We start from the raw sequence: 57,671 nt of genomic DNA, 5'->3' as shown, positions 1-57,671 counted from the left end.
GAAGCGTTAGAAACGATATCTTGACCCGCGTATGCAGAGAAGTTTACGCCGTTAACGAACATTGGAACATCGCCAGAAGGACCTGTTAAAACAACTTTTTTAGCGCCAGCAGTAATGTGCTTACGAGCTGTTTCGTCAGTTAGGAAAAGACCAGTTGCTTCAGCAACTACATCAACGCCAGCTTCATCCCATTTTAGTTCTTCAGGGTTACGGACTGCAGTTACGCGAACTGTTTTACCGTTAACAATTAGGTTACCGTCTTGAACTTCAACAGTACCGTTAAAACGACCATGAGTTGAGTCATATTTAAGCATGTAAGCCATATAATCAACATCGATTAAGTCATTGATTGCTACAACATCAATATCAGTACGTTCACATGCTGCACGGAATACGAAGCGTCCGATACGACCGAAACCGTTAATACCTACTTTAATTGTCATTTTTATAGATCCTTTTGGATGGTTTGATTTTAAAAACTGTGTTTATTGTAAATGCCACTGACACCAAAGGCTTGATGTTAGTCAAGTTACTTGGTGTTAGTCAAGTTAATTGTCTTGAATAATAAGTTTTCATAAAAAAGAGTAAATAATATCTTTTTTTTATCATCGTACTTATAGAAAAATCATTTGTAATTAAATTACACAGCCATTTTAATGGCTAACACACAGAAAAGAAAGCTAAACAGGCATTTAACTAAGTTTTATGCTCAGAAAACGCTTTTATCTGGTGGTAAATGTTCAGTAATATTCACGTCTAAAAATGTCGATATGCGCAAACATTTTCATCCTGCATGAGATCTTATTATGGTTGATAAGCTCTGTGCATGGCGCGGTTTCACTGTTACCCCGCTTTTTTTGTAATCGCAGATTCAATGCATAACATGGTTTTTTAACTCTGATCCGGCATGTCGGCAAAAGCTTTTGCACCTGCTATTCAGGGCGTACATAAAACTTCAGCGTCATTACCTGAGTTGTCTATGATAAGTTGGCGGTTAAACTTTTAATCTGACAATGTAATATTATTTGTAATTAAATTACACAGTCATTTTAATGGCTAACACACAGAAAAGAAAGCTAAACAGGCATTTAACTAAGTTTTATGCTCAGCAAACGCTTTTATCTGGTGGTGAATGTTCAGTAATATTTGTGTCTAAAAATGTCGATATGCGCAAACATTTTTATCCTGTATGAGATCTTATTGTGGTTGATAGGCTGTGTGAATGGCCCGGTTTCACTCTTACGCCACTTTTGTTTGTAATAGCAGATTCAATGCAGAACATGGTTTTGTAACCCTGATCTGGCATGTCGGCAAAAGCTTTTGCACCTGCTATCCAGGGCGTCCATAAAACTTCAGCGTCATTACCTGAGTTGTCTATGATAAGTTGGCGGTTAAACTGCTTATCTGACAATGTAATAGGGGAAAGCGCTTTTTTGTAGATAGCATCGATAGGACCTGTGATCTGCAATGTACTATCACCAGATTTTGCCAAGCCATTATCTAACGAATCGTTATAGTGGTTATTTAAACCCGAAATAGCACATGACTCTGGGGTACTAATATTTAAATAAGAGTGTAAAGCACCTCGGTATGAGAAAGGAATGTTGCCAGTGTTTTTGCTAATCAGCTCAAGTTTTATTTGATCAGTTAGTGTCGCCTTAAGCAGTAATTCAAATTGGAAGGGCCAGATATCGCGGGTTGCAGCGCTGTCGGTTAAGCGCAGTTCAATCTCTACACCCTCGGGAAATTCATTATGCGCAGCAAGCTCCCACTTGCTGGTGCGGGCAAATCCATGAGCAGGCAGGTTTTCTCCCAATGATTTGTCGGCAGCACCAAACCAGGGCCAGCAAACGGGCACGCCGCCACGAATTGCCTTTTGCTGATTATAAATGGCGGTTTTACTTAACCAGATAATGGGCTGTTGTTCTTTTAATTGGAAATGCACAAGATGGCCGCCATGAAGTGCAAAGGCGGCATTAAATTTTTTGTGCTCAATGATTAAAAATTCATAACCAGCTGCATCAGCTTGAATACTAATGGCTGTGGATAAGGTCTTTATTTTAAACAGAGAAATGTGACATAACATGAAAAAATCCTATGTGATGAGGTCTTATATTGGGTTAAGATAGTGCTTTTAGCACTTTCTCATTGGGGCCGTATGTGGAACATAATAAATCGGGATATGAACTGTTTTTTCGGTAAATCTGTTAGTAGTACTTGTACACTAAATCATAAAATGTTTATATATTCTAGAGCGATATATTAAATATATTCTAGAGACTGGTATTAAATATTGGCATTTTAAACTGCTATTGAACTGTTAGTCAGTAGATAAAATGTGAGAAATGATTAATCATACCGATAAGTTGCATTTTTAGATAATAATAGGTGTCACATGACTAACTCAGCTTTAAATATGTTTATGGAATTAAAAGGAATTGACCCTAATTTTGTTGATGCATGGGGAAAACCGGCTAAAATTTCAGACGAAAATATTAGAAATATCATCAATAAAATGGGCTACGAAGCAGACAATGATGATTCATTAACCGCGCATTACCTCGAACAGGAAAAGCAACATTGGTTATCCTTATTACCGCCTGTGGCTATTTATGAAAAGCACGATACTTACACACTGGATGTTTGTTTACCAATTGATTATGTAACGGATGATTTACTCTATAAAATCACCACTGAAGATAAAAATGACATTACCCAAAGCTTATCCGCAATAAAATTTCCATTAATCGCGGTTAACGAAATTTCAGATATTGAATTTCAATGTTATCAGATAGCACTGATCTTAGATTTGCCTTTTGGTTACCACTCCTTATCGCTTTATGAGCAAGGTAATGATGAAGCACTGGCAACAATGTCTTTAATTATTACGCCGGCAAGTTGTTATACGCCGAAGTCGATAGACCAGGGAAAAAAAGTTTGGGGTGCCAGTGTCCAGCTGTATTGTGTTAAGAGTGAGGTTAATTGGGGCATTGGTGATTTTAGCGATTTAAAAACCTTGTTAAAAAACACCGCCGAAACGGGCGGTGATTTTATCGGGTTAAATCCGATCCATGCTTTATCTCCTTCCCAGCCTAAGCAGGCAAGCCCCTATAGTCCCTCTTCAAGAAAATGGCTTAATATTTTATATACGGATCTCACCACAGTAGATGAGCTCAAACGTAATAAAGCCCTACAAACTGAAATAGACAGTGATCAATTTCAAGATCAGCTAACAAGCTTACGTGAGACTGATTGGGTTGATTATGAAAAGGTTACTGCACTTAAGCTTGAGATATTAAAAGCGTTATTTGTCACGCTTAATGATGGCAGTGTGGCAAGTGACAACCGGCTCGCCAGTTTGCAAATTTATGTTGATCAAAAAGGCGAATCGTTACAGCAGCAGGCAAGTTACGATGCACTGCAGTTTAAATTCCTTGCCGAAAATCCGGATTCCTGGGGCTGGCCATCATGGCCTGAAGCATTTCAGTCCTTTCAAAGTGAAGGAACACAGGCATGGATAAAAAATAATAAGGATGAAGTGTTATTTTGGTGTTATTGCCAGTGGATTGCTGAATTGCAACTCGAAGAAGCGCATCAATTAGCTAAATCTCTGGGGATGACATTAGGTATTTACAGGGATCTGGCGGTTGGTGTGGGTAAAAGCAGCTCGGATATTTGGGCAAATCGCTCGCTGTATTGTGAAAATATCAGTATTGGTGCACCACCGGATGTGCTTGGCCCGCGAGGACAAAGTTGGGGATTACCACCAATAGCACCGGATCAAATGATCAAAGCGGGCTACCAGCCCTTTATTGATCTGTTGCAGTCTAATATGAGTCATTGTGGCGCACTGCGTATTGATCATGTGATGGCTTTATTACGACTTTGGTGGGTTCCTGAAAATTGTACTGCAGATAAAGGGGCATACATCTATTATGCGGTACATGACATGCTTAATTTATTGGCACTGGAGAGTGTGCGTAATAAGTGTCTTGTTATTGGCGAAGACTTGGGGACTGTACCTGAAGGGATGGATGTTTTATTAAAAGATGCCGGTGTGTATTCTTATAAGGTATTTTTCTTTGAAGTTGCAACCGATGGTGGTTATATATCACCTTCACATTACAGTGAGCAGGCAATGGCAACACTGTCTACCCATGATATGCCAACCATCAAAGGTTTCTGGAATTGTGAAGATCTCCACCTTGGCAGAGAATTGGGCCTGTACCCGGACCCGGTCGCCTATCAACAGCTACTCGAAAATCGTATACGTTGTAAACAGCAGATACTGGACAGTTTACATGGTCACAATCGCCTGCCCGGTGATTTTCCTCGAGATGCTTATATAACCCCAATGGATAAAACTTTAAACTTCGCCCTGCAAACCCATTTGGCATCGGGTAATTCAGCATTATTAAGTTTGCAGTTGGAAGATTTTTTAGAAATGGATCAACCGGTTAACGTACCCGGGACTTCAGATGAATATAAGAATTGGCAGCGTAAACTGTCAAAAAATATTGAGCAGATATTTACCGATCCAGATATAAAAACACTGCTCAATAAATTATCTCAAGCGCGCAACGGTCAAATATAATTGATATATAACATTAACCAGTAGGCTCTTAAATTATGAATAAAACAGTAACTAAAGCGGCAAAAAAAACAGCTAAGCCGGTAAAAAATGCGGCTAAAAAAGCCGCGGTTAAAGTCGCGAAAAAAAAGGAAGCGGTACCTAATGTCCATGCTTCTTTAATTTCATTACTGAACGAAGCGAAATTAGCTAATCCTTTTGAGCAGTTGGGTTTATTGAAAAACCCGAAAGGCAAGGGGTTTGTGATCCGCGCCTGGTTACCCGATGCTCAAAAAGTAGAGCTGTATGCTTTATCAGAAGAAAAGCCATTAACTGAGCTGAAGTTAATAGATGAAGCGGGTTTATTTGAAATTGAATTACCAGAACTGAATGAAAAATTCATTTATGAATTTAATGCCATTTACTCTACTGGAGAGCATCGTTTTGTCGATCCTTATCAATTCCATGATATCGCTTTTGATGGTTTGTCTACCTTGCATGAAGCCCCGCAAAATGTTTATAAAACATTAGGCGCACAACTTAAAACAACTTATGTGGGTGACGTAGCTATCTCCGGCGTACGTTTTATTGTCTATGCTCCGAATGCCACCAGTGTTAGCCTTATCACTCAATTCAATCATTGGGATGGACGACGTCAGCCAATGCAGCGCAGCTGGTGTGGACATTGGGTTATTTTTGTACCGGATTTAAAAGCGGGCTGTGCTTATAAATTTGAACTCAAAGATGGATTGGGTAATCGTCTACCGCATAAAGCGGATCCTGTCGGTTTTCAAGCTGAGCTATACCCGTCTCATTCGTCGGTTGTTGTTGATCATGATCTTTACCAATGGAACGATCAGGAGTGGCGCGCATCACAAACGGGTGATAAACGTTATAGCGCAATGAGTATCTATGAAGTGCATTTAGGTTCATGGAAGCGTAAGCACGAAAATGGTGTAGATCGTATGCTTACCTATCGTGAACTGGCTGCTGAACTCATTCCTTATCTGCTTGAATTGGGCTATACACACCTTGAAGTTATGCCCATTTCTGAATTTCCATTTGATGGTTCGTGGGGGTATCAACCCGTAGGTCTATTTGCGGCAACGAGCCGCTTTGGTAATGCGGATGATCTTAAATATTTTATTGACCAATGTCACCAGGCTGGCATTTCTGTCATTGTTGATTGGGTACCTGCACATTTCCCCGCAGATCCGCACGGTTTAGCGCGATTTGATGGCACACCTTTATATGAGTATGAAGATCCGCGTCGTGGTTGGCATTTAGACTGGAACTCATACATTTATGATTTTGGTCGTGATAATGTACGTCAGTTTTTGGTTGCAAGTGCTTTAATCTGGTTAGATAAATTCCATGTAGATGGTTTACGTGTTGATGCTGTGGCTTCAATGCTGCATTGGGACTATTCACGTGAAGAAGGCGAATGGGTACCTAATGTTGATGGTGGTAACCATAACTATGAAGCTATTAGCTTATTAAAATGGTTTAATGAAGAAGTATACGGTCAATATCCAAATGCAATGACTATTGCAGAGGAATCAACGGCCTTTGCGGGTGTGTCTAAGCCTACTTTTGAGGGGGGGTTAGGCTTTGGTTTTAAATGGAATATGGGGTGGATGAACGATACGTTAAGCTACATGGAAACAGATCCTATGTATCGTAAATACCACCATCATGAAATGACCTTTGCGATGGTGTACCACTACAACGAACACTTTATTTTACCTATTTCTCATGATGAAGTAGTGCACGGCAAAAAAAGTATGATTGGTAAAATGCCGGGTGATGAATGGCAAGAAGCTGCCAATTTACGTGCTTATATGGGTTATATGTATGCGCATCCGGGCAAAAAGTTAAACTTTATGGGCACTGAATTTGCGCAAACGAGCGAATGGAATCATAACAAGCAATTAGATTGGGGCTTACTGAAATTTGATAAACATAAAGGTCAAAAACTGCTCACCTGTGACCTGAATAAAGCTTATAAAAACAACGCTGCATTTTATGAAGCTGACTATGATACCAAAGGGTTTGAATGGTTAGATCATTCGGATGGGGAAAAAAGTATTCTTGCTTTTGTAAGGAAAAACTTAGCGCAAGATAAGAAAGTTATCTGCCTGTCTAACTTTACCCCGTTACCCCGCGATGGCTACCGGGTGGCCGTTGATGAATTAGCTGATTATGAAGTTATTTTAAACACTGATAGTGAATATTATTGGGGCAGTAATTATGCAATGGGCGATAAAATGGGCGTCTTTGTTGCAGAAGAACAACAGTGGCAAGGCAAGGAATATTCAATTAAACTGAATTTACCCCCTTTATCTACTGTGTATTTACAAAAAAAGGTAAAATAATTGGAAGATAAACTATTAGAACTGGATAAAAAGATGCATCCTTTCTCTGCATCTCGCGGGCAGTTTCTGCCCCTTGGTGCAATTCTAGACCAAGGAGGCTGTCACTTTTCAGTTTATAGCTTAGGCGCTTACCGGGTTGACTTATGTTTATTTGATAAACATGAAAATGAAATTGCTAACTATCCTCTTGAAGTCAAACAGGGGCGGATGTGGAGCATTTTTGTCGATCAGGTCATAAAAGGACAGCTTTACGGGTATCGGGTATACGGTGATTACCAACCAGAAAATGGTCTTTTATTTAATCCAAATAATTTATTAATTGATCCCTATGCAAGGGCTTTAAATCGTGTACAGCATAACTTTGCTCAGGCACAGAGTGATGACGAGCACTCACAAGTGGCTAAGTCAGTTGTTATTGATAATAGTTTTGACTGGAAAGATGTCGCTAAACCCAATATTGCTGAGGATGAACGCATCATTTACGAAGTACATGTAAAGAGCTTCAGCCAGCGTAATAAAAAAATTCCTTTGGAAAAACGTGGTAAATATCTTGGTTTATCACATCCTGAAAGTATTAAACATTATAAGGCCCTTGGCATTACCAGTTTACAGATAATGCCCGTCTTTAGCTTTGTGAGTGAATTAAGGCTTAAAAATATTGGTTTGACGAATTACTGGGGTTATAACCCCATTAATTTCTTTGCGCCCGAAAATCGTTACGCACAATTTGATGCCGTTAATGAATTTAAAACCATGGTGCGCGAACTTCACGCTGAAGGGATAGAGATTATTTTAGATGTGGTTTATAACCATAGCGCAGAGGCAGGAAATAATGGCCTGATTCTTAGTTTAAAAGGGTTTGATAACCGTAATTATTATACCTTTGAAAAAGAAGTTGATGGCAGCCATCTTAATTATTCAAATTATAGCAATCACTCCGGCTGTGGTAATACCTTAAACCTTGATTCCCCTTGGTCTTTAAAGTTAATGCTTGATTCATTGCGTTATTGGGCAACAGAAATGCAGGTTGATGGTTTCCGTTTTGACCTGGCTGTTACACTTGCCCGTGAAGCGAATGGTTTTAATAAACACAGTGCCTTTTTTAAAGCACTGTTGCAGGATCCTGTTTTAAGTCGCGTCAAATTGATTGCTGAGCCTTGGGATATAGGGCCTGGAGGATATCGTTTAGGTGGATTTCCCTGTGATTGGTTAGAGTGTAATGACCGTTACCGCGATACACTACGTTCTTTCTGGCGTGGAGATACCGGCAATGTTGGCGATCTTGCAACGCGTTTATTGGGTTCCCGTGACGTTTTTGCCAAGAGTTACCGCGCTATTTCCAGTAGCGTCAATTACATTTGCTATCACGATGGTTTTACAATGGATGATCTTGTTTCCTATGATCGCAGGCATAATGAAGCTAATGGTGAAAAAAGCCGCGATGGTCATGGCCATAATTTATCTTCTAATTATGGTGTTGAAGGCCAAACCGATGATGTCAAAATCAATCAAATACGCCAACAGCAAAAACGTAATTTAATTGCCAGTTTATTTATTTCCCAGGGCACCCCCCATTTTTTATCGGGCGATGAAATGGGTCATACCCAAACCGGTAATAATAATGCTTATTGTCAGGATAATATCTTAACTTGGTTAAGCTGGAATTTGACTGATGCTGATAAAAAACTCTTTGCTTTTACCAGTGAGGTTATCAAGCTGCGTAAAGAATCTCGTTTATTTGGTAGTCTTTCACTCAGTGGTGACAGTACTGGCCGCTGTGAAAATTCAGATCTTGTTCAGTGGTATCACCCTAATGGTGAGGTAATGGAAGAGGTTGACTGGCACGCGAGTAATTCACAAGCGATAGCGGTTGAATTGCGCGAGGCCGAACAATCGGGTGAGCGTTGGTTTGTAGTATTAAACTCGTCCAGTTATCACATTACTTGTAACCTACCCTTGTTAGAGGTGGGTTTATCTTGGAAAATAAAAATTAATACGGTGTGTTCGTCGGGGAAATTAACTGACGAAGAGACTAATATTACCAAAGTGACTCAAGTTAAAGCCAGATCAGTTATCTTGTTAAAGTGTGTACGGCACTTAACTTAATGATTAAGGCGACAAACATAAATTGCAGGTAATAATTTATGTTAAAAACTAAATTTAAAGCCCTGGCAATCTCTTTGTTAGGGCTTTTTTATGGGATAATAGACAAATCTTAATTTTTAGCGGATATTAATGAGGAAGCAGCATGACACAGATGACAGATTATGCGAAGAGCATATCACCCGCAGTATACAATCAACTCAAAGAGGCGGTTGAAACGGGTAAATGGGTAAACGGCGATAAATTAACAGAACAGCAAAAAGCGGATTCTTTACAATTTCTGATGGTCTATCAAAGCCAATTTAATGATAAGCCAGAACACTTTTCGATCGCAAAAGGTGGCGAAATCCATATGGAAAGTAAGAAAGTGTTAAAAGCACAGTTTTCTGACGTTTCTGCATCGGATGTGCATAAAATAAAGTTATAACTATTACAAGTCCCAGGATGATACATATAATATTGATAAAAAAAGCTTCTCATGAGAAGCTTTTTGATTGATACCCTTCAATCCCAGATTGATTTAAACGGTAACGATTTTACAAGTATTGGTTGATCCTGCGTAATGATTATCACCGTGGGTGATGATGATTAGATCTCCCTTCTGTAAGTAACCGGCCTCTTTTAATGTCTCAATCGCGGCACCTGTAAAGACTAAATTATTGGATGCGTTTGAGTTAAATTTAATGGGCGTTACACCACGGTATAATGCACAATAACTTAATGTTTGCGGGTTACTTGAAAGTGCAAATATAGGCAAACCAGAGCTTAGCCGTGACATTAATAAAGCGGTGGTCCCTGTCGCTGTTAGGGCGACAATCGCTTTAATACCATTAGTGTGATTAGCTGCAAACATGGCGGTTATCGCTAATGCTTCAGTAGGATCATCAAAGGTACATTCCATGCGGTTTTTGGAGATATTAATGCTTGGATGCTTTTCAGCGCCAAGGCAAACTTCACTCATTGCTTTCACAGTTTCTACTGGATAATCACCTGCAGCCGTTTCGCCTGAGAGCATCACCGCATCGGTACCATCTAATACCGCATTGGCCACATCCATTACCTCGGCGCGTGTCGGCATGGGTGAACTTACCATTGACTCCATCATTTGTGTTGCTGTGATAACAACACGATTTAAACGCCGTGCCGTGCGGATCATGTTTTTCTGCACACCCACTAAACGTGCATCACCAATTTCCACCCCTAAGTCACCACGGGCAACCATCACGACATCAGAAGCAAGAATAATTTCTTCTAATGCTTCTTGGGTTTCAACGGCTTCGGCACGTTCTACTTTGGCCACTATTTTAGCATTACAACCCGCCTCAATTGCTAAACGACGTGCATAATGAAGATCTGCACCATTACGGGGAAAAGAAACTGCTAAGTAATCGCAACCAATTTCAGCTGCCGTAATAATGTCTTTTTTATCTTTAGGTGTTAACGCTGCAGCCGATAAACCACCGCCTTTTTTGTTAATACCTTTATTGTTGGACAAAGGACCACCAATAGTAACAACCGTATTAACTTTATTGCCAAGCACATTTTCTACCTGCAGTTGCACACGACCATCGTCAAGTAATAACAGATCACCAGCAACGACTTCCTGTGGCAGCGTTTTGTAATCAAGGCCAACCGCTTGTTGATCCCCCTGACCTTTTTCGATATCACTGTCCAGGGTAAATTTATCACCTACCACTAAGATGATTTTATTGTCTTTAAAAGTAGAAACGCGGATTTTAGGCCCCTGTAAATCGCCCATAATGGCCACATCTTTACCTAAACGGGCTGCTATTTCTCGCACTTCATTGGCACGTCTTACATGATCAATCGCTTCGCCGTGTGAGAAGTTCATGCGCACCATATTCGCGCCGGCTGCGATGATTTTTTCCAAATTATTATCACGATCCGTCGCGGGACCTAAGGTTGTCACAATTTTTGTGCGTCTCAACATTATCTACTCCAGTCATTAAAGTTATTTTGCTGTTAGGTTTTTAATCTATTGAAAAGTATAAAGGGGTAAAACTTTCAGTCTTCGTTTAGATCAACTTTATCAAAGCGAGAGTCTTTAATCTCGGTTTTGATGCGCTTTAAATGTTCAATAAATTTAGGACCTCGGCGTAATGTAAAACCCGTTGCTAAAACATCAATAATGACCATTTGAACAATACGGGATGCCATGGGCATATAAATATCAGTATCTTCTGGTACCGAGGCCGAGAGAACCAAGTTACTTTTTTCAGCAAGTGGTGAATGATTCGGTGTTAATGCGATAACAAAAGCATTATTTTCACGCGCAAGTTGCGCGACTTCTACGAGTGCTTTAGTACGGCCCGTATGGGATATTAAAACAATCACATCCCCTTTACGACTATTAATACAGCTCATTTTTTGCATAACAATGTCATCAAAACAGGAAACGGGAATATTAAAACGGATAAATTTATTTAAAGCATCATGGGCAACGGCAGAGGATGCACCCAATCCAAAGAATGCAATTTTATCGGCTCGGGTTAACACCTCAACGGCTCTTTTAATGACGGCCGTGTCGATCATATTTTTAGCAGAATCCAGACAAGCTATGGTTGATTCAAATATTTTTGCATTATAAGCTTCCGGGCCATCATCCTGATTAACATGACGATTCACATAGGGGGTACCTACCACCAGACTTTGCGCGAGCAGTAATTTAAAGTCAGGAAAACCCTTAGTATCAAGGCGTCTGCAAAAACGATTAACCGTTGGTTCACTGACTTCAGCCATTTTAGCGAGTGTCGCAATGCTGGAATGGATAGCGACTTCTGGTGATGCAATGATAACTTCTGCCACTTTTCTTTCTGATTTGCTGAAACTACCCAGATTTTTTTGAATTAACTCTAAAGTTTTCATATTGTTCCACTAAGATAATTATTTTTAAGGTAAACTTGTAAATAATGACGAGATTGGCTATCGGGAGATAGCTCAGGTGTGCTTAATTAATATTTTATTAAGTTGGAAATAGCATGCGTCAAGTTGGAATAAAACAACATAAATCCCCGATAAATTAGCGCTCATTATAAATAACTTATATTGTAATGTCATTTTATTACAAATCAAAGTTGATCAAGATCAATTTTAAAGTTCGGTAATGTAAAAAAGCAAGTGGGCGCTTACTGGTATAGATAATTTCTGGAGAAACAATATGTTAGCAGTTGTTGCTGATGTTGGTGGAACAAATATTCGACTTGCTGTCTGTGATTTAACAAGCGGTAAACTCAGTGAATTAAAAGAATTTTCCTGTGGGCAATTCTTGAGCTTGGATGCTGCACTTTTAGGTTATTTTGCAACGCTACAGGACCAAGTTAAACACTTGTGTATTGGCATCGCTTGCCCGGTAGGGGACGATTTGGTCGCCATGACCAATCTAAGTTGGCAATTTTCTCAGGTGGCCTTAAAAGCACAATTACAATTGGATTCGCTTTACCTTATCAATGATTATACCGCTATTTCACTGGCTGTACCCTTTATTGATGAGCAAGAAAAAATTAAAATTGGCGGCGGGAAAGCGAACAAAAAGGGTGCTACTGCCGTTTTCGGTCCGGGCACGGGTTTAGGGGTTGCACATATTATCAACGTAGCTGATAAATGGATCAGTCTTGAGGGGGAAGGGGGACACGTTAGTTTTACTCCTAACACCCGTGAGCAAACAGACATTTTATTGTTACTGCAGCAGCAATTTGGTCATGTTTCTGCCGAGCGTATTTTATCGGGGCAAGGTTTAGTTAATTTGTATAATAGCCTGTGCAGCTTAACGGGCAAGCAGGCCGTTTTTAGCGAGCCAAAACAGATAACGAAAGCCGCACTAGAGGGAAGTTGTGAAACGTCACTTCAAAGCCTTAAGGTGTTCTGCCAAGTGATGGGAGGCTTTGCTGGTAACCTTGGATTAAATCTTGCGTGTACTGGCGGCGTCTATATCGCCGGGGGGATTATACCCCGTTTTATTGATTTCTTTAAAGCCAGTGAATTCAGGGACTTTTTTGAAGCCAAAGGTCGTTTTAAAGACTATCTTTCTGGCATACCAACCTATTTAATCACCCATGATAATCCGGGTTTATTGGGCGCAAGTGTTTATTTACGCCAAGAACTTGAAACTATTAAGAATTAATCACACTTAAATTGTTATTAGAGGTTGATTTTAGCAGCGGAGTTCATTATCATGCGCTCCGCTTCAGTTATACAATTAAGCAGTCTATGATACGTGTACACTAACGTATCGAGAGTTCTAAAGGTAAGTTTTTAAATCTGCCAATGAACGAGATGTAAGATAATATAATAAAGTTTACGGTGACGTGTCTGAGTGGCTGAAAGAGCTCGCCTGGAAAGCGTGTAAGGGGCAACCCTTCGAGAGTTCGAATCTCTCCGTCACCGCCACATTTAGTGCCGACAAGGTACGACTAGAACCCGCAACGCTTTTTAATAAAGCATTGCGGGTTTTTTTATGTCTGTAGGATTTGAGCGGGAACAAATTTTATTTCGATTAATCTTGGCGCGCAGCCTCGCCGACTTTTAGCGATGATAAATATCTGCCCCAGTGGCATTATATTATTGGTAGGGTGCATTTTATGCAACGGGTGCACAGAGCGTATTCTACGATTTATGTTATAGCTCGATGCTCTATTAGTGATCGGAGCGCACCCTGCGGGTTATGTTATAGGTAGGGTATATTTTATACACAATTAATAATGCTGAATTTCATGGGCAATCAATTCATTTTATGTCTAGCTAGCATTTATTTTAATCCGCATAAATGAACTGAAAATGAGTAGATTTGGTCTTATTATAGGATCTCTTTTTTATTTAGGAGGTAAGGTGAAAATACTGATTATGACTGTTTTTTTGTTGTTTTCTTTGGCGCTGAATGCACAACCACTCAGTGATCAGGATTTAAAAATAATGGGGCGTGCGCTAGCCAACTATCAACTATGTGCTGATGTTGCAAAAAAACAGAAAGATCCCGCGATGTTTAATTATTACAATGACATGTATAACGATAGTTTGCGTGATGGTAAACTATTTTATATAGGGCAAGTACAGCTCATATTTTCTGAGCAGCAAAAAACCGCCATTAAGCTTACTCAAATAGATAAGGAAAGTATAAAAGGGCTCTGTATAAGCCGTTTTGATGATTTATCCAGAAAAATGCAAGAGTAAAAAATGGCTGAAAAGATAAAGGAAAATGCCGCAAAAAGATAATGTCTCGAGCAGTTTATCCGAATGGAGAATTATCTTGAAACCAAACGACAGTTTTTATGCTATCTATACTCTACCAAAGTAAGATATTGGCGACATTTCTTACTTTGATCAGGTTGCGCAATCATCAATCGTTAAGATAAGTCTTCACCCTGCGGGCTAGCTAAAGCTGTTTTTATTTTTCCTTAAAAATAATTAGGAGGGGCGCTTTAAATTGCAGGTATTATTAGATGAAAATACGTTAATTACCCGCATGGCTTACGTTGATTTAAGCCCAATCCGCACCACAATGGCCAATAGCATAGAGTGCTCAGAAGACACTTCTGTCCACCAGCGTATTCATGGCAATACCAGTCAACAAATTACCGCAGCACTTGAAAATAAACCCATTAAATCTTCGTCTAGTTTTGCGGGCGGTAAGGCTCTGGATACATCCCAGGGCATACCTTTTTCGCTGCTTGATTATATTGAATGACTGGATTGGACAAGCAGAGTATTATGAGATGATAAGCGCTGTCCGGTATTAGAGACTCAACCACAATTACTTAATATTTTAGGAATTGATGATCAACTGGGTGTGAATTAGCCTTCTATGTTGAACATACGGATAAATGTTGGATTGTCAGGAAGAATATTTTGTATCGATACTTACATTCGGGGCTGTTGATCTTTCACATTTGCAGTCAAATTATATGGGATCACCAGATATCGTGCAAATTTCAACAGCCCTTAGTGTTTCGTGTACTGACCCAGAAAAGTAGCATAAAACGGTGCAATTTTCCCAGGTTAGAGATGCGATTGTTCGGCAATTCTATTTGCTGGAGCCAAACTCTTTTTCGGACTTTTCCCAAGCTTCATCGAGATTCTGGTATGCATCTGAAAACCCTTCTTTCAGATGACCCCAAGCATTTTTGGTACTTGTTTTCAGACTACCATACCCTTCAGCTACATGATTTCGTTGCTCGCGTAACACCTTGAGGCTATCACTCGCCTTTTCGCGCGTTTTCTTATCCATTTCATCCCAACTTTCATCAACACGTGACTCCAACACATTAATACGCTTATCGAGCTTATCCAATGCCGTTTTTACTGTGTGAATCGCCTCATCCTTCTGGTCAGCGGTATATGCGTCAAGCGTCTGAAGAAAATCTTCTGTTTCTTGCTTAACCTCTTCTATTGACGTTTTGTCAGTCGATGTTTCTGCATAGCACAGAGGTGTGATTCCGAGGATACCAATCAACACAATTGCATTGATATTAAATGTCATTTGTTATCTCCTTTCGTTAGGGCCGCTATGACCGTGCTGTTTATTTGAATCTGGAAGTGGCCGACTTCAGCGCATTGCCGAGCGTGCTCCACGCATTATCCATGCCTACCTTGAGATCCCCCCACGCGTCGTCGCTGGCTTCCTTAAGTTCGGCAAGTTTATTGTTGGCTACTTCTTGCATAGATCGCAGTTCCTCGATTTGTTTGTCGTACTCAAGTTGTTTATCAGCTTCAGCTTTAGCAGCTTTTGCCTTGAGCTTGTCGATCTCTGCGCTCCACTCGTCCAATTGTGCCTGTAGTTTCTTTTGGTAAGCTTCTTTTTTGCTCATTTGCTAATCTCCTTTTTTGTCCGATTTAATTGCTTTGTTAAGTTTTTTACTTGCTGTAATTCTGATTTAGTTAGCTCACCATAAAATCGAGGATAAGGCCAATCATAACCCCATCTGAACTTTGTTGGTAGAAATGGGGTTCCGCCAATCCTGACAACGGCTAGCATTAAAGACACAATTTCAGGTTCACCTACATCAGAAACACAGGCTTTTAGCGCCTTATTAGAATCCAATCTCTCTTGATATGTTCCACCTTTCCAATAGTTAAAGTCATGCTTTTGACAACAAGATAACCATCAATCTTTTTGCTCAAAAGTCCCATTAGGAAAAGAGCTACAGCCATCACCAGTAAATGGCTTTAGCGTGTCAGCTGATGCCCCACCATACAGGAAAGTAAATACAATAAGCAAAACTGTTAATTTCATTATTACCACTCGACGTGTTAACCGAAAAACTTAAATGTGTATTAGTCTGCATTCTTACTCACACACATTTAATTTTTTTATTGCTAAAGATTAGACTGGAACAAGCAATAAAATGGTTGGATGGCAGATATAATTATTTGTAAATTGAATTTTTATCTTGGGGAAATGAGGTATTTGTATTTATAGACACTTCTATAAATACAAACCACAATAAAATAATTTACTGATCATGTTGTTCGAGCCAAAAAAAAGGCCGAATAATTGACTAGACCCTATTAATAGCGGTGAGGCTGATATGTGTTAAAACGGTTTTTTCAGTATGCGAAGTCGTAATTGTTTTTCAATCTCAATAATAGTAAACATCAACATGCCTAAAAAGATAATCAATATGACATCAAATAGATGGACTGATTCAGTTTTGAACACGCTTTGAAACCAGGGGAGGTAGGTCATTGCAGCCTGTCCGAGAATAACAGTGACAATTAATATCCATAAAATAGGGGTGCCGCGTATGGCTTTCAAGCTTAATGATGTTGTATTCATGTTGCGGATAAATAAAAGGTGGAATATTTCCAGTGTGACCAGCGTATCCATGGCAATAGTACGCGCTAAATTATCTGAATAACCTTGTGCGATCGCATATTCATAAATCCCAAATATACACTCCAGAAACAGGCTTGCGACGAGCACAATATGCCATAGTAGACCGCCACTAAGCAGTCCTTGATTCCGCGGCCGCGGTGGACGGCGCATAGTGCTTTCTTCCGCAGGCTCGAAGGCTAGGGCAATACCGAGCGTCACGGCAGTAATCATATTCACCCAAAGAATCTGAATAGGTGTAATGGGCAGGTTCAATCCAAGTAATAGGGCAAGTATGATCGTCATTGCCTCACCGGCATTGGTTGGCAGTGTCCAGCTGATGACCTTTTTTATATTATCGTATACCGTCCTTCCCTCTTTAACAGCTTTGATGATGGAAACAAAATTATCGTCGGCCAATATAACATGAGCGGCTTCCTTTGCAGCTTCACTGCCGTTTTTACCCATGGCAATACCGACATCGGCACGCTTCAATGCAGGCGCATCATTAACACCGTCACCAGTCATGGCAACCGTCATGTTATTTGCCTGAAGAGCCATCACCAGACGTAATTTATGTTCGGGACTGGTACGAGCAAAGATACCCGTGTAGCTTATTATTGATTTGAGTGCCGCATCATCGAGTTTATCCAGCTCAGCCCCGGTTAATACATTGTCGCAATGCCACAAACCAAGCTGTTTACCGATAGCTTGTGCAGTCCCGGCATGATCGCCAGTGATCATTTTTACATCAATACCCGCCCGGTGGCACTCGGCGGTCGCTTGTATTGCTTCAGATCGCGGAGGATCAATAAGACCGGCCAATCCCAGAAAGACAAGAGAATCCTGTACATCAGACAGCTCTAGTACGGTATGATCTAGATTAGTCGGTTTAATCGCGAAGCCAAGAACCCGCTGCCCCTCTTGAGCGATAGCGTCTGCCTGCTTACGCCAGTAATCAATATCCAGCTTTATTGTTTCATTATTGCCAATACTTTGACGGCTGCACATCGAAATAATAGTTTCTGGTGCTCCCTTAATGAAGATAAAGGCGTGGTTTTCATGGTCATGATTGAGCGTTGCCATGTACTTATGTTTGCTATCAAAAGGTATTACGTCGGTACGCGACCATTGCTTGCGTACCTGATCGTCACCCGGACGAACTTTGCCGGAAAGTGCAAGTAAAGCGACCTCCATGGGATCTCCTTGCCCAACCCAGTCGTTGTGTTGTTTAACCAGCTCGGAATCATTGCACAGGGCGGCCACGCGTCCCAGATCTTGCAGAACAGGATAAAGCTCCAACTTTACGGATTGTTCATTGCGTTTGACATTCCCAATGGGTTGATAACCGACACCTGTAATATCAAAACGATCTTCACAGGTTACAATGGAGGTTACATTCATCTCGTTGCGAGTAAGCGTACCGGTTTTATCGGAACAGATAACCGAGACCGAGCCCAGCGTCTCGATGGCCGGGAGTCGCCGAACGATAGTGTTGTGCTGTGCCATGGCCTTCACACCGACCGCCAGAGTAATGGTTAACACGGCAGGTAAACCTTCCGGTATCGCAGCCACCGAAAGTCCCACGACAGCAATAAATAGTTCGTTGAAGGCGTGCTGTAATACAAAGTGACCAAAGAACAAAATTATCATGGCAATAAAGAGGATCAACAGAGTAAGCCAGCGGGCGAAAATTGCCATTTGTGCAACTAACGGTGTATTTAGGGTTTGAACATCTTTGAGCAAACCACTGATTCGTCCAATTTCCGTATTGGTTCCCGTTGTAACGACTACCCCCATACCTTGACCATTGGTCACAGTCGTGCCACTGAAACCCATGCAAAAACGGTCACCGACCGAGGCCTGACACTCTACAGATGCCGTTTGCTTTTCTACCGCTACTGACTCACCCGTAAGAATTGATTCCTGAATCTGTAAACCATGGGTTTCCAGCAAGCGTAAATCCGCCGGCACCTTATCACCCGCTTTGAGTAACACTATATCGCCAGGTACCAGTTGTTCACCTTTTATGGTCTGACGCTTGCCATCACGAATGACTGCGGCACGCAAAGCGAGCATATGCCGTATCGCATCCATGGCCTTTTCCGCTTTGCCCTCTTGAACGAAGCCGATAAGCGCATTGATAATAACCACGGTAATGATGACTAACGTGTCAGCTAAATGTCCTAGTGATGCCGTAATAGCAGATGCGCCTAACAGCACGTATATCAGGATATTATGGAAGTGAGACATGAAGCGCAGAACAATATGCTTGGGCTTTGCTTCTGGCAGTTTGTTTAAACCGACATCGGCTAATCGTAGCTTAACCTCGGTTTCGTTCAAACCCGAAGGGGTGGTCTTTAGTGCAGATAATGTTTCTTCCACAGTTTTATTATGCCAGTTACGAATAGTTTTCATTGATATCTGCCCATGCTTTTCACGTTTTAACGGAGCGGTAGAATTTCGCCATTTTCAGAAAAAATATATTTTACGAAAGATATAACCTTTAAAAATATAGATTAAAAAGTAAAAATTTATAGGGGTATAGAGAGCTTCAGGAGTAATCAAACGGACAATGGCAGTGAGGCGCAACAATTAGCTAGACGCTGCGAGTATCATTTCTTTTATGTTATCGGTAAGGTGTATTCTATTCACCGTAAGCTGTGGTAATCGGAGCGCACCCTAGGAGTTATGTTATCGGCAGGGTGCATTTTATGCACCGCAAGCTGTGGTAATCGGTGCGCACCCTAGGGGGTATCTTATTGGTAGGGTACATTCCATGAACTGCAAGCTGTGGCAATCGTTGCGCACCCTAGGGGTTATGTTATGGGTAGGGTGCATTTGATGCACCGCAAGCATTATTTATTCTTATACTGAGTGGGGCAATAAGCTCTGCCAACTTCAGGCGACCTAAGTTTTGTATGCTTAGTTTTTCGGCCACTTACTCTACTACGCCACAATTTAAAACTACTTGGTTTTATGTGACGGCGCATAAAAATTATTACCGCTTGCTCATTCAGACCAAACTGAAGTTCAATCGCTTCAAAGGGGGTTCTATCCTCCCAAGCCATTTCGATAACTCTAGACTCTTCACTCTCACTAAATACCATCACAAGTTCCAATTTTTGACATTTAAAGGAACCAATACGTGGGAGAACAGCTTAAGGTTTAGTTAAAAAGTAAATAAGTGATCACAGTGTAAAACAGAAAATGTAATCACTGTTGATTTAAATTGTTATGAGACGTTGCTTAAGCTGCTTAAAGTTACTGGAATATTGATCCTCTTCGGCACAAATACTTAATAAATCATCAATAAAATGAAACAGTGCCCGTTGTTCGATCTGTTTTATTTTATGCTGCTGCGTTAACGTCAGCATGTGGTACATAGTGGCCGCACCAAAGTCACCAAAAATGATATTCGCCTGATCATCAAACAGTGTGTTATGCGCATATAAGTCGCCATGGCAGACCTGATTGTTATGTAAATGCGTAAATACAGCTTCCATTTGTACTATTATTTTCTCAATTTGCGCAATGGATAAGCTAAAGCCGGGCGTAAAAGTATCACGGGTACAGCTTTTAAAGCAGGGTGGTAGCCCCAAATTATTATAGTGCGGCGGTATTAAGGTCATAATTAACGCTAAATAATCATCTTCCTTCACCTGCGCGATAGATTGCACTAAATTGGCATGATGACCGACTTTTAAACAGGCTTGTAATTCATCTTCCGGATAACCATCACTGGTGACTTCACCCTTAAATACTTTAACTGCAATATCATCGGGAAAGCTCGTTTGAGGACTATTCCAAACGGCTTTTGAGATAACGCCGGAGGCACCCTGACCCAGCACGTTTTGCAAGGTAAAGCTTGATGATAATAATGTTGGTACAGCATTGATGCTAATATTCGAGCGGGTAAAGGGATTACCTGCAAAAGCAAACCAGGCAAGCTTAGGTAATCCCAGCAATTGCTCAGGACACTCCGTCAGCCTATTAGCTGAAATACGGACTAATTCAAGGTTTGCACACTGAGTCAGCGTTTTTGGCAGTGCTATTAAACGATTACCCGCCAGTGCTAATTTTTGCAGTCGTGGGCGTTCACCTAAAGCGTCAGGTAACACTTCAATGCGGTTATCCGTTAATATCAACCAGCGTAATTTGGCGGGTAAAGCGTTTGCAGGCACCTGACTAATGTTATTTGCTTTAAAACCCACCATTTCTAAATTAGCGCATTGACCCAGTACTTCAGGTAATGTTTCAAAGCGGTTGTTTGATGCAAAAATAATTTTAAGTTTGCTTAACTGGGCAAGCTCGATTGGCAATGAGGTTAATTGATTATTGGATAAATCAAGAATCTCTAAGCTATCCGCCAGGGATAAAATCTCGATCGGGAATGAGGTTAAGTTCTCAGATAAGGTTAATCGTTGGATCCCGGCTAATTCGCCCGATTTGAGCTGTGAAAGTGTCTGCAAAATAATCTTCCCATAAGGTCAGTGCTACAAAAGCGGCTAGTCTACTAGAAAATGCAATAAAAAGGGCGGGCGCGGGGAGATGGCGACTGAATAATAATAGATTATACCAATTCCATTAATTATGTGATCTATTTAGGCGCGGAAAAACGCATGAAAGCAAGGCATTGATTGCAGTAACTAGTTGTTCTAATTATAAAATCAATCACGAAGCTAGCATGTGTTTTAACCAGCATAAATGAGCATAAATGAGCATAAATTTAATGGATTTGGTATTAAGTAAAGCAGCTCATTTTTACAGGCTCTGCTTTACTTGGATTTTATAAAGGTAATCGCCTTTATTATTTTAAATGAAAATAAGCCGGTTTGCTGGCTATCCGCACATCATCGATCGCTTTACCAACGGTGAAATGATAAAGGCTTTGCCATTGATCGTCCTTAAGACCAAGTAACTGGTGCACTTGATCATCAAAGAAACAACCTATACCCGTCCCTCGCAGTCCAAAAGCTTCTGCCTGCAGATACAAAACCTGGCCAATTAATCCGCTTTCCCAATATAAAGTGGGATAACAGCTTGGGGATTTTTCTAAAGGTGCGGCAAAATTTGCCAGCATAGCCAATGAAAAAGCACTTTCACCGGCGATATCCTGTTGACAGCTAACTGCTGTGGCAATTCTTCTCAAATTGCCAGATTGTAATAAATACAAAGGTTGTTGTTTAATCACCTCTGTCCACTCAAAGTCACTGTCCATTTGCGCTTTTAATAATGGCAGATGCGCCTCATTTCGTACCCAAATATACAAACCTGATTCTAGTCCCTGGACGTTATGGACAAACAAAACAAGATCCAGCTGTGCTTCGAAAGGTAAAACTGAAAAGGGGATAGTATTGCCGGGCAGGGTTTTTTGCAGGTTATGTAAAAAGGTGTTTAACGGCAGGTGACTGCTTGCTTGATCATAACTTTGTGCGCTGCGGCGTTGGCGAATAAGTGTTTCAGCATTGGCTGTGCAAAGGCTATTTGTGTCCGGGTCAATGACGCTGGTTTTTTTGGCGGGTGTGAGTGTTAAACGCTCCTGGTGGCTGGATGAGAATACCTGGTGAATCGTTGGCCAGTCGATATGTACCTTGCTCAGTTGATTCGCCGAGTGTGCATAATTAAGCTTCGGAAGCCGGTCAAACCATTGATCAATAGCGACTAAGTCAGGTGTTGTCCGGCTCACCCAGCAGACACAATCGGCAAACTCGGTTTCTGCCTGCACACCGTTTGATTGTGCAAGCGCAAAGACACTTTCTGCCTTTTCATCAGAAATATTTGGCAATACCTGAATCTGCCAGCCATTGAGGTTACAGGCAATGTTTAATGCCGCTAAGGCGTGGCCTAAATCATGCTGACAATAACGGTAAGCTCGCTCACCATATTTCCATGCCTCCCGCCAGGCAATACTGCTTAGCATCAAGGGAAAACCATCCATCTTTTTTAATGACTGTGCTGCATCATCGGGTATTGTTGCGCGCTGTTCAAGCAGATGAACATAGGGGTTGTAATGCACACTGGCAGCCGCTTGCTGATCGACTTCCGGCAGCAGTAAATAACATTCGGTAGGATGTAAATTGCCACTGGAAGGATTGATACGCAGTGCCCATTCTGAACCTTGATACTCTTTCCAGGCTGAAAGCCCTAAGCTGAGCTCGAGCATACTGGCAATGGATGCGATAGAAATGGATTCAGCTTTTTTTTCGACCCTCTGAAAGAGCGCGGAATAGGGAAGATCTTTCGTTTGCTGTAACAGTGGTAAAGGGATTTGTGGTGCACCTTCGTAAAGCCGGTAGGGTAATGGCTGATTTGCCCAGTCCATATAACCTGGCGAACGCGCATATCGGCCAGGCTGATGTTTAGTTTGCTGGTGGTAATCTTTGATTGTTTGCAAGGCGGCTTGGCTCATTATTTACCTCAAAATTATTAACTGGTTGATAACTATAGAGGTTGTAGCGTCTAATTTAAAGCGGGAATGTGTAAAATAGAATAGCGGTTAATATATAAGTAAGGGTGAAATTTGTGGATAATAATCTATAGCGTCCATCCGCCAGCCTGGATAGACTGGTATATGCCTTAATGAGATTAAATAATGACTACCCATTACCTGGTTTGCCCTAATTGTCACTATCAACGAAATGAATACGATAAACCAGTACATAAAGATGTCTGCCCGGCCTGCGGGATTGTATATAGCAAATGGTCAGCACAAAACAGCAGTGCATCAAGGATGGATAATCGCGATCAGGAAATCGAAGATAAAGACACCATAAGTGTATGGGAATCAATCAAAGCACAGTTTTTAAGTGTGCCTTACCAAGTGGATCGGAACACTTTTTACGGGCGTGTGTTGGCTTTTTGTGTCTGTTTTATCTGGGGTTGGTCTTTTATCTTAGGGGGAATAGATTGGCAGAGTATTGGCGGATCATTTTTACATAATATCAATTTACCTTTCCACGAATTTGGACACCTGTTGTTTATGCCGTTGGGACGATTTTGGTCCATTTTAGGGGGCAGTTTATTTCAAATATTACTTCCATTATTAATACTGTTGGGGTTTTCTCTTCACCAAAAAGATAATTTTGGTGCATCTATTATGCTTTGGTGGTGTGGTCAAAATTTTATTGATATTAGCCCTTATATTGCAGATGCACAGGTGAGAGCCTTACCCTTAATTCTTAATAAAGGCGAACAAAGCCATGACTGGGGAAATCTATTAACTATGACTGGAAACCTGCAGCATACTCAAGCAATAGCGAATATCAGTTTTAGTATTGGCTGCCTGCTTATTTTCGTAAGCTATATTTGGAGCGCTTATCTGCTTATCCAGCAAAAAAAAGTGCTTCAACAATAAAAGGTACTTTAATAATAAGTGATTTTTTGTAGCCTTAAATAAAAGATTAAGCCATTGAGGATAAGAATGTATTATTCTCATCCAAATTTGGAACTGCTAACAACGTTCCCAACGTCAATCGCTCCTGTCACCATTAATCACCCCCCCATATATGTACTTTGATAAACTGCCGTTAGTTGTCATTTTCTAATAGGCTGGACTGCAAACTAGTTGTTGCGAATTCCTGAGATAACAAGCAGATAAAGCGGTAAAGTATTTGATTTTGTTACTTTTCATAGTAATCTCCAGATTAAAAAATCAGTCTTGAACTTATTTAAAGACAGGTCAAATGATTTTTCCCGCAGAAAAGCGGTTTAGTTGAACAGATAACTTAATATTTGAGGTGACATAGAATGAATATAGTTTGGGCAACAAGTGAGGCCGCACCCTATGCGAAAACAGGCGGATTAGCTGATGTATCATATTCACTGCCATACGCTTTAGCTGAAAATGGCCACAATGTTTCAGTTTTTATGCCGTATTATCCGCAGGTTATGGCTGAAAAATGTGCTGATACAGAGTGTGTGTATGAACTGCTGGGTGTCCCTTTTGGTGAAGGAAATGAAGAATGGGCACGTATCAGACGGCACAAGGTGAGTGAAAACCTTTCTTTTTACTTTATAGAGTTTGATAGGTTCTTTGATCGTCCTAAATTATATGATTGGGATGGCAATGAATACTCAGACAATGCAGAGCGCTTTATATTCCTGAGCAGGGCAATCATGCAGGCTGTACTGGCACTGGATATTAAGGTTGATGTACTTCATTCTAATGACTGGCATACGTCGTTGTGCAACGTATATGTAAAAAGTGCCCTGTACAACGGATTTGATAATTTTAAGCAAACCAAATCAATCATCACTATTCATAATATTGGCTATCAAGGTGTGTTTAGCAAGTCGAATCTTTACTGGACAGGCCTTGGGTGGGAGTACTTTAATGTCCACTGTTTTGAATTCTACGACAAGCTTAACTTCCTAAAAGCAGGCGTGTTGACCGCTGATATGGCGACAACAGTCAGCCCTACCTATGCAGAAGAAATTTTATCACCTGAATATGGATTCGGTCTGGAAAATCCCCTTCAACACCGAGCCGCTCAAGGAAAACTGCGCGGGATTTTAAATGGTATCGATGTTCTTGAGTGGGATCCTGCCACAGATAATCTGCTCCCTCACCATTTTTCACATAACGATTTGAGCGGTAAAGCTTTATGTAAAGTGGCACTGCAGAAAGAATTTGGCATGGAAGTGCGCGCGGATGTGCCTATTTATGGTGTGGTATCGAGGCTTGCAGAGCAGAAGGGGCTAGATGTCTTTATTGCATGTTTAGATAAGATGCTTGAGGAAGATGATGCCCAATTTGTTATTGTTGGTTCCGGAGAGAAGTGGCAAGAAGTTGCCTTAGCTGATTATGCTAAAGCCTATCCAGATCGATTTGGATGTCATATTGGCTACAGCAATAAGCTTGCTCATTTGGTCGAGGCGGGAGCCGATTTCTTTGTTATGCCTTCAAGGTATGAGCCATGCGGGCTTAATCAGATGTACAGCATGAAATATGGCACCGTGCCTATTGTAAGGTCAACGGGGGGGCTTGAAGACACCGTAAGCAATTATTCCATTGATAATATCGATAGCGCAACAGGGTTTAAATTCTACGATCTGTATCCCGATGCATTAAGGGAAACCATGAGATGGGCAGCTTCGATATACCGTAACGATTTCTTGGCATTTGAAACAGTGATGAAAAATGGTATGACGAGTGACTTTTCATGGCATCACACGGCGGTAGAATACGAAGATTTATATCAGCATGCGAACACTAAATTTGGATCATAGATTTGGTATTAGGCAGCAGAAAAATGCGTTAAATCATTTCCGCTGCCTAAAATATCGTCGATACTTGTGTAAGGCTGTAAGGCTGTAAGGCTGTAAGGCTGTAAGGCTGTAAGGCTGTAAGGCTGTAAGGCTATAAGGCTATAAGGCTATAAGGTTTTAAGGCTTTAAGGCTGTAGGGCTATAAAGCTCTAAGGTTGTAACCCCTGCATATAAATCTTTATCCGGCCGCAAAAATCTATTTTTATTATAATGGTTATTCAGATTTTTATTTGATAATGAAATTTCAAGGCGGCTTATCCACATCAGCTTAATATTGTGATCTGTTTTTGGTGCTGCGACTTAAGTTTTACTTTTTTATGCTTACAAGCACACTGTAAAATAGAGAAAAGATCAATTAGTTTTACCCCTGATAATCCATGGAAAATTAACCTGGCGACTAACTTTAAAATACTTTATTTTGATGTTTAGTTCACGGTTTTGATTGCAACTTATTTTTTTATGAAAAAATTAAGTTAATGTAATCAACCCAATCTTATTCCCTCACTGATTTTTAACCTATATTTTTAGTAGATAGATCAGGTCGTTTTTATTTAAGACGGCAACAGTTAATGATGGTGTTGTGTTGGGTGGTTATCCGCATCATTGCTGATAAGAATCTAATAAATAATAGGGGGATTTATGAATGATATATCTCGTATAAAAAATTTAGCGATTGATCGCTATCATGGTGATCGTTTAGGTGATAATGGACCTGCGCACTGGGATCGCGCCTGGGAAAATGCCAAAGTGTTAATACCCATTACTAAGGCTAATGCAACGGTTGTACAGTTATTTTGTTATCTCCATGATTGTTGTGCTGTACACGATGGGCACGAACCGGAACATGGTCCTGCCGCCGCTTTTTTTATAAAGCAAAATAAAAAATTATTCTCTTTTTTGAGCGCGCTAGAGTTTAAATTGCTAGTAGATGCCTGTGCTGGTCACACATTTCACCAATTGTCTCAGTCGCCGACAATTGGTACCTGTTGGGATGCCGACCGTTTAGATTTGGGCAGATTTGGTATCTATCCGCAAGATGCGTTTTTTTCGACGCAGGCGGCAAAAAACCCGGCTATTATTGAGCGAGCATATCAAAATAGCATTGCTTAATAATTTGGCTCGTTGTGTCACGCCGTGCCATTGTTAAATAATCGAACGGTTGCCTTTTTGCTCTGTTATATTTAGCGGCTGCTGTCTTTTTAATTCTTGAAATTTCAATGTGTTTGGTATAAGTAATAAGCTTAATAACAATTATTCGCAACAGATTTATCTGCTTGGCACAGTTCTGCTGAGCACTTTTGCACGACCCAGAGACGCCTTCCTAATAATATAGCGGCAGACGTTAAACCTGCCGTAATACCAATCCAAAACCCTTTTGCGCCAAGTGCGGGCATAAATAAATCCGTCATTGCCAGGCTATAACCAAGGGGTAATCCAATCATCCAATACGCAATAAAGGTACGTAAAAATATCGCCTTCATCTCTTTGTAACCACGCAGGGCACCAGCTGCTACCGCCTGAATGGCATCAACACACTGGTACATTGCAGAAAATATTATTAGGGTAACGGCTAATAAAATCACCTTCGGGTCATCCGTGTAAAGCTGTGCGATCTGCTCCTTGAATATCAAGGTTAATAATGCGGTTATCACTGAGAGCGATAAACCGACAATAAACCCAGCATAACTGGCATTTTTGGCCTCTGCTTTATTTTTTTGTCCTAAGTTAAAACCAACCCTAATACTGACCGCATTGGCGATGCTCATGGGGAGCATAAAGACCATGCTGGAAAAATTGATCGCAATTTGATGGGCCGCCACTATGTTTGCGCCTAATGGTGCGATTAATAGCGCGACGATCGCAAAAATAGAGATCTCAAAAAATAATGCGATTGCAACGGGTAAACCGAGGCTAAAGATGGCTAATTGTGTTCTCAAGTTAATGGCAGAGAAGCGTTTAAATAAAGGGGTATACTGAAGTTTTTTAGTATGCCATACATAACCCGTGAGCGCCGACAGCATTAGCCAATAAACGAGGCTAGTTGCGACGCCACATCCTGCACCACCCATTGCCGGAAGCCCTAATTTCCCATAGACAAAAATCCAGTTCAGTGGAATATTAATGATTAATCCCATAAAACCTATCACCATTGCAGGTTTCGTCAGTGACAGACCTTCTATATAGTTACGCAGTGCCTGGAATAATAAAAAAGCCGGTATGGCGGATAAAATAGCGTACAGATAGCGAGTAGTAATATCTTTTAAAATGGGATCCATATCCATGATATTGATAAGGTAACTGGCATTATATAAAATCAAGAAGGTGGGGATGCTGAGTAATAAAGCCAAATACAACCCCTGTTGGCCAATACTGGGAATATTTTCTATATCGTTGGCACCATGGGCTTGCGCCGTGAGGGGAATAAGTGCCATTAACACACCGACGCCAAACAAAATACAGGGTAACCAAATGCTGGTGGCAATAGCTACTGCAGCCATGTCATTTGCGCTAACACCACCGGCCATCACAGTATCTACAAAACCCATGGCCGTTTGTGCAAATTGTGCGATAAAAATAGGGAAACTTAGCTTGAGTATTTTTCTTATTTCTCGGGAGTAAGGCACAAAACTTTCCAATTTAATAAAGGATAAAATTTACAGTTGATTTATACGCGTTAGGGGGGGCTATTGCAATCTTAGCGAGTGCAAAAATTATAGGATAAGTATCTTATTTTAAAAAGAAACAAAAGCATAAAAATGATGGTAGCGTAAACTATTAATATTTATATTTTTCTAAGGCGTCTTGTTCATGAGTTTATTAACACTAAAAGGTTTCTTTAATCCAAAATCGATAGCTGTTATAGGTGCTTCCGTTGTCTCTTATCGGGCCGGTTATTTAGTTATGAATAATCTATTATCAGGGGGCTTTAATGGCCCTATCATGCCCGTTACGCCTAAATATTCTTCAGTGCATGGTGTGCTTGCTTATAAAGACATCAGCCAGTTACCTATTACACCTGAACTGGCAGTTATTTGTACCAATGAATCTCGTATTACTGATATTTTACAAGCTTTAGCAGAAAAGGGCTGCAGCAGGGCGATTGTGGTCACCACTGAAAAAGATCAACAAATTGCAGATGCCGTTTATAAAACGGCAAAAGAACTCGGCATAAGGCTTTTAGGCATGAGCAGCATAGGTATTATAAATCCTTATACGAAATTAAATGCCAGTCTTGCCCATTGTAATGCGTTGCCGGGAAATATTGCTTTTATTTCACAATCCGCTGCGGTTTGTACCTCAATATTAGATTGGGCAAACAGTAAGGGTATTGGTTTTTCTGCCTTTATTTCTATTGGGGATGGTCAGGATATTAGTTTTGCGGAATTATTAGATTATCTGGCACGCGATGCTAAAACCCAATCAATACTTTTATATATCGATAGCATCTCCGATGCACGTGCCTTTTTATCCGCCGCGCGGGCCATCTCTCAGCATAAGTCTGTTGTGGTGATTAAAGCTGGCCGTTCATTTTTAGGGGCGAAGGCCGCAGCGCTGCACAGCAATGGCCAATATGGACATGACCGTGTTTATGATGCGGCCTTTAAACGCGTTGGTATGTTGCGTGTTTATGATTTCCATGAGCTGTTTGCAGCGGTTGAGACGCTGGCCTACTCAAACTATCTGCACGGTGAGCGTTTAGCTATTATTACCAACGGAGGAGGGTTAGGTGTTTTAGCCGTCGATGATTTAGTTGAACAGGGTGGGCGGCTGGCCGAGCTTGATGATGATTTGATGACACGATTAAATAACTGCTTACCCAGTAACTGGTCACATAATAACCCCGTCGATATGATTGGCGATGCCGATCCAAAACGTTATGCGACGGCATTAAATATTTTAATGAACAGTGATCAAGTTGATGCGATATTAATTATGCATTCCCCCTCTGCATTATCTGACAGTGAAGCCTGCGCGCGAGCCATCATTGATGTTATTGAAAAACATCCCAACAAAAAACGGGTGAACCTCCTGACCAACTGGACAGGAGAGGATGCTGCAAAATCTGCTCGACTATTATTTTCCCAAGCAAACATTGGCACTCTAAGAACCCCAAAGGGGGCCATTACTGCCTTTATGCATTTAGTACAATATCGGCGTAATAAAAAGTTATTAATGGAAACACCCAGCAGTACCCCGGAAAATTTATTTTATGATATGTACGCTGCATCGATATATATTAAACGTCTTGTTGACCTGGATTCAGGATTAATAAAGCTCAATACTTTCCAGACAAAACCTATATTAGAAGCTTATCAGCTGGATACTATCGAAACCCTGGTGGTAGAGTCAGCAGAGGAGGCGTTAGAAAAAGCAAAATATATTGGTTTCCCCTTGGCAGTGAAAATTAACTCACCCGATATTGCCTACAAATCCCTCGTCCATGGTGTGATTTTAAACATTAATAATTTACGTGAATTAGATGTGGCCTTAAAAGCGATTCACAAACGGGTTAAAACCTTATTGCCAGAGGCTCGTTTAACCGGATTTACGCTGCAAAAAATGGTCGCTAGTGGCCTGGGGTTAGAGTTGCGGGTCATGATTAAACAGGATCCCATTTTTGGTCCTGTTATTGCTATTTCACAGGAAAGTGATGCGCGGGATCTGCAAACCGCTCTGGAGAACTCGGTGGTTGCTTTGCCGCCGTTAAACATGGCATTAGCACGTTATCTGATGATTCAGGGCATTAAAGAGAAAAAGATTCAGGTCAAAAAAGCGGCGCAGGATTTTGATATGGATGCCGTGTGCTTAATGCTGACTAAAATCTCACAAATGTTAATAGATAATAGAGAAATCAACGAATTAGATCTCAATCCTGTGTTAGTAACAGGTAAAAAAGTGATTGTTTTAGACAGTCAAATGCATCTTCTGCATTCAGAAATTAGTGCACAGAGCAAGTTTGCGATCACGCCTTATCCAAAACAGTTAGAGGAGCCGGTGCGGCTTAAAAATGGTGAACAGATATTAATTCGTCCCATTAAAGCGGAAGATGAGGCGCGCCATCAAATTTTTGATGCGGCATTAAGTGAAGAGGATCGTTATAAACGTTACTTTTCACAGCGCGGGAAAATGAGTCATGAAGAGATGGCGACATTAACCCAGATTGATTACGAGCGAGAAATGGCCTTTATTGCTGTGCGTTTTGATGAACTTAATGAGCAGGAAACCTTGGCCGTGGTTAACGCATCGGTTGACTCCGATAATATTGATGCTGAATTTGCGATGGTAGTGCGTTCCGATCTGCAGGGCTTAGGATTAGGTAAAATATTGTTACAAAAAATCATTCAATACCAACAAGCTAAAGGCACCACTTATTTAACCGGGATGACGATGCTCTCTAATGTCGGCATGGCAAGTTTGTCTAAAAAATTAGGGTTTGAACTTGAAAGAGATATGCAGGAAGGGGTGATCTATATGAAATTAGCCTTGCAAAAGCCAAGTTGAATGATTTTTTTTGTAAGTTTACAGATAAGCGCTTAGCATTCCTTAAGCCATCTTGTATATTGGTACTCACTATTATGAATCTGCTACAAAAAAGGGTGCCCTAAAATGAGTCAAGTTACCTCGATTGAAAATACTGTAGAAAAAAATTCAAAAGAAAAATATCTTTCAGATTACCAAGTGTCGAATTATGAGATAGACAGTATTGATCTCGAATTTGAGCTTTATGATACGACTACCTTAGTTAAAGCCGTGAGCTCCGTGATCCGTGTTGGTGAGCATCAGCAACCTCTGTTTTTATTTGGTGAGCAGTTACAACTTAAGAAGCTGTTGGTTAATGGTGTCAACCATCCGGATTATAAGTTGGTGAAAGGGGGTTTAGAATTGTCTTATCTGCCGCAGACATTTACCTTGGAAATTCATACTGAAATAAACCCGCAGGCGAATACTTCATTTTCAGGTTTATATAAATCAGGTGGCGCATTTTGTACTCAATGTGAAGCGGAAGGTTTTAGGCGCATTACTTATTATCTGGACAGACCCGATGTAATGGCCAAATTTACCACCAAAATCAGTGCAGACAAAGACTTGTACCCTTTTCTTTTATCCAATGGTAATCCCGTTGATCAGGGCGATTTAGACAATGGTCGGCATTGGGTTAGCTGGTCTGATCCCTTTCCAAAGCCTGCTTATCTGTTTGCTCTGGTGGGTGGAGACTTTGATTGTTTAAAAGATACCTTTACCACCAAAAGCGGCCGCGAAGTGGCTTTAGAGCTCTTTGTTGATAAAGGCAATTTAGACAAAACCGCCCATGCCATGATTTCACTGAAAAAAGCCATGTTATGGGATGAACAGCGCTTTAATTTTGAATACGATTTAGATATTTATATGATCGTTGCGGTGGATTTTTTCAATATGGGGGCGATGGAAAACAAAGGATTAAATATCTTTAATTCCAAATTTGTTCTAGCGAATGCGCAAAGTGCAACGGATCAGGACTTTTTAGGTATTGAAGCTGTGATCGGTCATGAATATTTTCATAACTGGACGGGTAACCGAATTACCTGCCGCGATTGGTTCCAATTGAGCTTGAAGGAAGGATTAACCGTTTTTCGCGATCAGGAGTTCAGTTCAGATTTGGGCAGTCGCAGTGTTAATCGTATCGCTAATGTAAAAACCATGCGTAATCATCAGTTTGCTGAAGATGCGGGACCAATGTCACACCCGATTCGGCCCGCTTCAGTGATGGAAATGAATAATTTTTATACCTTAACCGTGTATGAAAAAGGATCTGAAGTTATTCGTATGCTACACACTTTATTAGGTGAAAAGGCATTCCAGCAGGGCATGGAGTTATATGTTGCGCGTCACGACGGGCAAGCAGTCACCTGTGATGATTTTATTGCCGCGATGCAAGATGCAAGTAAGATTGATTTAACCCTGTTTAAACGTTGGTATTCACAATCAGGCACTCCAAATGTGCATGTCAGCGATCATTTTGATCTGTCAAAAAACTGTTATCAAATGACCTTTAAACAAAAAACGCAGCCAACAGCAGATCAAAAAATAAAACAAGCGCTGCATATCCCTATTGCTATTGAGTTATTAGATAAGCAGGGCAATGCACTGAAGCTCGCTGATAATAAAACCAATACCATATTGAGTTTAACCCATACAGAGCAGACTTTTGTATTTCAAAATATTAGCGAAAAACCGGTTCCTTCTTTGTTCAGAGGTTTTTCAGCGCCCGTCAAATACCAATATGCCTACTCGGATTTACAGCTTTTACATTTGATGAATTTTGCCAGTGATGAATTTTCCCGCTGGGATGCAGGGCAAACGTTATTTAATAAATACTTAGCTTTAAATGTGCAGCGTCTGCAGGATAAACAAGAGATGAAGCTGCCGGCACTGTTTATTGAAGGTTTTAAAGGGGTCTTGGTAAGTGAGTTATTAGATCCTGCGCTGATTGCCAATATGTTTGAGTTTATCTCGGAAACAGGCGCAATGGAATTATTTGACCGGGTTGATATTGAAGCGCTGCATCGGGCGCGTGAATTTATGTTGAGCCAGTTGGCTATGGCTTTACACTCTGAATTTGTTACTGTTTATCATGCACGTCAAGTGGCGGGAGAATATCTGGCCATCACCGCAGATATCGCCGATCGTCAACTGGCTAACTTGGCATTGTTATTTATTGCCAAAGCGGATCCGGCCTTAGGTAATGAACTGGTGGTGAAACAAATTGCCCATTGCAATAATATGACCGATCATCTGGCAGGGTTAGTTGCGGCTAATAGTGCTTCACTTGCATGCCGGGAAACGGTTATGCAGGATTTTGAAGAGAAGTGGTTTGAAAATGGTTTAGTTATGGATAAATGGTTTGTCATTCAGGCAAGCCAGGACCGGTCTGATGTATTAGATAATGTAAAAGCATTATTTAAGCATCGCAGTTTTGATTTTAATAATCCTAACCGACTGCGCTCACTAGTGGGCGCATTCGCGCAAAATAATCCTTATCATTTTCATGCTGAAGATGGCAGTGGTTATCACTTTTTAACTGAGCAGTTGATAAAATTAAACAAGCAGAACCCACAAGTGGCTGCGCGCTTAATAACGCCGTTAATTCAATTCAAACGCTTGGATGAAAATCGTAAAAATTTAATTAAAAAACAGTTAAATCGTTTACTGCAGCTTGATGATTTAGCCTTAGATTTATATGAAAAAGTCAGCAAAGCACTAAAGCAGTAACCATTAAAGTGATCCAGTCAGCCTTTTTGAGAATACAAAAAGGCTTTTTTGACTTTTAAGTGATCTAATGCAATTTTTTTTATTGTGGTTAATAGACAATTAATTTTTATTACAATAAAAAGTTACGTCTATGTTAAGTCAATATTTAAAGTACCTGTTACCTGTTTGTATCCCCTTCATTATTCTTATTTTACCCAGCGATAGTTTTGGTATTGTTGGACTTACCCTAATTGAACAAAGAGTGATCGCGATTTTTGCGCTGGCGACACTTTGCTGGGTATTAGAGCCCATCCCTATTTTCGCAACCTCAGTGGTTATTATTGTCTCTGAGTTATTATTAATTTCCGACAAAGGGTTATGGTTTTTTAAAACACCCAGCCCGGATTTAGGCCATTTAATCGGTTATCAAACCATTATGGCAACCTTTGCATCTCCTATTATTATGCTTTTTTTAGGTGGGTTCTTTTTGGCTATGGCGGCAACCAAATATCGCTTAGATGTTAATTTGGCCAGAGTATTACTTAAACCCTTCGGCAGTAAACCCAAGTATGTGATGTTGGGTCTGATGATGATCACGGCGGTTTTCTCCATGTTTATGAGCAATACTGCAACGACAGTCATGATGTTATCCATTTTATCACCGGTTATTGCCCTGCTAGCGACTAAAGACCTAGGCAAAGTTGCATTCTCGTTATCTGTGCCTGTCGCCGCCAATATTGGTGGCATAGGAACTCCTATTGGCACCCCTCCTAATGCCATCGCATTAAAATATTTAGTCAATGAAAACAGTATTTCCTTTGGGCAATGGATGGTCTTTGGTGTGCCCTTTGTGATGGTGATGTTATTTATCGCCTGGTTACTATTAATAAAACTGTTTCCAACATCAACGGAGAAAATCAATCTCAATATTAAAGGTAAATTTTTAAAAACCCCCAAAGCTATTACGGTTTATATTACCTTTATCGGCACTATTCTATTGTGGTTAATGGGTGATATACATGGCATGAATGCCTATGTTGTGGCATTAATCCCGGTCGCTGTCTTTGTGACCTTTAAGATTATTAATAAAGAGGATTTAAAGCGCATATCCTGGGATGTGTTATGGCTGGTATCAGGCGGTATTGCATTAGGTGTCGCGTTAGATAAATCCGGTCTTGCGGAAAATGCGGTTAATGCAATCCCTTTTGGCAATTTACATCCTCTTTTATTGATCCTTGGCGCCTCCATGTTGTGTTTAGTGATGGCGAATTTCATCTCCCACACGGCGGCCGCCAATTTATTACTGCCCCTGATTGCTGCATTAGCAACAACAATGCAGTCTTTATTACCCTATGGTGGTGAAGTTGTCTTAATTCTGGCCGTCACTTTTGCTGCCTCCTTAGGAATGTCATTACCTATCAGTACGCCTCCTAATGCACTGGCTTATGCATCGGGTAATATTGAAACCAAGCAGATGGCAAAAATAGGCGTGATTATTGGTATTGTTGGTGTATTGGTCGCTTTTGCTATGTTATTTATTCTGAATAAAACCAATTTTATTGGCTGAGTTATTTTTTATTAAGCAATTTAATTTGAGGAAGCAAAAATGGAAAAAATTAATATTATTTGTGTTGATGATGAACGTGAAGTCTTGGAATCGGTCAGCCGCGACCTCGATTATTTTAGCGATATGTTTAATATTGAAGAATGTGAGTCTGCTTTTGAATGTTTAGCGTTATTAGAAGAGTTTGATGCGCAGCAGGAATATGTCGCCTTGATTATTTCTGATCATATTATGCCGGAAAAATCAGGGGTCGAGTTATTGACTGAAGTGGCAATGGATAATCGTTTTCTCGGCACGAAAAAATTACTGTTAACGGGTCTTGCAACACAAGCTGATACTATCGAGGCAATCAACAACGCCAAACTTGATAATTTTTTAGAAAAAGTGTGGGATCCTAAACAATTATTGCAAATGGTAAAAGAGTTACTCACTGAGTATATTATTGAGAAAGGGATCGATTATGAGGAATATATAGAAAAACTGGATGCACCGACCTTATATCGATTACTCAAATAATCACAGCAATCACATCAATAATGAATAAAGCTATACTTTAACGGTAGGTGTTACAACTGATAACTCTACCCTGCCTGAAGTACCACTTTATTAAAGGATTATTGAATGTTAAAGCGGAATTTAAAGTATACTTTACCTATTTTACTGCCATTAATTGTGCTTTTATTACCTGCTGACAGTTTTGCTCTTGACGGTTTAACATTGGTAGAGCAGCGGGTGATTGCTATTTTTGTTATGGCTACGCTATGTTGGGTTTTAGAGCCAATTCCTATCTACGCCACTTCCGTTTTAATTATTGTCTTAGAACTGTTACTTATCTCGGACAATGGATTATGGTTCGCAACTAACAGTGCTCCTGAACAACAAGGGCAGTTGCTCAGTCAAACTGCCATTATGGCAACCTTTGCATCGCCTATTATTATGCTCTTTTTAGGTGGTTTCTTTTTAGCGCTGGCGGCTACCAAATACCGTTTAGATATTAATTTAGCACGCGTATTATTACGTCCTTTTGGCTACAATCCTAAGTATGTAATGCTTGGTATTATGCTTATTACCGCCGTGTTTTCTATGTTTATGAGTAATACAGCAACCACCGCCATGATGCTGTCTATTTTAACACCGGTGCTGGCGTTATTTGCCGCTGAAGATTTGGGTAAGGTCGCATTTGCTTTATCGGTCCCTGTCGCGGCTAATATAGGGGGTATAGCAACCCCGATTGGTACTCCACCTAATGCAGTCGCACTTAAATATTTAGTGAATGAAAACAGTATTAGTTTTGCTGAATGGATGTCGATCGGTGTGCCTTTTGTGGTGGTGATGTTATTTATCGCCTGGTTATTATTAATAAAACTATTTCCAACATCAACTCAGCAAATCGATTTAAATATTGAAGGAATATTTTTAAAAACACCTAAAGCCTGGTTAGTTTACGGCACCTTTTTGTTGACCATTTTATTGTGGTTGATGGGAAACCTGCATGGAATGAGTTCCTATGTGGTCGCAATGCTCCCCGTTGCGATATTCTCCATCTTTAATATTATCAACAAAGAAGATTTAAAAAATATTCCATGGGACGTCTTGTGGTTGGTCTCTGGTGGTATAGCATTAGGGTTGGCACTTGATAAAACAGGACTGGCTGCCCATGTAGTTGATGCTATCCCCTTTAATAATTTCCATCCTCTGCTTTTGATTGTTGGGGCATCCATGCTGTGTTTACTGATGGCTAACTTTATGTCCAATACGGCCACCGCAAACCTTTTATTACCTTTGGTTGCTACATTGGGTGCTTCGATGCATTCATTACTACCCTATGGCGGGCAAGTGGTACTCATTCTTTCAGTAACGTTCTCCGCATCATTAGGTATGTCATTACCGGTCAGCACGCCACCGAATGCACTTGCTTATGCTTCAGGTCATATTGAAACCAAGCAGATGGCAAAAATCGGCATTATTATTGGTATTATTGGTATATCAGTCGCCTTTGCTATGTTATTCATTATGAATAAAGCCCATTTTATTGGCTAAGTCATTTTTTGTTAAGCAATTTAATTTGAGAAAGAAAAATGGAAAAAATTAATATTATTTGTGTTGATGATGAACGTGACGTCTTGGAATCGGTCAGCCGCGACCTCGATTATTTTAGCGATATATTTAATATTGAAGAGTGTGAGTCTGCTTTTGAATGCTTAGCGCTATTAGAAGAGTTCGATGCACAGCAGAAATATGTCGCCTTGATTATTTCTGATCATATTATGCCGGAAAAATCAGGGGTCGAGTTATTGACTGAAGTGGCAATGGATAATCGTTTTCTTGGCACGAAAAAATTACTGTTAACAGGCCTTGCAACACAAGCTGATACTATCGATGCAATCAATAACGCCAAAATTGATAACTTTTTAGAAAAAGTGTGGGATCCTAAGCAGTTATTACAAATGGTAAAAAAGTTACTCACTGAGTATATTATTGAAAAAGGGATCGGTTATGAGGAATATATAGAAAAACTCGATGCGCCAACCTTATATCGATTATTAAAATCCTAAGCGCAAGCAAATCAACAGTGAATAACGCTGCATTTTAACGCTCTTTGTTGCAACGAATAACGCCACATTGCATGGCGCAGCGCTTTATGAAAGTTCGAATATACTTCACCTATTTGACTGCCTCTCTAGTATCTGCTGGCAGTTTTAAGCTTGACAGCAAGGGCTACTTGTTCTTTTGCTAACGCTCTGTACATAAGCTTTTCTCTGTTTTCACTTAATCATTAACCGAGATTTCTGGTGAAGTGAGGGAGTTTAGTGATTCTTGTTTATAGACATCCACCCAAAAAGCCGTCGCGCCGCACACCGCAATCGGCATAATGATAAAGTTTATAATAGGGAGAGTCGTAAAGAAACTCACCAGCATCCCGAACGTTAAATTTTTGCCTAAACGTTTCCTTAATGCCTGTTTCATGGTCGCAAAAGGAATTTTATGATTATCGAAGGGGAAATCAGCATACTGTATGGCCATCATCCAACCTGCAAATACAAACCAGATAAAGGGGGCAACTATTTGTCCAAAACCCGGAATAAAAAATAATAGACCGCAGAACAACATTCTCGGCAAGAAGTAAGCCAGTTTTTGTAACTCTCGTTTAAATATACGCGGTAAATCTTTAATCAGGTCAGACAAACCTGGATCATCTAATGGCTGATTGGTTAATATTATTTCAGTTTTTTCTGCCAATAAACCATTAAAAGGGGCGGCGATTAAATTAGCGACCGCAGAAAAAATAAAGGTAAAAGCGAACAAAATGGTCAGGACTAAAATAGGCCATAAAAGATAATTTAACCAGCTTAAAAATGCCGGTAGAGCTGCCATATAACTGTCTATCCATTGTGTTATAGAACTAAACAGAAACCAAAAGGCAGCGGCAAAAATAAGTATATTAATGATTAACGGTATCAATACAAAAATCCGCAATTTGGGATGGCTGATAAGTTTTGCGCCTTTAAGGAGATAACCTGCACCCGAAAGGGGCTGTGTTATAAGTTGGTTTTGGATCATAATTTACTCTTTAAATTTATCAAAAACAGGAGTCTAACGAAAAATATGGGCTTTGTATAAACGTGTAGCAGTTTTATAAAAAAATATAGGCAATAGTAGACGCTTTCATTTAATAAAGGTACTTTAACAGTCATCTAATTATATTTTTCAATTAAGAGAACTTACCATGCAGCATTTTCAATCTATTCTTATTTTTATTGGGCTAATTGCCATTGCCGCAGTATTAATTCATGGGTATTTAATTAATCGAAAAGAAAAAAAAGTACTGTTTGAGAATAAAATAACCACTGATATTTTCTCTGAAAAAGAGAATGTGGACCCCGCTGAAGATGCTATTGATGATTTGAAGTTCAATTATCGGAGCGATCAAGACGATCAAGAGCAAATCGATTTTTCAATTTCAGAAGATGATGATTTTGAAGCGCTTCATTTTAATGGACAAGAGGATAGTGATAAAAAGGACAGCCCAAAAGTTAATCTTTCTGATTCTCTTCCAGACGAATCTTTACAAGAATCTTCTTTAAATGTCAAAGAGAAAGAGACAGATCAAGAAACAGAAGATGGCAAGGTAAATTATTTTGAGTTGGAGGCGGATGATGAAAAAGCTGCTGCAAATAACGCAAATAATGAACCACAGGATGTTTTTATTTTTAACGTTGTTGCAAAAGAAGGTACTAAATTACTCGGACATGATTTATTACAGTTTTTCTTAACCTCCGGTTTCCGTTTTGGTGAGCGATCTATTTTTCACCGCCATTTACATTCCGACGGCAACGGACCTATTTTATTTAGTATTGCCAATATGCTGGAGCCGGGCATATTTGATCCGGATCGGATGGGGCGAATTTCCTGCGAAGGGGTGTCCTTTTTTGTTGTTGCGCCGAATCTGGAGATTAATATTAAAACCGCATTTGATATGATGCTAACGGCCGTAGAGCAGATGACTGAAGAGTTTGACTGTGTGGTTTTAAATGCACAACGAGAGCCGTTAACGGAGCAGGAATATAGAGATGATCACCAGCGACTTATGCGTTATGTGTAATTGTGAGCAAGAAAAACGTAAAATAAAACCTCGGGCAGCGAGGTTTTTTTATAAAAAAATATGGTCTGGATATAAGTACAGAGAACGAAATACAAAGATTGACGGCCTTATCAGAAGAATATAACTATCAATATTATGTACTTGATAATCCCAATGTGCCGGACAGCGAATATGATCGGATTTTTCAGCAATGACAAACCTTCGAAAAATATCACCCTGAATATTTAAATCCAAATTCACCGACGGCCAAACCTTCCCTGATTCGTACAAAACCACCTTTATATTGCCAATGAATCTTGTAATGACCGTTACAGTTCATTGAGGATTAGCTAAAAGAATAGAAGCGAAGTTTACGAATGAGCATGAACAGATATAATAGCTAAATATAATAGCGTTACATTAGGAAAAAATATTAAAATGATCACATTAAGTAAAAGTCAGGAAGAAGTATTTAAAAAACTAGCTGTGGAGTTATCAATGTCTAAGCTAATTGAAGCCTGTAATAAAAGTGTTGATTTTTCATCCCTTAATTCAAATGAACAGCTTGATGTTTTAAAGGTAACCAATGCGTTTTACCGTTCAGCTGAGCAAATCATTAATGATTCAACTTACGATGCTTTCCTAAGTGAGTTCAGTACTTATAATCCCGATCATCCTTACTTATTAACTGTTGAGCCTGAAGTATTAGCGGATAGCAAAACAGTTCCTTTGCCAAAAAAAATGCTATCGACAGATAAAGCATATTCTTTTGAAGAAATTAAAAAATGGATTGATAGATTGTTAAAAGCCGCGATAGAAGTCGGTGTAAGCGAATCTGAAATACAAATCAAAGTCACTCCAAAGCTAGATGGCTATGCTGCATATGATGATGGGATATCTCTTTATACTCGTGGAGACGGTGCCAGAGGCCAAGATATTACCCGAGCGTTTAATAAGGGTCTACAAGTTGCAAACAATGGGGATCGAGGCTTAGGGCCGGGTGAAATTGTCATTAAGAAAAGCTATTTCGATACGGTTCTTAGTGATAAATTTGAAAATTCAAGAAATATTCAGGCAGCCATTATTGCAGAAAAGAAGGTTGATGAATCCATTCAAAAGGCAATAGATGTAGGGGCTTGTGTATTTTTTCCTTTCTTATCACTTGAAAACTGGATTGGCCATTACACCGAAATTTTAGTCGATTTCGAATCAATTGTTGAAAAGATGTGGTCTGCTGTAGATTATGATATTGATGGGGTTGTTTTAGAAGTAACAAATGAAACTCTAAAAGAGCATATGGGGGCGACACGTCACCATCATAGATGGCAGATTGCTTTTAAAGTAAATGCGGAATCAGCTGAAGTCAAAGTGTTAAATGTAACGCCGCAAACGTCAAGAACTGGACGTGTTACACCCGTCGCCGAGTTAGAGCCTACCAAGCTAAGTGGCGCAACAATTAGTAGAGCTACTGTACACCATTACAATATGGTTAAAACTAATGGTGTTGGCCCTGGTGCAATCGTGCAGCTTGTTAGAAGCGGACTCGTTATTCCAAAAATTGAGAAAGTGATTAAAGCGGTTGAGCCCCAGTTAGCCAAGGAATGCCCTAGTTGTGGTACGCATTTAATTTGGGAATCAGACCATTTGGTATGCCCTAATAAAACCGACTGTCCAGCACAAACAGAGAATACCCTGGTCCATTTTTTCAAAACATTAGGCAATAATGATGGTTTTGGTCCTAAGGTGATTGAAAAGCTTCATGAGTTTGGAATAAAGAAAATCCATGAAATCTATGAGCTAAAACAAGAAAGCTTTGTCAGTTTTGGATTTGGCGATAAAACAGCTCAAAATTTAGTGGAGCAGCTTCAAGTTAGTCGTGATGTTGAAATTGAAGACTGGCGATTTTTGGCCGCCTTTGGTGTAAGTCGATTAGCTGGGGGAAATTGTGAAAAATTATTGCAACACCATTCATTAGACTCTTTGTTTGAAGCTACTGTGGAAGATTTAGTGCAGCTTGATGGTTTTGCACAAGTGAGTGCAGATGCCATTGTAGAAGGCTTAGCCAATATAAAGGAAGAATTTCTTAAACTGAGTGCATTGAATTTTAATTTGACAATAACCCCGAAGGCTTCAGAAAAATCTCCGGGTGAAACCCCCGTCTTTGGAAAAATTATTGTGTTTACTGGCGCGATGACTCAAGGTTCAAGAGGAGATATGGAGAAGCAAGCTAAAGCACTGGGCGCTAAGGTTGCTAAATCAGTAACCGGTAAGACTTCACTCCTTGTCACTGGCGATAAGGTAGGGGCAAATAAAATTAATGCCGCTCGTGATAAAGGAGTTCAGGTACTTTCAGAATTGGATTACTTGGCGTTAATATCAACTTACTAGACTGAGATTGGGTTAAGCCATTCTGATATTTTCACCCATTAGCACATTTTTTTATTGGGTGTTAAATTGATTGATGGCTTACCTTTTTGCAGGCAATAAACAATTAAACACAAAGCATATTTGCAACAAAGCCCAAAGCTCAAAGCTTGAAAGCCCGAAATCTTGAAGCTCGCTTCTGCGTTATCAACTGAAGTGATACAATGACAAAATAAGTCAGGGTTTATTGTCTTTAAAAATTTATAAACTTGTTATGAGTATTAACCATATTGGGTAACGCGATGAAAAAAATAAAAAATGAATCTCAATTATTACAACATGCTATTAAATTAGGGACAACCTACGCAGCAAAACGGGGTTATGTCGGCATCGATGAAACAACCTCTGCCAAGGATAAGCAGGAGTGTATTTACCGTTTATTAGTACAGGATAAATTGGTTTCGCCGCTTCCTAAAGATCAGGAAACATCGGCTGATATTCGCCATAAATTAGTGATCTGGATAAGTAAACATTTGCCGCCGGATCACTCTTTGCTAAAATAAGAAATAAGAAATAAGAAATAAGAAATAAGGCTTAGAAAGGCATAGGTTAAAAAAGGGAACCTTTAATAGGGTTCCCTTTTTTATTGCAGTAACGGCTTGTCTAATAACACTAGAGTAGACGAACAGCTTTTGCTTTGTTGGTGTTATGTTGTCGGTAGGGTGTATTTTATGCGCAGGGAAAGCGATCCTCGAGCTTTGGAGCTTTGGAGCTTTGGAGCTTTGGAGTTTCGAGCTTCTCGCAGCTCGCCACTCTTAGCTCTTAGTCCGTAGGGTGCATTCTATGCACCGCAAGCAGCGGCTATCGGTGCGCGAAGCGCACCCTACGAGCCAAGAATAGGCGAACAGCCTTCGTTTTCCACAATATAATGAATAACCCATTCAGAATGTTCACCTGCTTAAAAATTAAGAAAATAATCCCAATAGGTAGATGCAACAGCAAAGACCAGCAGTATGGAAAAAAGGTTTAAGAGAAAACCATATCGGATCATGTTTTTAACTTCAACGGCCGCACAGCTCATTGCGATCGCATTTGGTGGTGTTGCTATGGGCAGCATAAAAGCGTAACTCGCGCAGATGGTGGCGACCATCATCAACAATCTTGTATCCAAACCATTTTGCTGACCAAGGGCGTAAATAACTGGTAAAATCATAGAAATAAGCGCTGTATTACTGGTGATTTCAGTTGAAAATGTGACTAGGCTGGCGATTAAAAGAATCAATAGTGGGAGCGGTAATTGGCTAAAGCTTTGCAGAAAAGTCGCTAACTGAACCGCCAAACCTGAGCTTGTAAAAACATGGGCAATGGAAAAACCTGCGCCAAATAAAAATAAGATTTCAAAGGGAATTTTTTTGCTATCGGACCAGTTAAGGATACTGATGGGCGGTACAAATAAGATTAATCCTGCGCATAATAAAATCCCCTTTTCATTTAAGCCCAATCCTCCATAGTAGGGTTGTATTGGTGAGTTAATAAAAAGTAACAAGATCAGGGTTACTAATATCGTGGTTACTTTTTTTTGCTCCGTGCTTAATTTTGGTTGTTGCTGTAATGGTTTTTTAGTTATCTGTTGATTTTTTGTTCCCCATGAAAGCATCCATCCAAGAAATAAAAACAGAATCAATGCTAAGGGTAACACCAGTAAAATCCATTGTATAAACGGGATGCTGGGTAGATTTAACTGATCCAGCAGACCGTATAGAATCAAATTGGGTGGTGTGCCGATGGGGGTAATAATACCGCCAATACTTGCCCCGTAACAGATGGCCAAGGCGAAGCGCTTTTTTAAGGCATCATCTTCAGATAAAAATAAGGCTAACGGAATTAATAATAAGCAGCTGGTGGTATTCGATAGAAACGCGCTAAGACTGCCCGCGGTTAATGCGAGGGCATAAATCATACCTGTTATTGTATTTGGAAAAAATGCTAATATTTTATTGGCAATAATTTTATGCAACTCGGTTTTTTCCACTGCAATCGCCAGTAAAAAACCGCCAATAAAAAGAAAAATAATGGCGTTGCTGTAATTACTGGTGACCTCGTCCGTGGGCAACAAATCAAACATAGGAAAAAGAAGGATCGGCAGTAATGAAACAACGCCCAGCGGCAATCCATTATTGCTCCACAACATAACCAGCAAACAGATTAATGCCAGCGTGATTGCCTGAGCAGGGATAAGCCAAATAACGGCGATAAAATAAACCGGCAGCGTACAACCTATTGCAAGTAAAATCTTACTGATATTGCTGTCCATATTACCCATCCAATAGTGAAATATCTGCCTATCATTTTAGTCTCAATATCAGATTTAATGGCCGACGATCTTAATAATAAATTCGTTGTTAAGATGGCTGTATATGACGGGACAAGTTTTTTTAATATAGCTTTCGCTGGTGGCTGTTGGTTTAACTTTATCTGTTAGTATTTTTCCCTTGACGGGGTTACTGATCAGAAACTGAAATGCAGTTTTGCAGTGCGAGGGGGATCATGCTCTTTCGACAGCAAGAGAAAAATGCACTGAAATTGCTTAGCTACATTGGTTCGAATTGTATTGTATTGTATTGAATTGATTGGGAATATTAATATTTTTTTTATTCTGAAAGTTTTATGCTCAGCTATTTTTTATATTGACTTCTCATATTTTAATAATTGATATTATTAATGAGTTAACTATAACTAACTGATTTTATTTGTTTTTATTAAAATTTTTCCTGAGTGTTGATAAATAAGAATCGATTGATCTTACATAAAAAAAGATCAACTTATCAATGAAAATGCAACGCAATGTCATGTTTTATTTATAAAAATATGTTATAAATATCATAAAAATGGTTTTCATCTGTACATTAGTGCGAATGCAGACTAATACTCTGTTAGGCAAAACACTAGGGGGTAATTATGAGTGATAAGATGAAAAACTGTCCTTTTTGCGGTGAAGTTATTTTTAAAAGAGCAACGAAATGTAAGCATTGCGCTGCTAATATTGATACCGGGATAAGCAATACATCCAAACCTGTTACAGATTATGGGCTGCTTTTATTGGGACTTCCAGTTGTCACTACCTTTCTTATTTGGTTCTGGATTTCGGGGCTAAATCTGCTTCAATCACCAGGCGGAAAAATGTCTCTGCTTATTCTTCTTACTGTATTAGGTACCGCCATTATTACCGCAATGGAAGCCAGTAAAGTTGGAATGAAATCCGATATAAAAAAAGGAAGTTATAGCCCCACAGCCTGGTTCTTCATTATTTCTTTGATTTGGATAATTGGTTATCCAGTTTATCTTTATAAAAGAAAAAATTACGGTTTAAGTAATCGTCTAATTATGGGGGGGATTATTGCTGTTATTTTTGTAAGCAGCTGGGGCATAATGAATTTAGCCATTGATTCTCAAAAAGAAAAATTTAGAGGTGATTTAGAACAAGTGCAGCAGCAGTTAAATTCGCTTGTTAATTTTTTTATAATTTCCTGATAACAGGTTCAACTGGACAGATAACGGTTGCCGCGATTTTGTTAAAAAACCAAAAGCTGCAAAAATTAAAAATAGTTGTCCTTTTTTGAGGATCATTGCAGCATATTTCAGGAAGCCTTGATCCCATCTTTTAACAATAGCAGCATAAAGTTGAGGGATTAAAATCCCCCTGCGATCCCCATAAATCAGGTCGACTTTGTCAAAATTGGGCTATTGTTGACTTCAGTATTGAGTAAGCGCGAGTAAACGCCATTTATTGCCAGCAACGCCTGGTGGTTGCCCTGTTCCACAATCTTGCCTTGGTTGAGCACCAAAATTTGATCTGAGTGGCGAATGGTACTCAGACGGTGAGCAATGGCGATCACGGTCTTTTCCTCAAACAAGCGCCCGATGGCTTTTTGGATTAGATTCTCGGTAATGGAATCCACGGAACTGGTGGCCTCATCCAACATCATTACCTGTCCGCCCTGAGCCACAACCCGAGCAAAGGAGATCAGCTGAGCTTGGCCTGCCGACAAATTACTGCCGCTTTTTTTCAGCTCAAATTGGTACTGATCCGGCAGCTCCAAAATAAAGTCGTGGGCATAAACGTATTCCGCAGCATCGATCACCGCATCGTTACTGATTTCGGGAGCACCAAGGGATATATTAAATTGAATATTCTTCTCAAATAGAAAGACGTCCTGCTGCATTAGAGAAAACAAGTGCGACATTGAGTCTTTGGGAATGCTCGACAGCTCAAGGCCATTGAGCAGAATACTGCCTTGATAGTCCATATAGGTTTTACTCATAATACGAATGATCGTCGACTTGCCTGAGCCGGTCGTGCCGACCAAAGCTAATTGCTCGCCTTTGTTGAGTCGAAAGGACACGTCATCCAAAACGTAGGGACCTGTGCCGCCATAACGGAAACGTACATTTTTGAATTCCAGAGACTCAAAATTAGCCAGCTTTTCTTTTATCGTGTCTGCTGGCAACAGCGTTCGCCCTTGTTCTTCTAGGACTTCCTCAAAAAGTTCTTCAATGTGCTCAAAGGCCGCAAAAGAACGCTGGATAGCCGCGATTTGCGAGGTAAAATCCCGCAGAGGCACAAACACTTTTTCCAACGTATTGATAAAGGCTATCAAGACGCCAAGGCTGATAATTCCCTCGAGAACCTTACCGGAGCCATACCAAATAATCAGTCCGATGGTGATGCTAGTGATGCCGGTTATAATCGAAAATAAGGTGGCATCGTATTTATTGGTTTTTAATTGCGCCCGCAGGAAATCTTCTGTGTAACCTTGATACTTGGATTCTACGTCCTCTTCGGCGCCATACAGTTGAACGGTTTTGACCCCCAACAAACACTCTTGCAGAAAGCCTGTCCCTTTGGCCAAAGATGAGCGTGTGATGCTATACATTTCACGCAGGCGATTACGGACATACTGGGTTAGCAGTAGTACAGGCGGAAACACCAGCAACACCAACAAGGCTAATTGCCAGTTGATAAAAAACATAAAAATCAGCACCGCTAGGGTGTTGATCGAGTCTTTTACCAAATTCAGTACGCCCAGTACAAAGGACTCACCAATGGCTTCAAGATCGCTGGTCAATCGCGACAAAGTCACTCCCGCGGGCGTTTTATCAAAATAGGTTCTGGGCAGTTTCAAAATGCGCCCAAACAACGCCATCCTCATATCGAAAACGGCTTTCTGCCCGGTCATGCGCAAGCAGTATGTATAGATTCCATCGGCAATGTAATTAACAATCAACACCACCACCATGACAGCAATCAGGAACATCAGCCCGGCGTATTTACCTGGGGTAAGGTGCTGATCGATTACTTGAATAACCAGCCAGGGAAATAATACGTTGGCGGCTACCGATATCGGCATCATCAGCAAACCAATCAGTGCGGTTTTTTTGTAGCACGAAGCGTAATAATAGAAATGCTTAAGGTAGGCGAGATCTGGAGATTTAATCATGCGGAGTCCTCCGTCTCATGTTGCTGTAATTGCCAGGTATGGCGATAATAACTGGATGACTCAAGTAGTTGAGCGTGCGTGCCACGGGCGATGATTTCACCCTGTTCCAATACCAAAATTTTATCCATGTATTCCAGCGCGCTGACGCGGTGAGAAACCACCAACAAACTCTGCCCCTCAATGCGATTGAATACCCCTTTTAGAATGGTTCGCTCGGTTTCGTAATCCACGGCAGACAATACATTGTCCATAATAATCAGGTCGCTGGGTGTCAGCAGAGCTCGGGCGATACTCAGACGCTGCTTTTGTCCCCCCGATAGCATAATGCCTTTTTCACCCACCAGTGTTTGGTCGCCGTCACTAAAACGTCGCACATCTTCGCTTAACTGGCTGAGTTCGAGCACCTGCTCCATGTCGAGTTGATCAGCTGCTTGATCTTGTTGTTTGGAGCCAAACTTAACATTCTCAGAAATAGTATCAGAAAAGAGAAAAGGGTCCTGAGTAATGGTCCGGACATAGCTGCGCCAATCCTGACGCGATACCTGCGTAATATCTTTGTTACCCCAAAAAATTTGCCCGGCTTGAAGAGACAAGTGATGATTTAAACAATTTACCAGCGTACTTTTACCGGCACCAATGCTGCCTAAAACGCCGACTTTCTCACCGGGTTCAATGGAAAAGTTGAGGTCTTTTAGCACCATCTCCGATTGTCCATTCGTGGCGCTTGGATAGCAGTAACTGAGGTTTTTTACTAAAAGTGTTGATTTTCGTAAGGCGGATTTTTGATCAATGTCCATTCTCAACAGATCCGTGCTTGGCACCTCATTATTGAGAATATTCTGCACACTATCAATACTGATCATACCCATTTGATAAACCGTGACAATTCGGCCCAAGTGCATTAGCGGTATAGCCAAGAGTACGGAATAGGACAAAAAGGCAGTAATTTCACCAATCGACAGTTTTTCCTGTAAAAGATAATAACCGCCCAGTCCCAATATCAGCACTTTCATAAAATGGTTGGCGTAATCCAGAATAGGCATAAAGATGGTTTGGATTTTGGCTATTTTCATGGTGCAATCAAAGAGACGGCGATTGACTTCATTCAGTTCGCTGGTCACCCACTCTCCCATCTGCTGATTTTTAATCAAGTCGATCCCGCCCAGATAGTTCATCAACTGCTCAGATAAATCCTGCAAACGTGTCAATCGTTCTGCCTGTAAGGCGCGCAATCTTCTAAAACCAATGCGGAAAATAATGGAGGCAATAATGATTGGGATCACAGAGTACAGAGTTAATGCTGGAGAGATTTTCCACATCCAAATCGGTGTAAGAGACAATGCAAATAAAATATTAAACAGCTGTAAAAACCCAATACCATAAAACAGGCGAATACCGTTAAGGTCATTATTGATAATAGATATCAGTTTGCCGGACGCAAATTGCGCGTGAAAGGTTGAAGGAAGCCGGTTCAAACGCTGAAAAATATCATTTTTCAAGGTCGCTTCTGTAATGCGGCCTGGGTTTAACGAATATACCCGGGACAGAATACGGATCACCACCATTACCACCGACAGTGCAATCACCCATTGTACGTTTTCAACTAGGCCCTGTTTCGAGGCAAGTGTTGACTCGTTAAGTAGATCAACGGCAAGCTGGATATAGCGGGGAATTTCCACCTGCAGGTAATTAACTACAAAAATACAGACAATTGCAAACAAATAAGAAAATTTGTTTAACAGGAAATAGTGCAGTATAAATTTAGATTTAGTCATTAATCGCAGGGCCTTTATTACAGATTGATGGATGCTGAGCAAGGCAGGCATCGATAATCATCTGTCTTGGGTCTCCTTCTTCACTCAACTGCTCAAGCAACCATGCAGGCAGGCGAATAGGTTGAGTTTTCACGCCGGGCTTGCGACCGCAACCGTTGCGTTTTCCGCCGTGATCACAGCAATCTTGATTGGGCTTATGGGGCATTTTGACTCGCTTTAATGAGGAATGTGAGTAGAAAAGTTTGATAAGTGTACGCTTATCAAGTGGTTTTTACCAGCGACTATTTGTCATGAAGGTCTAGTAACAGGGAGCGGTAATCGGGAAATTTTTGGTTGTTCTATTTTTATTTCTTGCAATTTTTTTGATTTATACAGATCTCTAACTGTTTTATAAGTATGTTGTTGTATTTTTTTATCAATAAATTAATTTTTAAATGTGTATTGGTAATAATTCAGACTAATATATTGTTAGGTTCAGTCGGAATTGCACACTCATATATAGTTCTAAAGTTTATATTTGAAAATAATATTTAATAAGAGGATTTACTATGATTAACGCAATTATTCAAGCTATCAATGGCTGCCAAAAAATCTTGTTCATTTATAGAGGGTTGCTGCGGGTTGCTCAACCTTGTGGAGTTGGTATTCAACAGCAGAAAATGAGGTGTTAAGGTGTTTTTAAATTCTCGAGGTTATAAGAAAGGGGGGCAAGGTAGGCAACGAATTTAATCTGAACTATAAATTTGTACCTAACAAATTTATCAATAAGGAAAAAATACGGCTGGCTATTTCGCTTCACTCTATTTAGCCACTCGAATTTTTCCTGTTATTAAGACGTTGAAGTTGCAGAATCACTGGTTTTTTATGAAAATGGAGAAATTCTACAGTCTCATTAGGCGCTCTTTAGTAGTCTATTATAATTTCAATTTCAATCGTAAATATATATTCATATAATTAAAATTTAGGAGGAAATATGATCAATATATATAGCACAGGTGATGTCGTAAAACTAAAATCAGGTGGGCCTGAAATGACGGTTAACAAGGTATTCGTCAATATTGATGATGAATTTACTGGGAACTATGAATGTCAGTGGTTTGCAGGGGATAAGCTTGATGAAGGTATTTTCCCCGAAGAATCATTAGTCGAAGTGACTGCTGAGGAATAATAAAGAATGCTGTAACTGCATCCTTACGGATAAAGGTTCAACCCGATAAAAACATATATTTATATTAGGATGATATTGTCAATCACCTTATTAGATAGTTGGCTGATTCTCTTACTAGCAGGCTAAGCAGATTACGGGATCAGGTCTGAATGGCTGTGCATTAAGCTTTTCCACCCTTGGCTCTTGTATTTTTTCTTTACTTCGGAGGATGCCCATTGTTTAAAATATTAGCTTGATCCTGATGCCTTGGTACTATCAATAAGCGATAAGCAGATGCTCTCTTTTTTCTCACCCTCGGTTCAATTTGACTCGCTCGATGTTTTATCTTGCTAACGTGTTTGTTGACCACAATAATAACCTACGAAAATTTCCTCACCGCATTGGTTTTAATTGTAATGTAATATATTGAAGTGATTGAAAAATAAAAATAGTTGTTCTGTCTTTGTTGTACCCTGAAAAGTTTTTAGTTGTCCCCGAACACCCCCTGATAGAGATTTCAATAAATGAAAATATGTTATTTCCCCAATATAAAATGTCGGTTTACAATCAAGAATTGGATCTATCTAACTGTTTTATCAGCTTGTTATGATATGATTTTCTACCAATAAATTAAATTTAAAATGTGCATTAGTCAGAATGTAGACTAATACACCGTTAGACAATTTAGAATGTAATTTGCCCCTTTAGATTAGCGGAATTAGGGGGTTCTGATGCTGATTATTTAATAGAAAACGGGCTATTGAGAACGCATGAAATTGATTATATTTTTTCTCAAATTTAGCCTTGCACTATAAACATCGACAGCACCTAAGTTGATATAAGGCTAATGACAACGGAATATATTCATTGATAATATGAAAATTATTTATGTATTAAGCACATTCCCTAACGAAGCTGCTGCACTCGGAATCGATATATTTTTCGCGGTCTTTGCTAAAACAAAGAGACCGTAAAAACAGACTAAACTACGCGCCAGTTACAAGGCATTATATTTTTAAGGATAAAAAATAGCATGAAGCATACTTTATTAGCATTTATTTTACGTAATCTAATCAAATTAACTATGACCATTATTTTTGTTGTTGTTCTGGCTATCTTTCCTGTTATTTTTATCGCTTTTTTAAATCCTGAATGGCATATGAGTTTAACTGATACAGGGAAAAGATTGCTTTTTTTCCCTCTCGTGATTGTTGCCGTTGTTGTCTCTAGAAAAGTGAATAAAAGATTATGTGTAACTCAAAAAGTGAATAAGTTTATTGGTATTACAGAGTAAATAATACTTATTGTGCTATTGAGCATTTTGTCCCAGGTAATACACAGCAGACATTAAGTTTTATTCCATTGGTTGCTAGACGTCACAAGTCAGCCCGCTTTTATTTAACATAGCATTTAAAGAAAAAATTGGCTGCCCCATCTTTTTATCCGATCTTTTTTTCAAAAAAATGATACTGGGGACGCCATTTTTGGTCTAGAAGATATTTTTGTGTTACATCGAGAGATGTTAGTAAAGAAATGACTAAAGAGTATTTAGCCCATCATTTTGAGCCTAAAGTTGATTATTATTTTAAAACTGATAACTAAAAAATAGGGTCTTAAATCCGTAAACCCACCTACTTTAGTCGGTGGGTGTTGAGTTCAAACTATGCGATCGGTCTATTTTTAATTTCTTTTAATAATTCAGTTTGACGTTCACGGCGCTGCTTGTCTTTTTCATCAACCTGTGACATTTTTTCCTGCTTCATTTTTGTATTTAAACTATTGAAGCTATCAATTTCGTCGTGTGAAAATATTTTTTCTTCACCGAGAACAATTCTGCATCTCTCGTAGCCTAGTTCGTCTAATATATTTCCAGAAACGGATTCAAAAATTTCAATGTTAGCTGGTGACATTTCTGCCAGAAATTTCCTGCTGTTATTTGTTATGATCGGGCTAGTGACATTGCCCCATAACTCGCTAGATTTGGCTGCGTTTTTAGCTTCATTACTTTTATGGAACTCAAGAATTTCAGGGACGTACTCTACACCTAAAAATTCACAAAGAGACCTAGCGATTTTTTCGGGGCCTTGCGTGAGTTCCTCATAACTAATACAGAAAAAACGTTTTTTATCAATTAGTTTTTTAAAGTCTAAGGCAATTTTTTGTGTTTTTGACCAGCCAGTTGCAATGTTATAAATGTGCTTTTCACCTACAACTGCCTTTTGAAATGATAAAGCGACATCGCGGCCATCTCGATATAAGTAAATATATTTAGGGTTTTCAAAGTGTTCTTCAATTTGGTTTATGTACTTTATATTAGCGAGACTTTTACAGCACCATGTTTTAGCACCTTGACTTTCAGTGTAAAGATCATGAATTGCGGCATAAACACCGAGCAGTGACCTGCCTGTGGCATGTGATTTTATTTTACTTCGATCAAAAGTAATTCCGCTCCATTCGACGGGGTTTAGCTCCACCAGTCTACAAATGTCATCAATTAATTTTTTATAGTTAACATCAAGATCCAAATCTCCATAAGATTCAACCAAAGGAAACATGCGCTCTAATATATGTGGTGGATGTGGAGAAGCTATATCGCTCAGCTGATTTAGCATTAGTCTTAATAAATTTGAGCCAGATCGTTGAGTTCCAATCATAAATATAGGTGTCATAATTTTTTCCCTAGTGTTTTAAAAAGGTATTAAAATAAGTAAAAATATTATTTATAAGAGTGTTTAGCTTAAAAAATCATGTAAAAGCAAGTAGCCCTGTTATTCCTGCCAAAGGAATAATCCAGACTACTTCTAACTTAAGTTTTAATAACGCAAAGATTGAAACAATGAAGATAGCCAATGATATTAAATTGTATTCAGCTGATAATGAAACTATATAAGCGGCTGAGGCAATCATACCAATGACAGCACAGCGAATGCCTTTAAGAATTGCCCTGAGATTATACGAGTGTTTAACGCGCTCCAGGTAATGTGTGCAGATCAGCATAATGATAGCGGGTGGTACAAAAATTCCGATGGTGGCAATAGTTGCACCAAGCACTCCAGCTACTTTATAGCCTATAAATGTTGCGCTAATTAAAATGGGTCCAGGGGTGATTTGGCCCATCGCTATAGCATCAATAAACTCTTTATGGGTAACCCACTGGTATGTTTCAACGACAGATTCTTGCATTAGGGGGATAAAAACAAAACCGCCGCCAAATAAGAGTACGCTCATGCCTGCAAACGTTGCGAAAAGTTTTCCTGCCAGAAGTGTTTGAGCATTGAACAATGTCGATAGGATGGCAACAACACTTACACCTGAAACAGTAATGATAGGCATTAAGCGAAGCTTGTTCTTACTGATTTGGCCGCGAGTTTTATCTGCTTCGCTCATTTTCTGTACTGTTGATTTTTCAGGATATTCTTTTTGAGAGGTGAGAAGTATTTCCTTTTTAAATAACAGCCAACCAATACAACCGGCTAATATAATAATGATTATAGTACTGTAGAAACCGCCAATAAATATCAGTATCAGCATCGCTGTTACAGCGATGCTTAAATCAATCGCACTAGATAAGGCTTTTCTTCCCATGTTAATCGAGGTTGCGACAATGACGGCTGCTACGGCTGGCAGGATACCTTTAAATATATTGCTAACACTGGGTATTTCGCCCCAAGTAAAATAAGCATAACTTAAAAAAAGAATAAGAAAGAAAGAGGGGAGGGTGACAGCTGTTGCGCATGTTATTGCACCTGCAACGCCACGAATTCGGTAGCCTGCATAAGCGACAACATTTACCGCCACAGGCCCAGGTAATATTGTTGCAAGTGATATTCCGTCTAGCATATCCTCATCGGTAAGTAGTTTCTCTCTATCAACAAGGTAATTTTTAACTACGGATATCAGCGCCATAAAGCCGCCAAAAGCTGTGCTGCCAATTTTGAGAAATATCCAAAATAGGGTAGGTAGCGAGGGAGGTGTTTGCTTAGTTAATTCTCGGGTATTTACACGCATAAAAAAACCTTATACTGATAATACGTTGCCAATCCATTGCATATGAGAGCGCAATAATCGTAATAAAGATCTGTTCGTGTTCTTAGCTATTATATTGTCTTTAGGAGAAATAGATCTGCATTTTATGCAAAGACTATTTTAAATCAATATCATAGCGGATCGTAAATTAAGTTTAATTCCCATTGTAGTCAAGGATTTTGTTAAAAAAATGTTGACTTTGTTAAATAAATGTTAATTTTGCTAATTAATTATTAACTAATTGATATATAGGTTAATTTAATGCTTAAAAGTTGATTTTATCTAAATAAGAATACCAGAACCAGAAGTCACTCATTATAAAATTACCTATTTTTTAAAACGATAATAGCTGGACACCCATCTGATAGACCTCAAAAAACTTAATAGCTGGACACCCATCTAATTGATTAAATATTAATCCGCTTCTCTATTTTATTTAGACACTGTTTTGAATGATTAGGAGCTTATTATGACGCAATCTCGTGCAACACAAGTGTCCTTGGTTGATACACCTTATTTTATGAATAACATCCCTGTTATTCACTTTTTCGAAGCCAGCTGAGTTGTTCAATTTATTCCCTAAAAATTTGTCATTATATTTCCCGTTGTGTACGTCGTGCTTTTTTATGCGGCTAGGATAAGTTCAGCGGGCAAAGCTTTGAGTATCGCAGACAATCGATGGTCGAACGCCTCCAGTCTTTAACCTCTATTTTTAACCTTCATTTTTAATATTGATACCTGCGCTTATGCCATCATATCTAATCTCCGTAGTTTAAATAAAAGGCATCTGGTTTTGCATGTTAATGAATTAGAAAACAGTGAGTTAACCGATGAAGACGTTTGTCTGCGCTGGAGCAGTCTTTATTCAATACCAACATTGATAAGCTGATGGCAAGTGGGGGCAGGGTTATCCCAAGGCATTCCTTTTTCGCTGATTGATTATATGAATTACTGGATTGGACGAGCAGAGCATTACGGTATGATAAGCGGGGTGTGGTACTCGGTACTCAACCTCAATTACTTGATATATTGGGGATTGATGATAAGACCTGGTATGAATTAGCGAGTAGTTTTGGCAAAAATTATCAGGGTGCGGTAGGGTCGTTAGAATAATTATCCTCTTACGCTGAACATAGGGGTAAATGCTGGATTGCCAAGAAAAATGTATTGCATCGATGTTTACATTAATCCCTAATTTAAAATACTTTAATGACAACCTATGCTCTCTGCTCATTGAGGGTCTTCAACACGCGTTAAATTCAGTTCATCTAACTATTTAACCTGCTTTTCAATAAGATTTTGCTCGATACCTTAATAAATCACTTAAATGCTGCTTATTAGTGCTGATATTTATGCGTCTTTACATTAAATGATAGCTATTGTAATTAATGGGTGTCCGCAATTGTTTGATTGTTTGCCATTCAAAGAAATTTTTTCAGTAAAAATCTACAGAAATTTCCTATCGGCATTGGTTTGGTGCTTTAGAAACCAAAAGATTTAGCTGTACGATCTTTTACGCGATCTTTTTATAGAGTTGATAATTATGCTGATAGTGCACAGCTTAATGATTAAACTGTGCACTGATAAGTGGAAATTATTTTGGTAAAATCACACTGTCTATTACATGGATAACGCCATTGCTTGCTTTGACATCAGCTATCACTACGGTAGCATCGTCTATCATTACTTTACCGTCCATGATGTGCACCATAACATCTTGTCCCTGAATAGTTGTTGCACTGTCGAGTTTCATTACATCTTTAGCCATTACTTTGCCGGCAACTACATGGTAGGTTAGTATTGAAACCAACTGTTCTTTGTTTTCAGGCATTAGTAACATTTCTAACGTGCCTTCAGGTAATTTAGCAAATGCCTCGTCAGTTGGTGCAAACACAGTGAAAGGTCCTTTACCTTTTAAAGTATCCACCAATTCAGCTGCTTTTAATGCTGCAACAAGGGTTGTAAACGAACCATTTTCAACAGCCACATCAACAATATCTTTTTTCATGACATGACTGTTTGCTTGTGCCAAAGGCATAAAAATCAAACTGCTCATTAGTAACGCACCAATAGTTAATATTTTGTTTAACATAATACTTTCCTTTTAAGTTAACGTTCAAAACATCATATGATGTTTTGCGCTACTAAGTACGTTCCCTTTTAAATAGTAGATCATTATTTTTATATAATAAATATCAAATAAAGTCAATTATATGTCTATTTTTATATAAAAAAGAGCTCTGATTGAACAATAACAATAACAATAACAATAACAATAACCATAACGATTTACTTGTGCTTAAAAATTTCCATGTAGTGGGGTCTTTGGTCTCCGGGGCTTAT

General features: G+C 39.7%; 41 protein-coding genes, 1 tRNA gene and 2 pseudogenes (1 of these 44 cut by a window edge). 24 read left to right on the top strand and 20 right to left on the bottom strand.

All coding sequences use genetic code 11. The features are described from left to right. Both gap and PING_RS12190 read right to left on the bottom strand, forming a co-directional pair. A protein-coding gene (gap, locus tag PING_RS12195) for a type I glyceraldehyde-3-phosphate dehydrogenase (protein ID WP_011770664.1) crosses the window boundary here: on the bottom strand, positions 1-443 show its start. 550 nt of this gene lie to the left of the window's left edge; 443 of the gene's 993 nt are visible here — the first part of the coding sequence; it begins with the start codon at positions 441-443; its stop codon lies off the left edge, out of view. Positions 444-1,180: 737 nt separating this feature from the next. Continuing rightward, a complete protein-coding gene (locus PING_RS12190) occupies positions 1,181-2,086 on the bottom strand; it encodes a D-hexose-6-phosphate mutarotase (protein ID WP_011770663.1) in 906 nt (301 codons plus the stop codon). Positions 2,087-2,395: 309 nt separating this feature from the next. On the opposite strand from PING_RS12190, the gene malQ reads away from it, so the two are divergent. From malQ to PING_RS12170, 4 genes are all read left to right on the top strand, one after another. Next, positions 2,396-4,594 (top strand): 4-alpha-glucanotransferase, encoded by a 2,199-nt coding sequence (gene malQ / locus PING_RS12185; protein WP_011770662.1) that lies wholly within the window; start codon positions 2,396-2,398, stop codon positions 4,592-4,594. 35 nt (positions 4,595-4,629) lie between these two features. Then, positions 4,630-6,945 carry a 1,4-alpha-glucan branching protein GlgB gene (glgB, locus tag PING_RS12180; protein ID WP_011770661.1) on the top strand — a complete coding sequence of 772 codons (2,316 nt, stop codon included), beginning with the start codon at positions 4,630-4,632 and terminating at the stop codon, positions 6,943-6,945. Next, entirely contained in the window at positions 6,946-9,051 is a 2,106-nt protein-coding gene (glgX, locus tag PING_RS12175) for a glycogen debranching protein GlgX (RefSeq protein WP_011770660.1), read from the top strand. 142 nt (positions 9,052-9,193) lie between these two features. Next, complete coding sequence (locus PING_RS12170; protein WP_011770659.1) at positions 9,194-9,475, top strand: YeaC family protein; 282 nt, start codon at positions 9,194-9,196, stop codon at positions 9,473-9,475. A gap of 93 nt (positions 9,476-9,568) precedes the next feature. Here PING_RS12170 and pyk read toward each other — a convergent pair whose 3' ends face one another. Next, positions 9,569-10,999 (bottom strand): pyruvate kinase, encoded by a 1,431-nt coding sequence (pyk, locus tag PING_RS12165; protein ID WP_011770658.1) that lies wholly within the window; start codon positions 10,997-10,999, stop codon positions 9,569-9,571. A 74-nt stretch (positions 11,000-11,073) separates the two neighbouring features. After that, the gene (locus PING_RS12160) at positions 11,074-11,934 is read right to left on the bottom strand and encodes a MurR/RpiR family transcriptional regulator (RefSeq protein ID WP_011770657.1); all 861 of its coding nucleotides are present in this window, start codon (positions 11,932-11,934) and stop codon (positions 11,074-11,076) included. 292 nt (positions 11,935-12,226) lie between these two features. On the opposite strand from PING_RS12160, the gene PING_RS12155 reads away from it, so the two are divergent. The 4 genes from PING_RS12155 to PING_RS12140 all read left to right on the top strand — a co-directional run bounded on the left by PING_RS12155 (position 12,227) and on the right by PING_RS12140 (position 14,749). Beyond that, the gene (locus tag PING_RS12155) at positions 12,227-13,189 is read left to right on the top strand and encodes a glucokinase (protein ID WP_011770656.1); all 963 of its coding nucleotides are present in this window, start codon (positions 12,227-12,229) and stop codon (positions 13,187-13,189) included. Positions 13,190-13,367: 178 nt separating this feature from the next. Then, positions 13,368-13,455, top strand: a tRNA-Ser gene (locus PING_RS12150). A gap of 438 nt (positions 13,456-13,893) precedes the next feature. Beyond that, complete coding sequence (locus PING_RS12145; RefSeq protein ID WP_232279363.1) at positions 13,894-14,235, top strand: hypothetical protein; 342 nt, start codon at positions 13,894-13,896, stop codon at positions 14,233-14,235. A gap of 253 nt (positions 14,236-14,488) precedes the next feature. Continuing rightward, positions 14,489-14,749, top strand: coding sequence for a hypothetical protein (locus tag PING_RS12140; RefSeq protein ID WP_049752980.1), 261 nt, complete (start codon positions 14,489-14,491; stop codon positions 14,747-14,749). A 336-nt stretch (positions 14,750-15,085) separates the two neighbouring features. On the opposite strand, the gene PING_RS12135 is transcribed toward PING_RS12140, so the two are convergent. The 6 genes from PING_RS12135 to PING_RS12105 form a co-directional block, all read right to left on the bottom strand. Beyond that, positions 15,086-15,541, bottom strand: a complete 456-nt coding sequence (locus PING_RS12135) for a sll1863 family stress response protein (protein ID WP_011770654.1) — start codon at positions 15,539-15,541, stop codon at positions 15,086-15,088. Between the two features lie 40 nt (positions 15,542-15,581). Continuing rightward, positions 15,582-15,869, bottom strand: coding sequence for a sll1863 family stress response protein (locus PING_RS12130; RefSeq protein WP_011770653.1), 288 nt, complete (start codon positions 15,867-15,869; stop codon positions 15,582-15,584). A 725-nt stretch (positions 15,870-16,594) separates the two neighbouring features. Continuing rightward, entirely contained in the window at positions 16,595-19,291 is a 2,697-nt protein-coding gene (locus PING_RS12120) for a cation-translocating P-type ATPase (RefSeq protein ID WP_011770652.1), read from the bottom strand. A 440-nt stretch (positions 19,292-19,731) separates the two neighbouring features. Continuing rightward, positions 19,732-19,983, bottom strand: coding sequence for a TIGR03643 family protein (locus PING_RS12115; RefSeq protein ID WP_011770651.1), 252 nt, complete (start codon positions 19,981-19,983; stop codon positions 19,732-19,734). A 117-nt stretch (positions 19,984-20,100) separates the two neighbouring features. Then, a complete protein-coding gene (locus tag PING_RS12110; protein WP_011770650.1) occupies positions 20,101-21,345 on the bottom strand; it encodes a leucine-rich repeat-containing protein kinase family protein in 1,245 nt (414 codons plus the stop codon). Between the two features lie 338 nt (positions 21,346-21,683). Continuing rightward, positions 21,684-23,285, bottom strand: a complete 1,602-nt coding sequence (locus PING_RS12105) for a SagB/ThcOx family dehydrogenase (protein ID WP_011770649.1) — start codon at positions 23,283-23,285, stop codon at positions 21,684-21,686. Positions 23,286-23,468: 183 nt separating this feature from the next. Here PING_RS12105 and PING_RS12100 point away from each other — a divergent pair, with 183 nt between their 5' ends. The 3 genes from PING_RS12100 (at position 23,469) to PING_RS12090 (ending at position 27,253) form a co-directional block, all read left to right on the top strand. Further along, complete coding sequence (locus PING_RS12100) at positions 23,469-24,230, top strand: hypothetical protein (RefSeq protein WP_011770648.1); 762 nt, start codon at positions 23,469-23,471, stop codon at positions 24,228-24,230. A 392-nt stretch (positions 24,231-24,622) separates the two neighbouring features. After that, on the top strand, positions 24,623-26,104 hold the full coding sequence (gene glgA / locus PING_RS12095) for a glycogen synthase GlgA (protein ID WP_011770647.1): 1,482 nt from the start codon (positions 24,623-24,625) through the stop codon (positions 26,102-26,104). Positions 26,105-26,782: 678 nt separating this feature from the next. Further along, positions 26,783-27,253 carry a hypothetical protein gene (locus PING_RS12090; protein WP_011770646.1) on the top strand — a complete coding sequence of 157 codons (471 nt, stop codon included), beginning with the start codon at positions 26,783-26,785 and terminating at the stop codon, positions 27,251-27,253. Positions 27,254-27,384: 131 nt separating this feature from the next. On the opposite strand, the gene PING_RS12085 is transcribed toward PING_RS12090, so the two are convergent. After that, complete coding sequence (locus PING_RS12085; protein WP_011770645.1) at positions 27,385-28,767, bottom strand: MATE family efflux transporter; 1,383 nt, start codon at positions 28,765-28,767, stop codon at positions 27,385-27,387. A 184-nt stretch (positions 28,768-28,951) separates the two neighbouring features. Between PING_RS12085 and PING_RS12080 the strand changes: the two genes are divergently transcribed. From PING_RS12080 to PING_RS12055, 6 genes are all read left to right on the top strand, one after another. Continuing rightward, positions 28,952-31,645 carry a bifunctional acetate--CoA ligase family protein/GNAT family N-acetyltransferase gene (locus tag PING_RS12080; RefSeq protein ID WP_011770644.1) on the top strand — a complete coding sequence of 898 codons (2,694 nt, stop codon included), beginning with the start codon at positions 28,952-28,954 and terminating at the stop codon, positions 31,643-31,645. 105 nt (positions 31,646-31,750) lie between these two features. Continuing rightward, positions 31,751-34,393, top strand: a complete 2,643-nt coding sequence (gene pepN, locus PING_RS12075) for an aminopeptidase N (protein ID WP_011770643.1) — start codon at positions 31,751-31,753, stop codon at positions 34,391-34,393. Between the two features lie 130 nt (positions 34,394-34,523). Beyond that, positions 34,524-35,939, top strand: a complete 1,416-nt coding sequence (locus tag PING_RS12070) for an SLC13 family permease (protein ID WP_011770642.1) — start codon at positions 34,524-34,526, stop codon at positions 35,937-35,939. Between the two features lie 39 nt (positions 35,940-35,978). Next, a complete protein-coding gene (locus PING_RS12065) occupies positions 35,979-36,452 on the top strand; it encodes a response regulator (RefSeq protein WP_011770641.1) in 474 nt (157 codons plus the stop codon). 105 nt (positions 36,453-36,557) lie between these two features. Beyond that, positions 36,558-37,976, top strand: coding sequence for an SLC13 family permease (locus tag PING_RS12060; protein ID WP_011770640.1), 1,419 nt, complete (start codon positions 36,558-36,560; stop codon positions 37,974-37,976). A gap of 38 nt (positions 37,977-38,014) precedes the next feature. Further along, positions 38,015-38,491, top strand: a complete 477-nt coding sequence (locus PING_RS12055; protein ID WP_011770639.1) for a response regulator — start codon at positions 38,015-38,017, stop codon at positions 38,489-38,491. Between the two features lie 214 nt (positions 38,492-38,705). Here PING_RS12055 and cysZ read toward each other — a convergent pair whose 3' ends face one another. Then, entirely contained in the window at positions 38,706-39,497 is a 792-nt protein-coding gene (gene cysZ / locus PING_RS12050) for a sulfate transporter CysZ (RefSeq protein ID WP_011770638.1), read from the bottom strand. 166 nt (positions 39,498-39,663) lie between these two features. Between cysZ and zipA the strand changes: the two genes are divergently transcribed. Beyond that, positions 39,664-40,539, top strand: a complete 876-nt coding sequence (gene zipA / locus PING_RS19555) for a cell division protein ZipA (protein ID WP_011770637.1) — start codon at positions 39,664-39,666, stop codon at positions 40,537-40,539. Between the two features lie 411 nt (positions 40,540-40,950). Then, positions 40,951-42,906 (top strand): helix-hairpin-helix domain-containing protein, encoded by a 1,956-nt coding sequence (locus PING_RS12040; RefSeq protein WP_408635126.1) that lies wholly within the window; start codon positions 40,951-40,953, stop codon positions 42,904-42,906. A 12-nt stretch (positions 42,907-42,918) separates the two neighbouring features. Here the strand turns inward: PING_RS12040 and PING_RS21990 are convergent. Continuing rightward, positions 42,919-43,039, bottom strand: a pseudogene (locus tag PING_RS21990) (IS982 family transposase); the annotation flags it as partial. Positions 43,040-43,184: 145 nt separating this feature from the next. On the opposite strand from PING_RS21990, the gene PING_RS12035 reads away from it, so the two are divergent. Further along, positions 43,185-43,445 (top strand): DUF5062 family protein, encoded by a 261-nt coding sequence (locus PING_RS12035; protein ID WP_011770635.1) that lies wholly within the window; start codon positions 43,185-43,187, stop codon positions 43,443-43,445. A 395-nt stretch (positions 43,446-43,840) separates the two neighbouring features. Here the strand turns inward: PING_RS12035 and PING_RS12030 are convergent, their stop codons facing one another. Then, on the bottom strand, positions 43,841-45,196 hold the full coding sequence (locus PING_RS12030; protein ID WP_157035362.1) for an SLC13 family permease: 1,356 nt from the start codon (positions 45,194-45,196) through the stop codon (positions 43,841-43,843). Between the two features lie 644 nt (positions 45,197-45,840). Between PING_RS12030 and PING_RS12025 the strand changes: the two genes are divergently transcribed. Next, positions 45,841-46,413, top strand: a complete 573-nt coding sequence (locus tag PING_RS12025; protein WP_011770633.1) for a zinc ribbon domain-containing protein — start codon at positions 45,841-45,843, stop codon at positions 46,411-46,413. 185 nt (positions 46,414-46,598) lie between these two features. On the opposite strand, the gene PING_RS12020 is transcribed toward PING_RS12025, so the two are convergent. Genes PING_RS12020 through PING_RS12010 form a run of 3 tightly spaced genes read right to left on the bottom strand, consistent with a single transcriptional unit; the run spans position 46,599 to position 50,360 of the window. Further along, positions 46,599-48,380, bottom strand: a complete 1,782-nt coding sequence (locus tag PING_RS12020) for an ABC transporter ATP-binding protein (protein ID WP_011770632.1) — start codon at positions 48,378-48,380, stop codon at positions 46,599-46,601. Beyond that, positions 48,377-50,155 (bottom strand): ABC transporter ATP-binding protein, encoded by a 1,779-nt coding sequence (locus PING_RS12015; RefSeq protein ID WP_041766453.1) that lies wholly within the window; start codon positions 50,153-50,155, stop codon positions 48,377-48,379. Before PING_RS12015 ends, PING_RS12020 begins: the two co-directional genes overlap by 4 nt. Further along, positions 50,148-50,360 carry a hypothetical protein gene (locus tag PING_RS12010; protein ID WP_041766452.1) on the bottom strand — a complete coding sequence of 71 codons (213 nt, stop codon included), beginning with the start codon at positions 50,358-50,360 and terminating at the stop codon, positions 50,148-50,150. The genes PING_RS12015 and PING_RS12010 overlap by 8 nt, the downstream gene beginning before the upstream one ends. Positions 50,361-51,128: 768 nt before the next feature. On the opposite strand from PING_RS12010, the gene PING_RS12005 reads away from it, so the two are divergent. The 3 genes and pseudogenes from PING_RS12005 to PING_RS20050 form a co-directional block, all read left to right on the top strand. Then, on the top strand, positions 51,129-51,323 hold the full coding sequence (locus PING_RS12005) for a YodC family protein (protein ID WP_011770630.1): 195 nt from the start codon (positions 51,129-51,131) through the stop codon (positions 51,321-51,323). Between the two features lie 1,012 nt (positions 51,324-52,335). Further along, the gene (locus PING_RS12000; protein ID WP_011770629.1) at positions 52,336-52,596 is read left to right on the top strand and encodes a hypothetical protein; all 261 of its coding nucleotides are present in this window, start codon (positions 52,336-52,338) and stop codon (positions 52,594-52,596) included. Between the two features lie 173 nt (positions 52,597-52,769). Beyond that, positions 52,770-52,904 (top strand): annotated as a pseudogene (locus PING_RS20050) (transposase); the annotation flags it as partial. Between the two features lie 59 nt (positions 52,905-52,963). Here the strand turns inward: PING_RS20050 and PING_RS11995 are convergent. From PING_RS11995 to PING_RS11985, 3 genes are all read right to left on the bottom strand, one after another. Then, on the bottom strand, positions 52,964-53,971 hold the full coding sequence (locus PING_RS11995) for a sulfotransferase family protein (protein ID WP_011770628.1): 1,008 nt from the start codon (positions 53,969-53,971) through the stop codon (positions 52,964-52,966). A 76-nt stretch (positions 53,972-54,047) separates the two neighbouring features. Next, positions 54,048-55,310 carry a chromate efflux transporter gene (chrA, locus tag PING_RS11990; RefSeq protein ID WP_011770627.1) on the bottom strand — a complete coding sequence of 421 codons (1,263 nt, stop codon included), beginning with the start codon at positions 55,308-55,310 and terminating at the stop codon, positions 54,048-54,050. Between the two features lie 1,612 nt (positions 55,311-56,922). Continuing rightward, positions 56,923-57,420, bottom strand: a complete 498-nt coding sequence (locus PING_RS11985) for a fasciclin domain-containing protein (RefSeq protein WP_011770626.1) — start codon at positions 57,418-57,420, stop codon at positions 56,923-56,925. Between the last annotated feature and the right edge of the window lie 251 nt (positions 57,421-57,671).

The sequence above is a fragment of the Psychromonas ingrahamii 37 genome, assembly GCF_000015285.1.
Classification (GTDB): Bacteria; Pseudomonadota; Gammaproteobacteria; order Enterobacterales; family Psychromonadaceae; genus Psychromonas; species Psychromonas ingrahamii.
Note: the sequence above shows the minus strand (reverse complement) of the source record. Positions and strands in the feature narration are given on the sequence as shown.

Bases quoted from the DNA above. Each gene is read 5' to 3' on its own strand.
- PING_RS12000 (WP_011770629.1), top strand. From the start codon at position 52,336: ATGAAGCATACTTTATTAGCATTTATTTTACGTAATCTAATCAAATTA.
- PING_RS12020 (WP_011770632.1), bottom strand. From the start codon at position 48,380: ATGATTAAATCTCCAGATCTCGCCTACCTTAAGCATTTCTATTATTAC.
- glgB (WP_011770661.1), top strand. From the start codon at position 4,630: ATGAATAAAACAGTAACTAAAGCGGCAAAAAAAACAGCTAAGCCGGTA.
- chrA (WP_011770627.1), bottom strand. From the start codon at position 55,310: ATGCGTGTAAATACCCGAGAATTAACTAAGCAAACACCTCCCTCGCTA.
- zipA (WP_011770637.1), top strand. From the start codon at position 39,664: ATGCAGCATTTTCAATCTATTCTTATTTTTATTGGGCTAATTGCCATT.
- PING_RS12080 (WP_011770644.1), top strand. From the start codon at position 28,952: ATGAGTTTATTAACACTAAAAGGTTTCTTTAATCCAAAATCGATAGCT.
- PING_RS11995 (WP_011770628.1), bottom strand. From the start codon at position 53,971: ATGACACCTATATTTATGATTGGAACTCAACGATCTGGCTCAAATTTA.
- PING_RS12120 (WP_011770652.1), bottom strand. From the start codon at position 19,291: ATGAAAACTATTCGTAACTGGCATAATAAAACTGTGGAAGAAACATTA.
- malQ (WP_011770662.1), top strand. From the start codon at position 2,396: ATGACTAACTCAGCTTTAAATATGTTTATGGAATTAAAAGGAATTGAC.
- PING_RS12170 (WP_011770659.1), top strand. From the start codon at position 9,194: ATGACACAGATGACAGATTATGCGAAGAGCATATCACCCGCAGTATAC.
- pyk (WP_011770658.1), bottom strand. From the start codon at position 10,999: ATGTTGAGACGCACAAAAATTGTGACAACCTTAGGTCCCGCGACGGAT.
- PING_RS12155 (WP_011770656.1), top strand. From the start codon at position 12,227: ATGTTAGCAGTTGTTGCTGATGTTGGTGGAACAAATATTCGACTTGCT.
- PING_RS12100 (WP_011770648.1), top strand. From the start codon at position 23,469: ATGACTACCCATTACCTGGTTTGCCCTAATTGTCACTATCAACGAAAT.
- glgA (WP_011770647.1), top strand. From the start codon at position 24,623: ATGAATATAGTTTGGGCAACAAGTGAGGCCGCACCCTATGCGAAAACA.
- PING_RS12015 (WP_041766453.1), bottom strand. From the start codon at position 50,155: ATGACTAAATCTAAATTTATACTGCACTATTTCCTGTTAAACAAATTT.
- PING_RS12065 (WP_011770641.1), top strand. From the start codon at position 35,979: ATGGAAAAAATTAATATTATTTGTGTTGATGATGAACGTGAAGTCTTG.
- PING_RS12030 (WP_157035362.1), bottom strand. From the start codon at position 45,196: ATGGACAGCAATATCAGTAAGATTTTACTTGCAATAGGTTGTACGCTG.
- PING_RS12035 (WP_011770635.1), top strand. From the start codon at position 43,185: ATGAAAAAAATAAAAAATGAATCTCAATTATTACAACATGCTATTAAA.
- PING_RS12025 (WP_011770633.1), top strand. From the start codon at position 45,841: ATGAGTGATAAGATGAAAAACTGTCCTTTTTGCGGTGAAGTTATTTTT.
- PING_RS12010 (WP_041766452.1), bottom strand. From the start codon at position 50,360: ATGCCCCATAAGCCCAATCAAGATTGCTGTGATCACGGCGGAAAACGC.
- PING_RS12005 (WP_011770630.1), top strand. From the start codon at position 51,129: ATGATCAATATATATAGCACAGGTGATGTCGTAAAACTAAAATCAGGT.
- PING_RS12135 (WP_011770654.1), bottom strand. From the start codon at position 15,541: ATGACATTTAATATCAATGCAATTGTGTTGATTGGTATCCTCGGAATC.
- PING_RS11985 (WP_011770626.1), bottom strand. From the start codon at position 57,420: ATGTTAAACAAAATATTAACTATTGGTGCGTTACTAATGAGCAGTTTG.
- PING_RS12105 (WP_011770649.1), bottom strand. From the start codon at position 23,285: ATGAGCCAAGCCGCCTTGCAAACAATCAAAGATTACCACCAGCAAACT.
- PING_RS12060 (WP_011770640.1), top strand. From the start codon at position 36,558: ATGTTAAAGCGGAATTTAAAGTATACTTTACCTATTTTACTGCCATTA.
- PING_RS12070 (WP_011770642.1), top strand. From the start codon at position 34,524: ATGTTAAGTCAATATTTAAAGTACCTGTTACCTGTTTGTATCCCCTTC.
- PING_RS12090 (WP_011770646.1), top strand. From the start codon at position 26,783: ATGAATGATATATCTCGTATAAAAAATTTAGCGATTGATCGCTATCAT.
- PING_RS12055 (WP_011770639.1), top strand. From the start codon at position 38,015: ATGGAAAAAATTAATATTATTTGTGTTGATGATGAACGTGACGTCTTG.
- PING_RS12115 (WP_011770651.1), bottom strand. From the start codon at position 19,983: ATGGTATTTAGTGAGAGTGAAGAGTCTAGAGTTATCGAAATGGCTTGG.
- PING_RS12190 (WP_011770663.1), bottom strand. From the start codon at position 2,086: ATGTTATGTCACATTTCTCTGTTTAAAATAAAGACCTTATCCACAGCC.
- pepN (WP_011770643.1), top strand. From the start codon at position 31,751: ATGAGTCAAGTTACCTCGATTGAAAATACTGTAGAAAAAAATTCAAAA.
- PING_RS12130 (WP_011770653.1), bottom strand. From the start codon at position 15,869: ATGAGCAAAAAAGAAGCTTACCAAAAGAAACTACAGGCACAATTGGAC.
- PING_RS12160 (WP_011770657.1), bottom strand. From the start codon at position 11,934: ATGAAAACTTTAGAGTTAATTCAAAAAAATCTGGGTAGTTTCAGCAAA.
- cysZ (WP_011770638.1), bottom strand. From the start codon at position 39,497: ATGATCCAAAACCAACTTATAACACAGCCCCTTTCGGGTGCAGGTTAT.